Below are 56,587 nucleotides of genomic sequence, written 5' to 3'. Positions count from 1 at the left end.
CACCACCGGCCCCCTGTGTTTCCGGCTGATCTCCGGCGCCGACGCCCATACGGTCCTTGTCACCGGTCGCCGCCGATGCTCCCGCAGGACCTTCCTCCCCAGCTCGGACCGCCTGATGATCCCGCTCACCAGCAGACCCCTGCGCTCCCGGCGGGTCTCCCTCGGGATTCCGATCACCGATGGTCGCATGCAGGCCCGCACCGCCGTCCGCACCGTCCGGGGTGGTCCGATCATCCCGCTCGTCAGCGGATGCCCGAGGTGCCGGCCGGTTTTCCGGACCGGTGCCGACGTCCGGACGATCCCGATCATCTGGCGCCGCCTGAGCGCCGGCGCGATCTCCCGGGCCGGTCTCAGCCGACGAAAGGCTCCTGTTTCCGGCTTCCGAAGCATCCTGCGGACGACCGGAGCTGCCGGGTTCGGTGATACCGGGCCGCACCGCGCCCGTCGGTTGCGGCGGTCCCGCGGGCGGGCCGGCCGCAGGCGCGCGATGTGAGTCACCTCCGGGTGTCCCGGTTGCCTCGGCCGACTTCTGTGCCGCAGAGGCTGTTTCGTTCCGAAGATCCGATTCCGCCGGTCGCGGAGCGGGGCCGGCAGTGTGGGCGCCCGGCAGGGTCCCGTCGGCGGGACTGCCGGATGTGTGCGCAGTCTTGGATTCGCGCAGCGCCGCCAGCGCTTCGGCCCCGCGTCGGCGCGAAGGGTCCGCGGCCGGGTGGGCAGGTGCCGCGGGCGCACCGCCGGACACCGGCCCGGGCTCCACAGCGGCATCGGCCGGAGCCGCCGCAACTCCGGAAGCGATCCGCCGTTCCAGCTGTTCCAGCCGCTGCAGAGTTGCGGCATCGGAGGTATCGGCCGCGGGGAGCAGCATGCGGGAACACACGACCTCGAGCAGCAGCCGCGGCGCGGTGGCACCGCGCATCTCCCCCAGGCCGGCGTGCAGGAGTTCGGCGCAGCGGGTGAGCGTCGCGGGACCCAGCCGGGCGGCTTGATCGCGCATCCGGTCCAGCAGGTCGCCGGGGGCGGCCACGAGACCGCGCTCGGTGGCATCCGGTACGGCCTGCATCAGGATCAGGTCGCGCAGCCGTTCGAGCAGATCCACCGCGAAACGGCGCGGGTCGTGACCGGCTTCCATCACCCGGTCGACGGTGCGGAACAGCGCGGCACCGTCGCCGGCGGACAGCGCGTCGATCGCATCATCGATCAACGCCACATCGGTCACCCCCAGCAGCGCGACGGCGCGCGTATAGGTGACGCCGTCGCTACCGGCGCCCGCGAGCAGTTGGTCGAGAACACTCAAACTATCTCGCGGGGAACCGCCGCCGGCTCGGATGACCAGCGGATACACCGCCTCGTCCACCGGTACGTGCTCCTGGGCGCAGATATCGCCGAGCAGTCCGCGCATCGTGGCGGGCGGCAGCAGCCGGAACGGGTAGTGGTGGGTGCGCGACCGAATGGTCGGCAGCACTTTTTCCGGCTCGGTGGTGGCGAATACGAAGATCAGATGCGCGGGCGGTTCTTCGACGATCTTGAGCAGCGCATTGAAGCCGGCGGTGGTCACCATATGCGCCTCGTCGACGATGAACACCCGGTAGCGGGACTCGGCGGGCGCATAGAAGGCGCGATCGCGCAGTTCCCGGGTGTCGTCCACACCGCCGTGGCTGGCCGCGTCCAGTTCGATCACATCGAGGTTCCCGCCACCGCCCGGAGCGAGGGATACACAGGAAGCGCAGGTACCGCACGGGGTCGAGGTGGGACCTTCGACGCAGTTCAGCGACCGCGCCAGAATCCGGGCGGACGAGGTCTTCCCGCAACCACGCGGACCGGAGAACAGGTACGCATGACTGATCCGCCCGGTATCGAGCGCAGTACACAGCGGGTCCGTGACATGCTCCTGGCCCACTACGTCAGCGAACGTTGCCGGTCGGTACTTCCGGTACAGAGCCACGCGGAGAGTGTAGGTCGCGACTACGACGTGTGGGGGCTCGGCCCGTCGGCGGACCTCCATCGATGGAAGGGTCTTCCGTCGATGAGTTAACAGCGTTACGCTAACGCCACTAACCTATCGAGGCGGGGGCTTGCACATGCTGATCCGGATCGCACAATTCGTCACGAGATACCCGCGGGGAATACTCGTCGGCGCACTGGCCGTCGCGCTGCTGTGCGGTATCTTCGGCGCCACCGCCGCATCGGGACTGAAATCGGGTGGATTCGTCTCCTCCGATGCCGAATCGACGCAGGCCACGGAGTTGCTCGCGGAGAATTTCGAAGGCGCCGCGCCCAACTACATCCTGCTGGTCGACTCCCCCGAAGGGGTCGATACACCCGCCGTACAGGCCCGGGCACAGGCGGCCGTCGATACGATCCGCGCGCATCCCGGCACCACCAGCGTCCAGTCGTACTGGACCGCACCCTCTCCCGCGGTGGCCTCGGCGCTGCGCAGTACCGACGGCAATTCCGGACTGATCGCCGTACACCTGGCCGGCGACGAAACCCAGATGCAGGAAGCCGCGGGTGAGATCAGCGCCCAGGTGACCGGCACAACCGACGGGGTCACCGTCCGGGCGGGTGGCGCGGCCGCCACCTTCCACGAGGTCAACGAACAGATCACCCACGATCTGGCGGTCGCCGAGGCCGCGGCCATACCGCTGACCCTGCTCGTGCTGATACTGGTGTTCGGCAGCCTGGTCGCGGCGTCGCTGCCACTGTTGGTCGGCTTGTTCGCGATCGCCGCCACCCTGGCGATTCTGCGGCTGTTCACCCTGTTCACCGATGTGTCCATCTACGCGATGAACCTCACCACCGCACTCGGCCTGGCCCTGGCGATCGACTACAGCCTGTTCATCGTGAGCCGATTCCGGGAGGAACTCGCAGGCGGCCTGGACCCCCGTGCCGCGACCGTGCGCGCCTTGCAAACCGCGGGCCGCACCGTACTGTTCTCCGCCCTCACCGTGGCACTGTCGCTTTCGGCGATGCTGGTGTTCGACCTGTACTTCCTGCGTTCGTTCGCCTATTCCGGTGTGGCGGTCGTAGTGGCCGCGGCGGCGGCCTCGGTGATCGTGCTGCCGGCGGCGCTGGTACTGCTGGGTCACCGGGTGAACGCCCTGGACCTGCGCGCACCGCTGCTGCGTTTGTTCGGACGCGAGCCGGCGCCGCTGGGCGCCATGGTTCCGGAACAGACGGGCTGGTACCGGCTGGTCCTCCGGGTGATGCGGTTCGCGATCTCGGTATCCGTGGTGATCGTGGCGTTGCTGCTGGCGCTGGGATCGCCGTTCCTGTCCGTGAAATTCGGTTATCCCGACGAGCGAGTCCTCCCGGAGACCGCCGCCAGCCGGCAGGTGGGTGACGAGGTGCGCGCCGAATTCCCGCGGGCCGATCCGGGCGGTAACACCACGATCGTGCTGAACGGCTACCAGGACGAACAGGGTGTCGGCGCCTACGCGGCCCGGTTGTCCGAAGTCGACGATGTCACGGGTGTGCTGTCCAGCGCCGGCGTATATGTCTCCGGTAACCGGCTCGCGCCCACCCCGCCGGGGATGGCCAACGACACCGGCACCTATCTGACCGTGAACACCTCCCTCGACCCGTTCTCCCCAGCCGGGGGCGATCAACTGACAGAGCTCAGGGAAGTACCGGCACCGGCGCCCCCACTGTTCTCCGGCGCCGCCGCGATGAACGAGGATTCCCTCGACGCACTCGCCGACCGGCTTCCGCTGGCAGCGCTCCTCATCGTCCTGGCGACCTTCGTCGTGCTGTTCCTGTTCACCGGCAGCGTGATCCTGCCGCTGAAGGCATTACTACTGAACACCCTTTCGCTGACAGCGGCTTTCGGCGCCATGGTGTGGATATTCCAGGACGGCCACCTAGAGGGCCTGCTCGGCTTCACCGCCGTCGGCTACCTGGTGCCGACCATGCCGATCCTCATGTTCTGCCTGGCCTTCGGCCTGTCCATGGATTACGAGGTATTCCTGCTGTCGCGGATCCGGGAAGAATGGCTGCGCCGGCGCGCCGGCCGCACCGGCGGCGAATTCGCGGCGGAGGACAACACCGCATCCGTCGCGATCGGGGTGGCCCGCACCGGCCGGATCTTCACCGCCGCCGCCGTGCTGATGGCCATCGTGATCGGCGCACTGGTCACTTCGCAGGTCTCGTTCATCCAGCTGATGGGGTTGGGTTTGACGTTGACGGTCCTGGCCGACGCCACCATCATCCGGGCACTGCTGGTACCGGCGCTGATGCGGATGATGGGCCCGCTCAACTGGTGGGCACCGAAACCGCTGGCCCGCCTGCACGACCGGTTCGGGCTGGGCGAGGAAACCGAACCGCGGCCGGCCGCCGCCGAACCACCGGTGCGGGTATGACCGGGCGGCCGCGGTCACCGCGCGGAACCGGTGGCCGCCTACGGGCGGAGATCATCACCGCGACCCGCGAACTGCTCGAACGGACGGGAAGCGTCGAGGCCGTATCCATCCGCGCGGTCGCCGGAATGGTGGGTGTCAGCGCCCCGTCGATCTATCGGCATTTTGCCGATAAGGACGCGCTGATCGAGGCCGCGGTGGCCGAGGTTTTCGAAGCGCTGAACACCGCCATGCAGTCCGCGGTGGACCCGGCCGACTCACCGCCACTCCGGCTGCGGCGGCTCGGCCTCGCCTATGTCCGTTTCGCCCTCGACCATCCCGAGCAATACCGGCTGGCCACCATCCCCACCCATACACACGGCGCGGTGGATCTCGTCCTGACCAGTGGCGCCTTCCGTTTCTTCGCGACCACAGTCGAAGAAGCCATGGCAGCCGGGTTGATCGACCGCGGCGACCCGACCCCGCTGGTGCTGGAACTATGGGCCGCCGCGCACGGTATCGCCTCCCTGCTGCTGGCGAAACCGTTCCTGCCGTGGGGGGATCCGATGGCCGTGGCCGGCCGGGTGCTCGACGCGGCCTGTGCCGGACATGTCGTCACCGAATTGATCGGCCCCGAGACCGGCCCGGCGGAGATGACGGACTGGCTCACGCACTTACGGAACCGGGTGCGCGGCACCGGACCTGCCGCGGACTGATTCAGCTCACCGCATCATCGGGGGCGGTGAAGGTGTTGCACTGCGCCGTCCGGTTGTGTTCCACACCGAGCCCGAACCAGCGCCCGCCGTTCTCCGGCGTGCCGTGATCGCGCATATCGCCGCTCTGGTCACCGCGGTTGTCGGCGTCCGTGCGCGCCTGCGACATCTGTTCGGCGGTCAGCGAACCGCCGTCCGCCGAGGACACCAGGTACATCCCGTCGAAACAGTTGGCCTGCAGTTCGACCCGCCGCGACAGCTCCAAGCCCTCGGGGCTCTGCGCACCCGCATCGACACGTTCACCGTTGGCCGCGAGCAGGATGCCGGACAGGTTCTGGACATGGTGGCCGTACTCGTGCGCGAACACCGACAGATAGACCACCCAGTTGTCCCCGTAGTAGTCGGTTTGCAGCTGGCTGATCGGCATATACACCGTGCGATTGGCCGGACAGTAGAAGGCGGCGAAATTACTGGTCGAGCCGGTGCACGGGGTGGATATGCCCTCGGTGGTGGCCGATACCTCGACGGTCGGCGGTTCGAACGGCAACCCCGCGGCTTCCAGTACAGGCTGCCAGGCCGCCTCCAGGCATTTCTCGGCACTCCCGAAGAAGGCGCGGGCCGTTTCCTCGTCGGTCGACCACTCGGTATAGGGGCAGTCGGCAGGGATGAGGGTCGCGGCCGTATCGATGAGCAGTGGATTGGTACCGGTTTCGGACGGCCCCGTCACACCCGTGTCGAAACCACGGTCGGGCTGCGGCCCGAGCGCGCTCAGCCCACCCGAATCCAGGGCCCCGCGAACCAACGCCGCCACCACGAAAACGATGACCGCGAGCAATATCCACAGCGTCCGGCCGCCACCACGCCGAGGCCGGGGCGGGCGGCCACGCAGCGGCCGTTGCGGGACCGGCGGTGGCATGGGCGGGGCAACGATCGGCCGGTATCCCGGTATCGGACCGCGCTGTGGCGGCGGGCCGGGCCGGGGCGGATAACCGGGTCGCGGCGGCGGATACCCCGGTGCGGCCGGATATCCCGGTCGCATACCGTGCGGTGGCGGCTGCTGCGGGCGGACCGGCGGCGGACCGTACTGCGGTCGCCCGCGTGGTGGAATCGGCTGTCTACCAGGAGGAACCGGTCCACGTTCATAAGGTGGTCGAGTCACTCCCCCGGTACCTCTCGAATTCTCGGAACGCCAACAGCCGCTGACGCAGGATAGCAAGCTGTCTAAAGTTACGGACCATGCTCACTTTTCGGGGGGGCGCCGCGGCGCTACTACTCGCACTGACCGGATTGTTCACCCTGTTCACGCCCACTGCGCAGGCACAGGAACCGGCCGGTGTGATTCTGAACTTGGACATGACACTCAGCCGCGAGGGCATCCTCGAGGTGACCGAGCGGGTGACCGTTCCGCCCGGTGAACAATTCACCATGTCCCTGCCGCTGCGGGTGCAGATCAGTGAGGATTCCGAACGCCGGTTCGCGGTCACCGATATCGAAACGACCGGCCCCGGAACCGCACAGGTGGCCGGAGATCTGTTCACCATCGAGGCCGGGCCCGGCGAGTCGACCTTCCGCTACTCGGTGCAGAACACGGTCAGCGACGCCGAGGGCAGCCAGGTGTTCCGCTGGTTCGGGGTGCTCAATGTCGATATAGCCGAAATCCACGCCAGCCTGATCAGTCCGAGTTTCGAAATGGGCATCGTGGAATGCCTGCTGGGTCCGATCGGTGATACGCGGCCGTGCGCCCAAGTGCGCATCGAACCCGACGGGGTCCTTTACCTGGACCAGACGAACCTGCGCAAGGGCGAATCGGTCGATCTGACGCTGCAGATTCCGCCCGGCACCGTACCGTCGAACGCCGATATCAGCGGTCCCGGCAACTCACCGTTCGCGATCACCGGTCCGGTCTTCATCGCGTTCGCCCTACTGCTGGCCGCCTTGGTTGCACTCGCCGGGTACATCCTCTGGGCACGCCGGCAGACCGGTGCCGCCGAACCGATGCAGCCCCTGGTCCACGCCGACGGCCGCACCCAGTTCAGTTCTCCCGCGGGCATCCTGCCCGGCGCGGCGGGAGTTCTGCTCGACGGGCACGCCGATACCACCGATATCGCCGCCACCGTCGTCGACCTGGCGGTGCGCAATTACCTCTGGATCGGGCGCATCGGCGAAACCCAGTGGCGGATGGTCCGGGTCAACCCGGCCGACGAACAGCTCCGGCCGTACGAGCGAGCGGTCTACGACGCTCTGCTCCCCGCGGGTGCCGACGAGGTCACGGTCGCCGATCTGGGTTCCCCGGGCAGGCTCACGACGGAACCGCTACGCCGCACGATGCTGGCCGACGCGGTCGAGCGCGGCGCGTTCATCGACCCGGCCCGGCGCCGCATACCGCTTTGGCTCGGCGGAGCCCTGATCGTGCTCGGCGCCGGGGTGACTGTCGCCGCGGCGCTGCTTTCCGGCCACGCGCTGGTGGGCGTCGCGATCGCACTCGCCGGCGCCGGACTGCTCGCGGCCCAGCGATTCCTGCCCACCCGCACCGCCTACGGGCGCGCACTCACCGGCCAGGTGCGCGGACTGCAACAGGGCCTGGAACAGGTGGACAGCGCACAGATTCCCGCCGGCGACCGGGAACTTGTGTTCTCCCGCGGGCTGTCTTACATGATCGTCTGGAGCCGCGCCGACAACTGGGTGCGCACGTTCCGCGATATCGACCCGTCTGCCGACGACGATCCCGGGCTGTACTGGTTCGGTGGTTTCGAGGGCGACCGGGACCTGCACCGATTCGCCGGACACTTCCCGTACTTCATCACCGCGGTGGAGGGCGTGTTCTCGACACGCTGACGTGCGATGGTGCATTCCCTCCGGCCTTGCTGACCCGGCCGGGTCAGCAAGGCCGCCGACAGGAACGCGCAGGCCAGCCCCCTACGACTGCCGGTGAACTGGGCCGGACGACGCGGGAGCAGAAGTTCACATCCCGGTCGTACGGACGCGCTGTCAGGCCTGGATACGGCGCAGCGCGGCGACGGGGTCGGCATAAAGGGCGCTCAGCGAAGTGACCACGGCCGCGAACTCCTGCACCTTCGACGCGTAGCCGGTGACCCGGATATCGGTGGGCGGCAGAACCGTCGCCTCGTTGAACGAGCGCGCCACATGCGCCAGGCCGGGACGGTAGGTGGTGAAGGCCTGCCCGCCGAGCACCACGCGGTCCGGGTTGAGCATATCCCGCACCAGGGCCACGGTCTGCCCGAGAACGGTGGCACGTTCGGCGAGCAGCTCCCGGGCCGGTTCCGAGCCACGTACCGCGGCGCGGTACAGGTCGCCGATCGTCGAACTGGCTTTTCCGTTGTACGCGGGGATGATTCCACGTCCCACCGCGCGGGCGTGTAGCGCGCGATCACTGACGGTGGCCTCCAAGCAGCCGCGCCGGCCGCACTGGCATTCGACACCGGAGCCGGTCGGTAGATGCGCGATCGAGCCCGGACCGTTGTTCGGGGTGTGCACGCGACCGTCCAGCGTTACCGAAATACCGACCATCTCACGGACATAGAAGTACAAGCTGCTCCCGTGCGCATGAGCCTGCTCGGACGCCTCGGCCGAATCCTGCTGTACGCCGGGTAACAACAGCTCCGCGGCGGCCATGGCCTCGACATGGGGTGCCACCGAAATCGGCAGTCCGAGCACCTCGCTGAACACCGCGCCCACCGGCGCCTCCTGCCAGCCGAGTTTCGGATGGTCGACCACACCGGTGCTCGGGTCGACCCGGCCGCCGATCGCCACCCCCACCCACAGCGGCGTGCGCCGATACCAACGCTGCAGGAAAGATTTCGCACTGTGCGCGACGGTTTTGACCGCGAATTCCTGACCGGTTTGCGGAGTGGCGATGGTGAGACCGCCGAGAATGCGCCCTCGCAGGTCGGCGACCACGATGCGGGTGGACGCGGAGCCGATATGGATACCCAGAGTGCCGAAGGTGTCGATATCCACCTCGAACGGAACGCGCGGCCGGCCCACCGCGCCGGAGGCGGTGAGGTCGGCACGTTCACGCAACAGCCCGGCCGCGAGCAGCGCGGAAACCTGCCGATTGACGGTGGCGATACTCAAACCGGTGGCGCGGGCGGTTTTGTCACGGAACACCGGCCCGGTGGTGGCCGACCGCAGCACGGCTGCGGCGGGGTTATCGGAGATCCGCAGGTCCGGGGGGACGACGGGGCGGGGGATACGGGTGCGGGTAGTGGGAGCCTGCGACGCGATGCGTTCGGCGGTGCGGACAGCCATATGATTTCCTCGATTGATTCCGGCCGACGCCGGTATATGCCTACAGATGCTGCAACGAGGCGGCGAGTGGATCGAAATCGCTCAACCGCGGCGGCGGGAGCAACACAACTCACGGGTGAGCGGCAGGCGCAAACCGAGCGCAGCGGTCACATAAGTGACCGGCTTCGGTGTGGTGCCGCTGGTAGACATAACAAATAAATTAACACCCGGTACGGCGCCGCACCAAGAGGTTCGTTCACCGCGCATCCAGCTCCCGGGCGTTTCTCCAGGTCAACAGCGGATTCACGGCGCGCCTTCCGACCGCGGCGCATCGGCCGCCCGGCCGCGCCGGCAACCGGAAAAATGCGCACCGGAGGCCTGGCCGGGCGACCGTATCCGCCGGCGGTCCGATATCCGCAAACATGCGGTGAATCACCGATGCCGGGCGCTTATATATTCCCCGCAGATTTCCGGAGAATATCCTTCCGAACCGGATTCGGAATAATTGTCCGGAATTATCCGGGGAATACTTCCCCCGACAACACGGGAGAATCGGCGTGAACCCGGCGGCCGACCACCCGACCCTTACTCAGAACTCCCGGACCAGGTACATCGACCCTGGTCCGGGACATTTTCCGCTGCTATGCTCCGAGCACGAGGCGGGGAGTCGAAGGGGGAAGACGATGTCCGTACCAGATCTGGGGCAGCAGGCAGGGATTCGGCTGTACGAATCGGCCCGGGCCGGGGAATTCCATATGTCGGCGGATGCGGCCCGGGAACTCGCCGCCTCCTGCGACCGGCTCGTGGAACGAGTGCGGCAGGCCAGGACCGACGCCGCGGACCTCACCCGGGTGTCCGGATTTCCGGACCTCCCCTCGGGGCGTGCACTGACCGCGGGGTTCAACGCGAAGGGTCGCGAGTACCTCGAGGTACTCGATGCCTTCGAACAGGCCACCCTCCGGCACAAGGCGGCCTACCTCGCCGCGGCGGCACTGTTCCACGAGGCCGATGCGGCGAACGCCGCTGCTCTGGCCGCTGCGCTGGCGGATACCCCCTGATGTACGGCATCATATCGAATCACGCAGGGGTGCAAAAGAATTGAAACCACACGGTCCGTAGCACGTTTCGGTGGTCGCGGACCGACAGGCAAGGGGGCCGACCGTGACATATCAGGGGCAGGCCGGTACACCGAGTACCGGCACCGATCCGGCCTACGTACCGGATCGTGAAGTATTCGACGCCTATACCCATCAGCAGATCTGGGACCTCGCACGCGAGCGGCTGGCACCGGCCGAGCTACGCCGGGTGGCAGACGCGTGGGGTCGTACCGCCGACGCCCTGGAATCGGCATTCGACGAGCACGCCCGCGAACTCACCCGGCTGTCCGGCGAATGGTCCGGTATCGCGGCCGGGGCAGCTGCGCAGGCCGCAACCGCCCTGGTACAGGCCGGTGACGGCACCGTCGAAGTCTGCCGGGCACTCCGGCATCTCATGACGGCGAATTCCGATGCGGCCGAATCGGTCCGGGCGGCCATCCCACCGCCATCGGAACCGTACCGGCCGGATCCCGATGCGGCCGTGGAGGCAGCCGGCGGAGCGCAGCGGCGTACGGCCCACAACCTCGCGACGGCCGCGGTGACAGCGACAGCTCAGGACGCCATGACCTTCGGTTACAACCCGACGATCCCCGCCAGCGGTGACAACGTTCCACGGTTTCCCACGGTGCTCGCCACGGCGCCTGAAGGCCCGGATATACCAGCCGTTTCGGAACGAGTCCCGGCCCCGGCACCGAGCACGGGCCCCGGAACGACCGTCGGATCGGACCCCGAATCGCCGGAAAACGATCCGCCGGGATCCACGACGTCACCTATCGACGAGGACACAGCTCCCGTCACCCTGCCGGGCCGACACGGCGACGGGGCGCAAACGTCGCCCGGCAACGCTGCGGCACCCACGCCGGCCGCCCCGGAGAACGAATGGCAACCGGCGGGCACTCCTTCCGATTCATCCTCCCCAGCGGATGCCCCAGAACCTCCGGGCGAATCTCCACAGCCGAACAACACTCCGGCCCCCGGATCCCCCCGGCACCCCGATGCGCCTGCGGCTGATACAGCACCCGCTGCCGCATCTGCGCCGGACTCTCACCATGCACGCTCGGAACCTGCCGTGCAGCCCTCCTCGGCCCCGATCGACCGCGGAACAGGCCCGGCTGCCGGCCCGGACGGCACCGACCTTTCGCCGCGCTCACCGGCGAGTCCAGCCATCACCGGCGCAGCTGCCCCGATCCTGCCCGGGCCCAGCGCGGCCGCCCCGGCCCCGGCCGGACCCGGCCCGGCTGGTCCGCCCCCGGCCGGATCTGTTCCCCCCTCGCCGCCCGGCACTACGGGTGGTGGCGCCGCACCGGGCCACAGCAGTTCGACCGGCGGCACTTCGGGGCCCGCGCACGCCCCGGGCACCAATACGGCCCAACACCGTCCGGCGCCGGGCATCCAGCCCACCTTCACAGGCGGACCGGGCACAGCCCCTGGCACACCGCCCGCTTCCGCACCGGGGGCCACGGCACCCACATCCGGCGCACCGGCCGCCACCGGAAACGGAGGGTCTCCCGATGGGGCGGGAAACACCGTGCCCGTCGGACAGGCCCCTCCGTGCGGGGCCGGGTCAGAAGGCCCTGGCCGCGCTCCGGCCGGCGACGGATCGGTCACCGCCCCCTCCACCTACCCGGAAGGGGCGGCTCCCAGCGGACCAGGAAGCACCGGCACCACCAGACCTGGTGTCCCGTGCCCGGGCTGGACCGACAGCCCGAGCATCGATTGCGGCAGCCCGCCCCACTCAGAATCGGGGCCGGGTGCCCCCGGCGGCTCGCAGAATCAGACCTGCACAGGGCCGGGAACCCCCGGACCCGATGCACCGGCGGTCCGAGCGCCCACCACATCAGGTCCGACCGCTGCCCCCGGGCCGGCGGCTGTCCCCTATTCCCCCGACCCGTCCGTCCGGACCCCGGCCGGCCATACCGATCCGGTGGTCCATCCACCGTTTCCCGGGGAACGCGAAACGCTCGGCCCCGCCGGAACGGGCCCGAACAGTTCCACGGCGGAAGGGTACGAACATCCCGCGCAGCGGCCGGTTCGGCTGGTCCCCGCGGGCATGCCTCTGCCATCCACCGCCGGTGTACCTCCGTCCCGCCCGGCCGATTCCGAGCGGACCAGCCCCGATTACCTGCACGCACCCAACGAAGCTCTGACCGCGAGCGATCCGAAGGTGCCCCCGGTTCTCGGCGAATACACCGAAACCGAACGAGCCGAACACGACGACCCGGGCGGCGGGAGCCGCTGATGGAATGGGTGTTCACGCCGGACGAGTTCAGCTACATCTGGCAGACCGAGACAGGACTCGACCGGCGGCCCCACCCCATCGATCTCGCGCCGCGGGCCACCGCCGCTACCGAGAGCGCGCGGGCGGCATTGGAACTGGAACATCGGTTCCCGCCCAACGGCGACCCCGATCTCACCGGAACTCTGCGGTTTCTCGCCCGGACCGACGTCACGCGGGTGACCGTATTCGGGGACGATTTCGACGGTTCCGGCCATCGCGGCGATCCCGTGCTCGCGGTCGCGGTCGGGTTCGGCAACTGGGGCGCACTGGTACGGGCGCAGAACGAGGAGATCGCCCTGATCGCCTGTCATGCACGAACCATCGGCAAACATCTGGTCAGCACCTTGGGCCCGGCCCGGGCCGGGCGCCTGCCCGCCATGCGCGAACCACGCGCCGCGGTGCTCTGCCCGGAGCAGGGCCCCGGCGAGCCCGGCGCCGCGGAGATCCGGGCGCGCCGGCTACGCGAGGCGCTGCACCGGCCGATCGACGCCCGCGGGTTCTTCACCATCACGATCGCACCGGAGAATCCGATGTCGCCGCCGCCGATCCACCGCACCTGGCTGGATTTCACCGGCGACGGACGCTATCTGCTGGCCGCCGGGACCGACCTGTCGCTCACCCCGGCCGGCGATGCCCGGCTGGCCGCCGAACTCACCCGGCTCGCGCGTCTCCGCTGAGATGTTGGAGCCGCTCCGCAATATTGGAGACGCTCCGCGTCTCGAGGGGTACTTATTGCCCCCTGGAGGGGCTTATTTCTGTTTCGCCGCGGCCTTCAGCTGCTTCTTGAACGCGCGCACCTCGAGCAGGGTCTCCCCGTCTACGATATCGGCCGCCGATCGTCGCGATCCCGGTTCGGCGTAGTCACCGGCCGCCGCCTCCCAGCCCGCCGGCCGGATATCGAGCTGTTTGCCCAGTAGAGCGAGAAAGATCCGGGCCTTCTGATCGCCGTAGCCCGGCAGCGCCTTCAACCGGCGCAGCACCTCTTTGCCGTCCGGGTCGCCTGCGGTCCAGATCGCCGTCACATCGCCGTCGTAATGTTCGATCACATATCGCGCCAGATCCTGGATCCGCCGCGCCATGGACCGGCCGTAGCGGTGAATGGCTGGTGGAGTCGCCGCCATTTCCTCGAACTCGGCCTGATCCGCCGCCGCGATCGCGTGGATATCCAGCCCGCCCATCCGGTCGGCGATCTTCTTCGGACCGCGGAAAGCGTGTTCGAGCGGGTACTGCTGATCGAGAAGCATCCCGATCAACAGCGCCGGCGGACTCTCCGACAGCAGCTGGTCCGCCTCGGGTTCCTGCGCGAGACACAACTTGGCCATGGCCTGCTCTCCTCACTGCGCTGTTGAGCATGGGGCCATACCGGTTACGGCCGCCTCCGGGCCCGGCCCACTCACGCTCCGTACTACCAGCGATCATCCCATGCCCCCGAGTTAGGCTCACCACATGCCACACACGGCGATACACCCACCCACCACACTGGATGGACACGGACCCATGGACAGTTTCGGGTTACGCCCCGACCGATTCGATGCCGCCGGCCAGGATCAGCTGGTCGATATCCGCGACCTACAGGCGGCACTCCCCGGACTCGACCGGTTACGCGACTGGGCGCACCAGGCGCTCGCGCTGCAGCCGGGGGAAAAAGCCGTCGATATCGGTTCCGGTACCGGTTCCGAAGTGATCACCTTCGCGGCGGCGGTCGGCCCCACCGGTATCGCCACCGGGGTGGAGCCCGACCCCCACCTGCTGGCCGCTGCCGAGCGGCGGGCAGCCGCTGCACATTCCACCGCGACCTTCCACTCCGGCGATGCCTACGGCTTGCCCTTCGGTCCCGAAACCTTCGACGCCGTCCTGTGCGAGCGGGTCTTCCAGCACCTCACGGCGCCCGCGCGCGCTGCCCGCGAGATCGCCCGCGTCCTGCGGCCGGGTGGCCGGGCCGTGGTGATGGATGCCGACTGGGGTTCGGCGATCGTGCACCCCGGTAACACCCGCGTGGTGCGCGAGGTCGTGGACACCCTGATCTCGGCGACCACCAATCCCTATTCGGGCCGCCGATTGCAGGGGCTGCTCACCGCCGCGGGCCTGGAAGCCGAGAGCACCGGGTCACATGCGCTGGTCCAGGAGCGAACGGTGGGGGCCGGCGCGCTGGTCAGCAGGGTTTCCGCCATGGCCGTGGCGCGCCGGGTGATCACCGAGACCGAACGTGAACAGTTGCTCGCCGACCTGGCCGCGGGCGCCGAAAGCGGCGATATCCACCTCTCGGTGACGATGTTCGCCGTGCACGCCCGCAAACCGGCCTGATTCCTACTTCTGCAGTTTCTCGGTCGCTGCCAGCAGCACGCAGGTCGCCAATCCGTCCATGGCCTGCTCCAGCTCCGGCAGCGCCGGGAAACTGGGGGCGATCCGGATGTTCTTGTCCTCCGGATCTTTCTTGTACGGGAAGGCCGACCCGGCCGCGGTCAGGGCGATACCGGCGTCCTTCGCCAGTTCGATGACCCGTGCCGCGGTGCCCTCGAGCACATCGAGGCTGACGAAGTAACCACCCTTGGGTTCGGTCCAGGAGGCCACCTTGGACGGGCCGAGGCGATCCTCGAGGATCCGTAGCACCAGCGCGAACTTCGGTTCGAGGATGGCGCGATGCTTCTGCATATGAGCCCGCACCCCGGCGGCATCGCTGAAGAAACGCAGATGACGCAGCTGGTTGATCTTGTCCGGGCCGATGCTCTTCTTCGACGCATGCCCCAGATACCAGTTCAGGTTCTCGGTCGAGGCGCCGAGGAAGCTCACCCCCGAACCGGCGAAGGTGATCTTCGAGGTGGAGGCGAAAACGAAGGGCCGGTGCGGGTTCCCCGCCGCCGCCGCGAGCCCGAGTACATCGATCACCGGCGCAGCGGTATCGGTGAGCGGGTGCACGGCGTAGGCGTTGTCCCAGAACAACCGGAAATCGGGCGCCGCGGCCGGCATCGAAACCAGTTCCCGCACGACCTCTTCGGAGAACACCGCACCGGTCGGGTTGGAGTAGTTGGGAACCGCCCACAAACCCTTGATCTGCGGATCGGCTGCCAGCAGTTCGGCGATCATCCGGGTATCGGGCCCGTTGGGTCCCATCGGCACCGTGATCATCTCGAAGCCCAGCGATTCGGTGATCGCGAAATGGCGGTCGTAACCGGGGCTGGGGCACAGGAACTTCACCACCGGCTCGTCGGCCCACCGGCGCGGCGAATCGGGCAGGCCGTGCAGCGTGGCGTAGACGATGGTGTCGTGCATCAGCTCGAGGCTGGCGTTGTTTCCGGCGATCAGGTTGTCGACGCCGATACCGAGCAGTTCACCGAAGATGGCGCGTAGCTCCGGAAGCCCGTGCAGACCACCGTAGTTGCGGCAGTCGGTGCCGGTGGCGTCGCGGAAATCGCCGTCGCCGGGCAGCGACAGCATGGCGGAGGAGAGGGCGAGTTGTTCCGGCGAAGGCTTTCCCCGGGTCAGATCGAGGGTGAGCGCAGCGGCCTGCAGTGTCGCGTAGTTCGCGGACTGGAGTTCGTGCTCGGCGGCGAGTTCCTCGGGACTCATCAAACCGATCTGGGTTTGCCGGGGCATGCTGGACAGCCTTTCCAACGACCTGGTGGGTGAATGCACTTACGGGCGGCCGGTGGTGCCGGGCGCCCCGGGCCACGTTACCCGGACGTCCGCGACGGCCGGGAGGTGTTGGGATTCTCGGTGCCGATCGGGAAACGTCACCGCGGCGGGTTCTGCTCCGGAGATCCGATGAACACCGGTCCGGATTAAGGGGACCCCGCGCACCCGGCAGAGCCCGTTGACCCTTGCTGCCTTCCGGCCCTGGGGGAGTTCACAGGATGCGCGCCGCGCGGGATCCGTGGGCCAGTGTAGCCGCACCCGCGCACACTGCACAGCGGGGGCCTCACCGGCAGAACAGGAACAGGATGGGGCCCACTCCTGGGTTGCGGTAGTAGCAGCGGCTGCCGTCTGCAATCGGCATAGGGCCGGGACTGCGATCGACGGAGGGCCGGGACCGGAACAGAGAACGGCCCCGCCGGTGGAATGCTCCACGGGCGGGGCCGGCTGCGGAGGATGCGGGATTCGAACCCGCGAGGGCTGTTAACCCAACCCGCGTTCCAGGCGAGCGCCATAGGCCACTAGGCGAATCCTCCGCCGAGCAGCATACCTGCCACCCCGGCGCATCGTGAAAACGCCCGCTCATTCCGGCCGCCGCGAGCGATCCACCACCGCAGCGACCCGGCCGACATAGCATGAATCCTCTTACCCTGCAAGATATCCAATGCCCGAACCCCGCTGAGCACCCAATTGTGACGGCCGTCGCGCCCGGCCGCGGCGACGGTGCCATTATGGGCGCCGTGGATCCCCAGGTGATCGAGATCGTTCAGAGTTCCCCGGCCTGGTGGCAGTCGTGGCTGCCGCTGCTCGGTTCGCTCGCGCTCGGTGGTGCGGCTGTGATCGCCGTACTGGTCAACAATCGGACGAACCGGGATGCGATCGCCGCCGCCGACGAGCGGGCCCAGCGGACCCTGTCCGTCGCGGCCCAGCACCAGACTGCCAGCGTTGCGCAGCAGGCCGATTCCACCCGGCGGCAGCTCGACGCCGCCCACTCCCAGGTGGAATCCGCCCATGCCGTGGCCTTGGTCCAGGCGAGCGAGCACTGGCGCCGGGACGCCGTCGCCGGCGCGGTGGCCGATTCGCTGGGTATGTCCAGCCGTATCTGTCAGGCGCTGCGCCGCGACGAGGACTGGACCGACGAACTGATCGGCGATCTGATCCACAACCTGGAAGCCGGCTCGGATCGGGCCAATGTGCTGCGGCTGGTCGGTTCGGATCCGCACTACAAGCAGTGGCGGCGGCTCGCCGATACGCTTTCCGACGTCCTGCTGTCGGCCCTCACCCTGCAGCGGAAGAAGCTGCAGGACGCGCCGCCGGAGGAGATCCGGGCGGCCCGCGACCACAAGACCCAGATGCTGGGCGAGGTACGCGTCGCCGAACGCGACCTCATCGTCGCCACCCGGGAAGAACTCGGTATCGACCCGAACTGACCTGCCCGGCAGACCGGCCGCGAAACGACCGGAGATCGGTGTCACCTGGACGATGCTGCCGTCGGCGCCGCAGGGGCTCCACCGCAATCGCCGGCGAGGCGCACCGAGGCGGCTCGTCAGTCCCGCAGTGCAGGTAGTTCGCGTAGGGCATCCCGTAGATGGCCGGCATAGATGTCCGGATCCACGACACTGGGGTCGGCGTGCACCGACAGTGTGACGGTCTCCCCCAGCCCGTGGATCCCATGGGTGAGATGCATCACCGCGCCCAGCGCGGGAAATCCGCCGGTGAATCGCACCGGCGCGCCACCGAAGGTCAGATCGGCCGGTCCCCGGTTCACGCTGGAGACCACGGTATGGCCGGTGATCTGCTCGGGAGTGCTGTCGATCGGATAATCACGGACGTCCCGGCGCAGCAGGAGCGGCGGTAGCACGGCATCGACGGCGCCCTGCGCATCGAGGAGCGGATGCCGGGCGCGCTCGCGGCGAGCGGACAGTTCCGCCGCGATCGCCGCGGCCCGGCGCCGCGCGTCGGGTTCACCGGCCGCGAGGTCCACGCCGAGGCTGCGATAGTTGTTGCGGACCCCGCGGCGCGGCGGCAGGGCCATCGGCACCTGTGCTCCCAGCCGCGTGACATCCTCACCTCTTCCCAGCAGATACCGCTCGAGTGCGATCGATACCGCCGTCAGCCCGACCACCGTGACGCTGAATCCGGGCACGTGAAACGCCTCTGCCGGGCACACCAGCATCCGTACCGCGTGCCCGGCCACCTCGGCGGGCCCGTTCAGCGGCCCGGGCGCATATCCGGGGCCCGGCGGCGGAATCCGGCCGGTAGCGGTGAGGGTCGCGAGTTCGTTCCGCGCCCGTGCGGCGGTCACACCGCGCCGGACCGTCCGGGCGACCCCTGCAGGCAACGTCACGGCGGCCCGCAATGCAGCGAGACGGACAGACACCCCCGGCGGCCTCGCGCCTTGGGACATGGGCACTCGATCTGCGCCGGGTACCGTGCCGGGTTCGCTGTCCCCCGGAGCCGCGAACTCCCGTTCCGTGGGCGCAGACCGCTCGGGGTCGACCCCCGATATCGGCTCGCTTGCTCTGGGCAGGGACCGGTCCTCGGCCGACTCCGAGTCCTCGGCACCGATAGGCCCCGCGTACCCATCTGCTGCCGTACCGGGCTTCCCCGTCTGTGACAACGGCTCCCCCGCACCGGACAGGCACTCGGTCCCGGACGACACCGGTGCGGACCCGGGCTCCGATGGCGTGGGCTCGGCGGCGAACAGGTCGCGGGCGATCCGCGAAGCACCGCGGCCGTCGACCAGTGCGTGCGATATCTGCAGCACGACAGCTGTGACCTGCGGGTCGGATACCGGACTGTCGCGGATCCCGCGGAAGATATGCAATCGCCAGGGAGATACCTGCGCGTCTACACCGGTGCCGGTCAATCGACCGAGGGCGGCGCGTAGTTCCGGCCAGTGGGGCGTGGGGAGCCGGTGCAGTTCGATGTGCTCCGCGGTGGGCTCGGCGGGAATCCACATCGGATAGGCCAGGCCGGTGGGGTCGTCGTGTAATCGGAGCCCCAGTTCCGGGACGGCGGCGCACCGTTGCAGGATTTCGGCGCGTAATGCGCCATCGGCTCGGGTGGACTCCGCGAAGCAGTAGAGCAGGAACTGGTCGTTGTGGGTTCGCCGGGACAGCCAGTACATCGTGGCGTCCGGAGCTGCCAGCGAGATCACGGCCCGACCCTAGCCGCCACCGCGACCCCTATCGCAAACAGGCAAAGGCCCCGGGCCAAGCGGACCCGGGGCCGTACTGCCTGATATCGGGATAACCTCAGGCGTCGCGGTGGTCTCCCACCGACACGCCGGACAGGAACTCGGCCCATTCGCCGGGCGCGAAGGCCAGCACCGGCCCGTTGCCGCGATCCTTGGTATCTCGGACCGCCACGTTGCCGTCTACGAGAAATGCCACCTCCACGCAGTTCCCGTCCGGGCCACTGTATGAACTTTTCCGCCACACAGCACCCGTCATATCCACCTTCACGGCACTGCACTCCTTCGCTGCGTCGATAACGATATTCGATTCCTGCATAGTTCTCGAACTAGCTGGTATCCGGTGGTGACACCGAATACTTCCGATGCACGCGCAGATAGCGAGCAAATTTCCGGTTTGCCGGGTTCGGTCTATCGGACTCGCACCTGTCCGCGAACACACCTGACGCGGTGACTCAAACCCCTTGTGAGCGGCCCCGCATGCGGAAGACTAGCAGGTTCACGGCCGATTTGCCCATATCTTGCCAACGGAACCAATAGTCTTGTCAATTCCGCTAAGATGCCCCATTGCCACGTAATTGCGGACTTATAAGGATGACTTTGCTCGAAAATATCTGAAATGGTCTGGACGAATGATCCGTAAAGGCATGACGTGATTGTTACGTGATCGCTTATTCATCCTATGTCAATCCCCCTGGCGCACACTCCGCGCGCATGGAGCGCAATGATGGCCGCATGCCCGAACGCGATCGCGACGACCAGGGACGCGCCACCAATGCCCGGCCGCGCGACCGGCTGGGACGACCACTACCACCGGGTTCGCCCGGAGTTCCGCGAGTCCCCGACGATCTGGACCTCCCGCCCCGCGAAGCGCTCGCCTACGCGCAGCAACTTCTGGACGAGGGCTTGGCCTTCAACGCCCATGAGGTCCTGGAATCGGTATGGAAGAACGGCCCGGCCGCCGAGCGCATGCTGTGGCAGGGCCTCGCGCAGTACGCGGTCGGGCTGACCCATATCCAGCGGGGCAACCCCAAGGGCGCCCGGACCCTGCTGTGCCGCGCGGTCGAGCGCATCCGGGTATTCGACCCCGCCGCCGCCGGCCACCCCGCCGGGGCACTCCCCTACGGTCTCGACGGACCGGGCCTCATCGCCCATGCCGAAGCGCTGCTGGCCGAACTGGACGAACAGATCCCGGCACGACCGGGTACACCCACCTCCCTCGCCGAACGCGCCGCGCTCATGCCCCGCCTCACCGGCGACCTACCATGACAGCGATGCCCACCGACCCCGCGCCCAGCCCGCCCGCCGCCGGCGCCGGCCGGTACGCCCCGAGCCCCTCGGGCGATCTGCATCTCGGCAACCTGCGCACCGCACTGCTGGCGTGGCTGTTCGCCCGTGGCACCGGCCGTCGCTTCGTCCTCCGCATCGACGACCTCGACCGGGTGCGCCCCGGCGCCGAAGAACGCCAACTCGGTGATCTCGCTGCCCTCGGCATCGACTGGGACGGCCCGGTACTGCATCAATCGGACCGGCTGGGGCGCTACGACGCAGCCGTCGGCCGGCTCACCGAAGCCGGTCTGACCTACGAATGCTTCTGCACCAGGAGAGAGATCCATCAGGCCGCCACCGCCCCGCACGGCCCGCAGGGCGCCTACCCGGGTACCTGCCGCGAACTCACCCCGGCCGAACGCGACGCCCGTCGCGCCGCCGGCCGCCCGGCCGCACTCCGGTTGCGGGCGGCCCGCCCCGATTTCGAGATCACCGATCGCCTGCACGGACGCTACCGCGGTCCGGTGGACGATCTCGTGCTCCGCCGCGGCGACGGGATCCCGGCATACAACCTGACCGTCGTGGTCGACGACGCCGAACACGGTATCGACCAAGTGGTGCGCGGCGACGATCTGCTGCCCTCCACCCCGCGGCAGGCCTACCTGGCCACCCTCCTCGGCCTGCCGGTGCCCGAGTACGCACACGTCCCGCTGGTGCTGAACACGGCCGGACAGCGGCTGGCCAAACGTGACGGCGCGGTCACCCTCGCCGATCGGCGCCACCACGGCGACTCCGTGCGCGATGTGGTCGCACTGTTGGCTACCTCACTGGGATTGTCGGGCGACAGCGCGGAGGAACTGCTCACCGGATTCGATCCCGGCCGGCTGCCGCGAACCCCGTGGATACTGGACCCCGACAGCTTGGTGTGCACGGCCGGCGGTCCGTAATCTGGCCTGCGACCGGGTCTTTACGATTTTCGAGTGCAGGCAGGCGAAATGACCAGTGGCGGGTACGACCCCAGCAACCACCCCCAGGCCGGGCAGCCGTACGGGCAGCCGCCGCAGTACGGCGCTCCCGGCCCATATGCGCCGCCGCCGGGTCCGCCCGGACAGCAGCCGCCGCCTCCGCAGCCCTACGGGCACCAGCCCCCGCCGCCGCCACAGAACGAGCGGCCTCTGTATCAGCAGACCGTGCACCCGCAGGCGCAGTACGGCGGCCACCGATACGGTCAGTTCGATCCCGCCTTCGGTGTACCGGGCAAGGTGTGGCCTCGATTCACCGCCCGGCTGATCGACAATCTCATCGTCGGACTCCCGCTGGCGATCCTGCTGAATTTCATCATCATGCCGAATATGAGTGGTCTGTCCGGTATGTCGGTCAGCTACGCGATCGTCTTCGCCGCCATCCTGCTGTACTTCGTGCTGATGGAGAGCCGGACCGGCGCGACACTGGGCAAGAGGATCATCGGACTCAAGGTCGTGGCCCCCAACGGCGCACCCACCGTACCGCCGCTGGCGTCCTTGAAACGCAATGTCTACCTGGCCGTATCGATTATCCCGTGCCTCGGCTGGCTGGCCGGGCTCGCGCTGATGATCTACATGGCCGCCACCATGGACAAGGACCCCAACAAACAGGGGTGGCACGACAAACTCGCCGGCGGAACCCACGTTCTGGAGGCTTGAGCCGACCGGCTAGGACGCGGCGAAGATCAGCACCATGTACAGGACCCACAGCACGATCCAGGCGACACCGACCCAGATCCCGGCCAGCGCCATACCGCGTCCCTGCTGACCGTTGTCCCGGATCTGGCCGAGCGCGATCACGCCCATGATGATTCCGGCAATGGCCCCGATACCGCAGCCGATACCCACCAGCGAAGCGATCAGCGACGCGATCGCCAACCCGTTGGTGCCCCCGTGGGCTGCCGGGTAGCCGTAGGGCTGGTATCCCATCGGATATCCCGGCCCGGGGGGCGTGCCGGGATACGACGGATTCGCGGGGTACGAGGGATTCGCCGGGTACGCGGGCATCGCCGGATAAGGGTTGGCCTGCGGAGCCGGCCCGGGCGGCACCCCGTACGTCGGGGGCGCGGGCGGCGGCATGGGAGCGGGCGCCGGGGACGAGGGGTACGACGGGTAACTGGACGGTTCACCCGCGGACGGTTGTGCGTTCGCAGGATCCGACGATACGCCCGACCCCCCGTACTGCTTCCACCATTCGTCGGAGTTGCCGGGGTTCGTCATGTTCTACACCCTATTCGAGAGTTTGATTGGATAGCCGGGTGGAAGACTCCAACAACCCCCCGTTATCCGGCAAGTCTGGACACCCCGCGCCCGTTCACGTGGCATTCGCCCAGGTGGCGCGGGGGTACTACACGCCGATCGTCGTATTGTTCACCGCCACACTGCTCATCTCCAATATCTGCGCGACCAAGGGCGTGCAGTTCTTCTCCGGCAGTTCGCTGAGCCTGGGCCCCCTGGAGGTCCTGCCCATCACCACCGACGCCGCGTTCTTCCTGTTCCCCCTGGCCTACGTTCTCGGTGACGTGCTGAGCGAGGTCTACGGTTTCCGGGCCACCCGGCATGCCGTGTTCTACGGTTTCACCGCCCTGCTCGTCATGGTGGTGTGCTTCGCCGTCGCGATCCATTTGCCGCCGGCGGTGTTCTACGAGAACCAGGAGGCGTTCCGCAGCGTTATCGGCACCACGCCGCAACTGGTGGCGGCCGGGCTCGCGGGCTATGTCGTGGGCCAGCTGCTCAACTCCGCGACCCTGGTGCTGATCAAGGAACGCACCCGCGAGAAGTACCTGTGGGCCCGCCTGATCGGTTCGACGGTAGTGGGTGAACTCGCCGACACCCTGATCTTCTGCTCCATCGCCGCCACCGCGATCGGAATCGACAGCTGGGGTCAGTTCGCCAACTACGTGATCATCGGTTTCCTGTGGAAAACCCTGGTCGAAATCCTGATGCTCCCGATCACCTACCGGGTCATCGGCCTGCTCAAAAAGCACGAACCCACCTACGCCCCCCGTGAAACCACCCCCCTGCGTTCCTGACCCGGATAGTCCAGACCATGGGCCCGGGGCCCCTGGTCTGGACCGACGGAGCGAGGGAGGAAAGACCAGGGATTGACAGGCCCCCACACTCGAGCTGCGAAGCGTCTCCAAAATCACAGCCCCACCCCTTCGCGAACGGTCCACCCGCTTATCCGTCCTGCTGTGCGTTCACCTTCCCCGGGTGGGGCCCGCCCGGTTCTGGAGCGACGGAGCGGGGGAGCGAAGCGGAGGAGTGAAGAACCGGGCCCGACAGGGCCCCACCCTCGAGACGCGGAGCGTCTCCAAAATTACAGATCAAGGCGCCTTGATCCGCCCTTGCCAGCGCCCCATCGTCTCCGCCCGGAACTCGTCGAAATACCCGCCATCGATACTGGCCCGGATCCGGTCGACCAGCCGAATGGTGAACCGCTCGTTGTGGATCGTGCACAGCGTCGAAGCCAGCATCTCTTTGGCTTTGAACAGGTGGTGGATATAGGCGCGGGTGTAGTGCGCGCAGGTGTAGCAGTCGCACGTGTCGTCGATCGGAGTGAAATCCCGTTTGAACCGCAGGGTATCGATATTGAACCGGCCGGCCTCCACGTAGATTCCGCCGTTGCGACCCACACGGGAGGGGTTCACACAGTCGAAGGTGTCCGCACCCGCCTCGATCGCGGCGAACATATCCTCCGGTTCGCTGATCCCCAGCATATGACGCGGTTTGTCCTCGGGCAGCTCGTCACAGCACCAGCCGACGATGGTGCCGAGGTTGTGTTTCTCCAATGCGCCGCCGATACCGTAGCCGTCGAAATCGGTGCCCTCGGCGCCGCGGATTTCGGCGAGGTCCCGGGAAGCCTTGCGTCGCAGGTCCTCGTACTGCGCGCCCTGCACCACCGCGAACAGCGCCTGATAGGGCCGGTGCGTGCGCGCGGCGGTGAGCCGTTCGTGCTCATCGATGCAGCGCTGCGCCCACTGATGGGTCCGCTGTACCGATTTCTCCTGGTACCCGCGGGTGTTCATCAGAGTGGTGAGTTCGTCGAAGGCGAACATGATGTCGGCGCCCAGCTGATGCTGGATACCCATCGACACCTCGGGCGTGAACCGGTGTTTCGACCCGTTCAGATGCGACCGGAAGGTGACCCCCTCGTCGTCCACGGTGGCCAGCCGTTCCTTACCCTTGGCGATCACGTCGTCGTTCTGTATGTCGACGGTTTCCATCGCCAGCACCTTCTTGAACCCGACGCCCAGCGACATCACCTGGAAACCGCCGCTGTCGGTGAAGGTGGGGCCGGGCCAGTTCATGAACGCCGCGAGGCCGCCGGCCTCGTCGACGATATCGGGGCCGGGTTGCAGATACAGGTGGTAGGCGTTGGCCAGCAGGGCCTGCGCCCCGAGGTCGCCCATCGCTTCGGGCAGCACGGCTTTCACCGTCGCCTTGGTCCCCACCGGGATGAAGGCGGGCGTGGCGACGGCACCGTGCGGGGTCTGGATCACTCCCGTCCGGCCGTTCCGGCCGTCGAGGCGGGTACCGATACTGAAGGAGAAGCCGGGGCTGTCGGACACGCCGCTATCCTCGCAGGCAGCGTTCATGGGGCGGAGCGAGGGCCCTCCCTGATCATGCTTCGCCACCGCATCCCGCGCCTGACTCGCTCAGGCCCGGGATCAAGCCTCCACCGCGGCTGCCGCGAACTGCGCGTTGTAGAGGCGGTAGTACGCCGCCTGCCGGGCCAGCAGCTCCTCGTGGGTGCCCTGTTCGACGATATGGCCGTCCTCCATCACCACGATCAGGTCGGCGTCGCGGATGGTGGAGAGCCGGTGGGCGATGACGAAACTGGTGCGATCACGGCGCAGTTCCGCGGTGGCCTGCTGCACCAGAAGTTCGGTGCGGGTGTCGACGGAACTGGTGGCCTCGTCCAGCACCAGAATGGTGGGTTTGGCGAGGAACGCGCGCGCAATCGTGATCAGCTGTTTTTCCCCCGCGCTGACCCCGGTGCCCTCCTCGTCGATCACGGTGTCGTACCCGGCGGGCAGCGAATGCACGAAGCGGTCCACGTAGGCGGCACGGGCGGCGGCGAGGATATCGGCGTCGCTCGCGTCCGGATCGCCGTAGGCGATGTTCTCCTTGATGGTGCCCTTGAACAGCCAGGCGTCCTGCAACACCATGCCGATCCGGGAACGGAGCCTGTCACGGCTGATATCGGTGATATCGATCCCGTCGATGCTGATCGTCCCGGAATCGAGTTCGTAGAACCGCAGTAGCAGATTGACCAGCGTGGTCTTTCCGGCACCGGTGGGCCCGACGATCGCCACCACGTGCCCCGGTTCGGCTACCAGCGAAAGGTCGTCGATCACCGGGGTCTGCGGTTCGTACCGGAAGGAGACGTCGGCGAATTCCACCCGCCCACGCTCGGCGGGCGCGGCGGGCTCGGCCGCCGGGTCCGGGCTCTGTTCCTCGGCGTCCAGGATTTCGAAGATCCGCTCGGCCGAGGCCACACCCGACTGCAGCAGATTCGCCATGGCACCGATTTGTGTGAGCGGCTGGCTGAACTGGCGCGAGTACTGGATGAACGCCTGCACCTCGCCCAGCGACAGCTGGCCGGAGGCGACCCGCAGGCCGCCGATCAGCGCGACCAGCACGTAGTTCAGGTTCCCCAGGAACATCGACGACGGCATGATCAGCCCGGAGATGAACTGTGCCTTGAAGCTGGACTGGTACAGATGCTCGTTGCGCTCGTCGAACGCGGCGCCGACCTGCTTGCTGCGACCGAACGCGGTGACGATCTCGTGCCCGGTGTAGGCCTCTTCCACCTGGGCGTTCACGAGTCCGGTGTACCTCCACTGGTCCACGAAATGCGGTTTGGACCGTTTGGCGATCTGCGCCGTCACGATGATCACCGCGGGCACTGTGAGCAGGGCGATCAGCGCGAGTATCCAGGAGATCCAGAACATCATCCCGAGAATGCCGAGCACAGTGAGCAGTGACACGAGCAGCTGGCTCATCGTTTGCTGCAGGCTCTGCGAGATGTTGTCCACATCGTTGGTGACGCGGCTGAGCACATCGCCGCGGGGTGCGGAATCGAAATAGCTCAGCGGCAGCCGGTGGATCTTGTCCTCTACATCTGCGCGCAACCGTTTGATGGTGCGGTTGATCAGATTGTTGAGCAGGTACGCCTGCAACCAACCGAACAGCGCGGCGCCCAGATACAACACCAGCACCAGGGTCAGTACCCGGCCGACGGCGTCGAAGTCGATCCCGGCGCCCGGTACGACCGCCATCCCCGACAGCATGTCGGCGAAGGTGTCCTGCCCCTGCGCGCGTAGTCCGGCGATGGCTTCTTCCTTGCTCAGCCCCGCGGGCAGCTGCCGGCCGACCACACCGTCGAAGATCAGGTTGGTGGCTTTGCCCAGCAGGTAGGGGCCCGCGATATTGAGCACCACCGAGACGACGCCGAGGGCGATGATGACCGCCACCAGCACGCGTTCCGGCGCGAGCCTGCCCACCAGCCGTTTCAGCGAAGGCTTGAACGATTTCGGTTTCGTATCCGGGGCGCCCGGCGTACCCGGTCTCATCGCGCTTCCTCCACACTCAGCTGGGATTCCACGATCTCCCGGTATTCGGCGCAATCGCGGACCAGCTGATCGTGGGTGCCGAGACCGACCATGGCGCCGTCCTCGAGTACCACGATCTGGTCGGCGTCGCGGATGGTGGCGATCCGCTGGGCCACGATGATCACCGCGGCGTTCGCCGTTTCCGGCCGCAGGGCCGCCCGCAGCCGCGCGTCGGTGGCGACGTCGAGTGCGGAGAAGGAATCGTCGAACAGGTACACCCGCGGCCTGCGCACCAGGGCGCGGGCGATGGCCAGCCGTTGCCGCTGCCCGCCCGAGACCGTGGTGCCGCCCTGCGCCACCGGTGTTTCCAGCCCCTGTGGCATGGCCCGGACGAAGTCGGCGGCCTGGGCGATCTCCAGGCAACGCCACAGTTCCTCGTCGCTTGCGTCCGGATCGCCGTACCGCAGATTGCTCGCCACGGTGCCGGAGAACAGATAACCCTTCTGCGGTACCAGCGCGATCCGGGTTCGCAGCTCGTGCAGGTCGAGGTCGCGGATATCGGTGCCACCGAGCAGGACGGCGCCTTCGGTGGCGTCCATGAGCCGCGGGATCAGGTTCAGCAGGGTGGTTTTACCCGCACCGGTCGATCCGACGACGGCGGTGGTCTGCCCGGGTTCCACCCGGAAGTCGATAGTGCGCAGTACCGGCTGTTCGGCGCCCGGGTAGCTGAATCCGGCGTCGCGCACCTGCACCTGGGCGGGGTCGCCCCGGAACGGCTGCGGATGCTCGGGTGAGCGCACCGAGGATTCGGTGTTCAGGACCTCGGAGATCCGGTCCGCCGAGACCGCGGCGCGCGGCGCCATCATGGCCAGGAACGAGGCCATCATGACCGCCATCAGGATCTGCATGATGTAGGACAGCAGCGCTGTCAGCGATCCGATCTGCATCTCGCCGGCGTCGATCGCTTTACCGCCGAACCAGATCACGGCAACCGAGGTGACGTTGCTGATCAACATGACGACCGGGAACATCAGCGCCATCAACCGGCCGACCCGCACCGAGATATCGGTGAGTTCGGTATTGGCCACGTCGAAACGCCAGACCTCGAGCCGTTCACGGACGAACGCGCGCACTACCCGGATACCGGTGATCTGCTCGCGCAACACCCGGTTGACCTCGTCGAGCCGAGTCTGCATCAGGCGGAACGCGGGCACCATCCGGGCGATGATCAAACCCATGCTCAACGCCAGCGCGGGCACCGCGATCAGCAGCAGCCAGGACAGGCCCAGATCCTCGCGCAGTGCCATCACGATGCCGCCGACGCACATGATCGGTGCCATCACCGCCACCGTCGAGGCCATGACGACGAGCAACTGCACCTGCTGCACATCGTTGGTGTTACGGGTGATCAGCGACGGCGCACCGAACATTCCCACTTCACGGGCCGAGAAGGTGTTCACCCGGTGCAACAGCGCGGCACGCAGATCACGACCCGCGCCCATCGCGGCCTGCGCGGCGAGCAGTACCGAAGAGGCCGATGCGACGATCTGAACTCCCGATACGGCCAGCATCCGCAGGCCGGCGGTCCAGATGTAGCCGATATCGCCCTTGGTGATGCCCTCGTCGATCAGATCGGCGTTGAGGCTGGGCAGATACAGCATCGCGATCACTGAGATCAGCTGCAGCACCACGATCCCGGCCAGCTGTTTCCGGTACGGGACGAGGAAGTCGCGGAGCAGTCTGATCAGCATGATGACCGAACGCTACCGTCTGGTTTTGCGGATCGCCCGGCAATTTCGGGCGGGTCCGGTGGAGCCGGATCGCTGGGGTCGCGGCGAGCCCAGGCGCCGGGGTCGGCGGTGAGGTCCACCACGAAATCCGGTAGTGCGCCGTCGGCGATATCGGCCAGCGTCACGTTCTCCAGGACAGCCCGGATGTTCACCCGTAACGCGATCCATACCTGCTGCAGCGGTTCGGCCGCGCCCGGATACCGCACCTCCTCGGGACGCAGTCCGCGCACCGATGCGAGGGGTCCCTCGACCGCGCGGATCACATCGGCGATCGAGATGGCGTGCGCCGGGCGGGCCAGCCGATAGCCACCGTCGGGACCGCGCCGGCTCGTCACCAGTCCCGCCCGGCGCAGCTCGGCGAGCACGCTCTCCAGCACTTTGGGCGCAATCTGCTGACCGGCCGCGATGGCCTCCGCCTTCACGGCCGTGGCCTGATCGGCTGCCGTGATCTCGAGCAGTGTGCGCACGGCATGATCCACCTTCGCGGTGATGTGCACGACCAACCTGACCTTTCACTCCGCCAGCGCCGCGAGCGCGGCGTCCAGCAGCGTCGACTCCACCACATCATCCCCCGTGTCCGGTGCGATCTCGCTCGAAATCAGGGCGACGGTCACCACCTCCATGGCCGCACTGGCCCGCAGCAGCTGTACCGGTGTGGGATCGGGGCCGGCCAGCCAGTTGCGGACGACCTTGTGAGCGTCCACGATCACCGGATACTGATCGGCCACCGCGTTGACGATGGCCACCGCGTTGCGGACCATCATTTCCCCGGCATCCCGGTTCCGGATCATGGCCCGGATATAACGGCGCAGCACCGCGCGACGGCCCTCGGCGTCGGGTGCCGGCATCGCTTCGACCTCGTCGGCCATCGCGCGTAGTTCGTCCAGTAGCGGGTTGATGACGGCGACCAGTAGGTCGAGTTTCGACGAATAGTGATAGTAGAGCGACGGTTTTGTGATTCCGACCGCATCTGCCACTTCCCGCAGGCTGGTCTGCTCGAAACCCTTGTTCACGAACAGTCGCACGGCGGCGTCCAGGATCGCCTTCTTGGTGTCCCGACCTGCGGTAACGTGTTGGTCAGTTCGCTGATTCGCCATGCTCGGTCCTCTCGTTCTCCCGGCCGCCGGGCGCGGTAGGCCGCCGGAAGTCGAGCTTGTTCCTCCGTTTAACCTACCGGTAGCCTACCTACCGTACGGTAGATAAAAGGCGTCCACTGTGTAGGCGGATCCATACCGATCACGCGACCCGAGGCACAGTCTCCCCCGCGCGATCCCGTCCGCGAAACGACGCCGGCCGTCAGTTCGTCACAGCAGAAGCACATACGACCAAACCGTTTCGGCCTCGCCTAGGAGAAATCCCTCGTGTCCGTATTCCTGTACAGATGGGGAAAGTTCGCTTTCCGCCGGAAATGGATAGTCCTGCCCGTATGGGCACTGATACTGGTCCTACTCGGCGGGGCCGCGGGTGCGCTGGCCAAACCGTTCCAGGACAGCTTCGAGATGCCGGGCCTGCCCTCGGAACGGGCCACGGCCATCCTCGAAGAACATATGCCGCAGATGGCCTCGATGTTCAGCATCGACGCCGTCACCGGGCAATATGTCATCGCCGCACCGAACGGCACGCTGACCGACGAGCCCAATATGACGGCACTGGACGCACTGGTCCAGCGGCTGAACGAACTCGATATCGTCGACCACAGCGAACCGGTCGTCAACCCGGTCACCGCGACCGCGATGATGCCGGCCAGCCAGGAGGCCGCCGCGGAACAGGCCGCGGCAGCGGCCGGTCTCGAACCCGGCCGGGCCCCGCCCATGCCGGAACCGAACTGCCTCGACGGTCAGAACTCTCCTGACTTCAAAGCTTTGTGCGGTGGCGCCCCGCTGAATGTGCTCAGCGAAGACCGGCCGCAAACCGTCGCCGTGATCGACGTGAGGTTCACGATGCCGACCTTCGCCGACGTCACCGAGGAACATCGGCAGGCCGCCGAGGCCATCGCCCAGGAAGGCCGTAACGCCGGGCTCACCGTCGAGATGAGCGGCGCCATCGCGCAGACCCAGCCCGAATCGGGACAGGCCGAGATGATCGGTATCGGGGTCGCGCTGATCGTCATGATCATCGCCTTCGGCGCCATCGTGGCCGCGTTCGTCCCCATCGTCACCGGGATCGTCGGCGTCGCCTCTGCGGGCGCCCTCATCCTGACCGGTACCGCGCTGACCGAGGTCCCGACGTTCACGCCGATCCTGGCGTCGATGATCGGGCTGGCCCTGTCCATCGACTACGCCCTGTTCATCGTGTCCCGGTACAAACACGAACTCGTCGTCCAGGATTCACCGGAGGAAGCCGCGGGTGTCGCGGTGGGCACCGCCGGTTCGGCCGTCGTCTTCGCCGGGCTGACCGTGGTGGTCGCACTGCTCGGCCTGTCCGTGGTCGGGATCAGCTTCCTCACCGCGATGGGTATCGGCGGCGCCATCGCTGCCGGGTTCGCCGTACTCGCGGCCACCACCCTGATGCCGGCCCTGCTCGGCGCGCTCGGTAAATCGCTGTTCAAACCGAAACTGCCGCTGATTGCCCAGCACGACCCCGAAGACGACACCTCGGTCACCAACGGGATGCGTTTCGCGCGGCTCATCGCCCGGGTACCGGTGCTCACGCTGATCATCAGTGCGATCGTCCTCGGCGCGCTGGCCGCCCCGGCGGCCCAGCTCAGCCTCGGCCTGCCCGGCGGCGACAGCATGCCGGAGGACTCCTCGGTCCGGAAGGCCTACGAACTGCAGACCGCGGGCTTCGGCGAAGGCAAGAACGGCATGCTCGTGGTCGCGGTCGATCTGTCCGAAACCCCCGCCGACCAGCGCGATGCCGCACTGACCGCATTGCGCGATCAACTGGCGGGCTACGACGGCGTGGATTACCTCAGCGTCGCGCAGCCCAGCCAGGACGGACAGGCCGCGCTGTTCCAGGTGGTTCCCGAATCCGGGCCCAACAGTGCGGAAACGCAGGATCTGGTCGAACACGCCCGCGATGCCGAAGCCGCGCTACAGGATCAGTACGGCATGGAATACGGCATCACCGGCCAGACGGCCATCTACGCCGATGTCAACAGCGTGCTGCTCGACAGCATCATCCCGTACATGGCCATCGTCGCGGTGGCGGCGTTCATCCTGCTGCTGCTGGTGTTCCGGTCGATCCTGGTGCCACTCACCGCCGCGCTCGGCTTCCTGCTCTCGATGGCCGCGACCTTCGGGGTCACGGTGCTGATCTTCCAGGAGGGCGCCTTCGGCCTGGTCGACGACACCCATCCGATCATCAGCTTCCTACCCATCGTGCTGATCGGCCTGGTATTCGGCCTGGCCATGGACTACCAGGTGTTCCTGGTGACCCGGATGCGCGAGGAATACGTGCGCGGCAAGGAACCGAAACAGGCCATGGTCGACGGCTACCATCACGGCGCCCGCGTGGTCGCCGCGGCGGCCGTCATCATGATCTCGGTCTTCGGCGGTTTCATGCTCTCGCCCGACATCACCTCCAAATCCATGGGCTTCGCACTGGCAGCGGGCGTTTTCTTCGACGCCTTCCTGGTGCGGATGGTGCTGATCCCGTCACTGCTGGTACTGCTCGGCAAATGGGCCTGGTGGATGCCGGCCTGGCTGGACCGGATCCTGCCCGATATCGACGTCGAAGGGACGAAGCTGCGCGAACTGCAGCAACGCGCCAAGACGAAGGCCGTCGAGGAACCTGCCGGGGTCTGATCCAGGCGTTACGCAACCGGCCGGCACCCGCACAGGTGCCGGCCGGTTCTGCTTTGTACGGGCCGACCGGCGTCTATCGCTGGGTGCCCGCAGTACCCACACAAGACCGCCCGGCAGCGCGCTGCGCCGCATCCCCACCGCCGCAGGTCGGCGGCGGCCGACGTCCATCGGCTGCCCTGAATCAGCCGGGCACCCGCCCGTCCCAGCAGTAGCCGGGCACACGGCTCAACACCAGCCGGGCGTGCACCGGACACCGACACCGCGGACACCGTTGTCCAGCGCGAGCAGCGTGTGCCGGGTCAGCGCCAATCGGGCAGCTGCGGGAGCTCCGCGGGCAGCGTCTCGTCCGCACCGCGTCCCAGTAGCCAGGCCAGCAGCGATGCAGCCGGTGCCGCCACCTTCCTGCGCGGGTCACCGGTGCCGACGGTCGCGCCGAAACCGGTATCGGTTGCCTGGATTTCGAACGGTTGCGCATCCGGGCGCGCGCCCAGATCGGCGGCGACCTCGGCGAGCAGTTCCGCCACGAAATCCGCCGGCCAATCTGCCGGGGTGTAGCCGGCATTCAGATCCACATGGTGGATCCGCAGCTCCTGCAACCGCATCCAGGGAATCCGGTGCGCCGGTAACGGCCGCCCCTGCCGCGTGCGAACCTCCACCTGCCACTGCTCGGCAGTCGGCACCCGCGCCATCCCGATCAACCGATCCGCCGATTCCACCAGGTCGGCCCGCTGTTCGGCGAGCGGACGCGAGGCACCCAGTTCGATATCGGCATCGCGCAGCGTGGTACTCGCATACTGCGGTGTCTCCACTCCGGTATGCGCCCAGAGCAGCAGATTGACGAGGCTGTCGGCATTACGCGAGATATGCGCGAGTACATGCCCCCTGGTCCAGCCCGGAAGCGCGGACGCGTCGGCGAGCGACGCATCGTCGAGTGTGTCTACGGTGGCGAGCAATTCGGTGGTCGCCGCGGCGACCTCCGCCATACGGCTGGTGAGCGATTCGATCAGATCCCTGGGCACGACACCGACCCTAATGCCGCGTCCCCGGCCTTCTACAAGAGTCTGGAACCTGGACCACCAGACCACGGGGATCGCGGCGCGCCCCAGCGCCCCGCGATCGAGCACCTCTGGGCGCCACGGGCCGTGGTCCCTCTGGTCGGCACAAGGCGATAACAGCGATCTCCCGGCTCTTTCCAGAAGCGCGGGCAACGCCGCCCCGCGCAGCCGCCGCCGGGAGTTGTACCCACCTCAGCGGCGGGAATTCCTCTCAGCGACCCAAGACCGTCTGAACCCGGTCCGCCGCGCATACCGGATCCTCGTGTTCCCAAATCCGCACCACCTGCCAGCCCGCAGCGACCAACGCCGCATCGGTGGCCCGGTCGCGCGCGACATTGCCCGCCAGTTTCTCCGCCCACCAATCCGCGTTGTTCTTCGGGTCGGTCGCATGGACCGGGCAGCGATGCCAGAAACAACCGTCCACATACACCGCGACCCGGCGCCGCGGGAACACCAGATCGGCGCGCCGCCGCTGACCACGGATCGGGGCCCGATCCACGAAGTAGCGGATACCGCGCCGGTGCAGTTCGCGCCGCAAGGCCAATTCCGGCGCGGTATGCGCCCGCCGCTGCCGTGACATCCGCGCGCTGGTCACCGGATCGGTGGCCGGGCGGCGGCTGCTGCGGGCGGGGTCGCCGGTCATGCCGCCGAGCCACCCATCCGCACCAGATGCGCCTGCACATCGTCGAGGAAACCGGCCGGGAAACGCAGAGTCCCCATCCCGGTCCGGCGCAGGAAACCGGCCGTGGCCCGCGCCGACAGCAACCGGGTATCGCTGAGAAAGAACCGCAGGTCCTCATAGGGTTCGTGGACCGGCCACGGCGACAACGGCACCTCGAAGACCTGCCCGGAATGTCCCCACGCCGCCCCGGGCCACGGGCTTCCGGGCGGTAGCGGAATATGCCCGGGGATCGGTTCACCCGGAATCCGCAGCCGAGAGCCCACCCACGATGCCATCCGTACACTCACCGCATTACCCACCAGCCGCCAACGCTGACCGGGCCGGAAACCGGGCACCGCCAGCGCCGGTTCCGTCCAGCCGGGATCGAACCCCTGGAGTCGTTCGCCGTCGGTGATACCCGGCGTGACGATTTCCCCGGACGGCAACCGCACCGCCGGCGCGCTCGGAATACCCAGCCCGGACCCGCCCTTGAGTGTCGGCACGGCGTTGACCACCCAGCCCAGGCCGCGCACACCCTCGGTCCAGTAGAAACCGCACGGGTCGCTCTCGATGCAACCCAGCAGTCGCGGCCCGGCGTCGTCGGCGAACAGTACGGTGCGCGGGTCCTCGGTCCGTGAGGCCAACATGAGCACCCGGTTACGCCGCTGCGGCAAGCCGAACGCCCGCGCATCCACCACCCGGTAGGCCCAGGTATAGCCGAGTTCATCGAGAGCATCGGTGATATGGCGCATGGCCGCACCGCGACCGAGTTGCAGCATGAACGGCACGTTCTCGATCAGCAACCAGCGCGGCCCGCGTTTACGCCGGACCAGGCGGAACACGTGGTCGACCAGACTGGATTTGGTTCCGGTGATCCCGGCGGTGCGCCCGGCCTGGGACAGGTCCTGGCACGGGAATCCCGCTGCCACCAGTTCGGTTTCCGGTGGTAATGCCCGCAACCGGGTGATATCGGTGTGGAGTTCGGCATCGGGAAAACGTGCCCCCAGTACCGCCCGCGCACCGGGATCGATCTCGCACAGCAGTGTGCTGTGCCAGCCGTGCGCCGCCAGCCCGAGCTCCAGCCCTCCGATCCCGGCGAAAAGCCCCACCATCCGCGCGCCCGTCACGAGGTCCTCTCTCCATCCGGTCCGGCTCCCGAAGCGAGATTACTCCGCGCGTCCGGCGGGTCCGCCGCGTCCGGGTGAGCGCCGGCACATCGGCCGGCCGAACCGCGGTGACCGGTACGAACGATACGGCCCGCGTCCGCGAGTCGATCATCACCACCCGAGATCCATTCCGCGGCAATACCATCGAAAGCGCAGGTCAGAGCATATAAATCGGCGCCTTCCGGTGCCCCGGTGCACACCGTCGGGTCTGGCAGTATGGGCGCCATGAGGTATCGCGTCGGCCTGGCCACCGTCGTATCGGGCGCCGTCGCCCTGTGCGGGGCTGTCGCGCCGGGCGCAGCGCAGGCAGACCCCGACGGGCTGCACACCGCGCCCGCTCAGCCCGGTACCGGCTCGGCCGAGGATCCCGGACCGGTCGAACGCCCGGAGGCGGTCCGGGCGCCGCGGGCCGCCATCGTGGGCGTCCAGCCGGTGCACGAACGCCTGATGCGGGTATTCGTCGATTCACCGGCCATGCACCGCACGGTGCAGGTCCTGGTCCTGCTCCCGGCCGACCGCAGCACACCCCGCCCCACCATCTACATGCTCGACGGCCGCAGCACCCAGATCGACAGCAACAACTGGCTCGACCGCGGCGGCGCCGCCCAGTTCTACGCCGACAAACCGGTGAACGTCGTGTTCACCGTCGGCGGCCCCGCCAGTTTCTACACCGACTGGCAGCGCCCGGACCCGGTACTGGGAATCAACAAATGGGAGACATTTCTCACCGAGGAACTCCCCCCACTACTCGACGCCGAATTCGCCGGCAACGGCCGTAATGCCGTGGTCGGAACCTCCATGGGTGCCGAAGGGGCCATGATGCTGGCCATCCGGAAACCCGAACTCTATTCCGCCGTCGGCGCCCACAGCGGCTGCTTCTCCACCGGCACCGACCTGGGCCAGGCGCAGGCCCGCATGGTGGTCACGACCTTCAAAGGCAACCCCGAGAACATGTTCGGCGCCCCCGACGACCCGGCCTGGCTGGCCCATGATGTCACCCTGCACGCGGAAGCCCTGCGCGGTAAGAAGCTCTACCTCTCCGCCGGCAGCGGACGGCCGGGTGTCCACGATGTACTGACCAACCCCGAGACCCCGGTGAGCGTGCTGATGGGCGGCCCACTGGAGGCCGCCACCGATTTCTGCACCCGCCGGCTGGCTCAGCGTCTCGATACCCTCGATATCGACTACACCGCCCACTTCCGCCCGCAAGGCACCCATTCCTGGCCGTACTGGGCCGACGAACTGGTCACCTCCTGGCCCACCATCTCCGAGGGCCTCGGCATCGCCTGAACCGCCCCTTACCACTCGGCGCGGCCAACGACTGATGCGCTACACCAGTCGCCCGGTTGCCGTCAGGCGCCCGCGAAGCGCGCGACCGTTTCCGCAGCCGTGGCGAATCGCAGGAACAGATCGTTCTCATGCGGGTCGCCCGCGGTGACCCGCACGCCATCGCCCGCGAACGGCCGGATCAGCACCCCTGCCTCCGCGCTCGCCTCGGCGAATTCGGTCGTCGCCGCGCCCAGGTCGATCCAGACGAAATTCGCTTCGCTCGGCGGCACCCGGTAGCCCGCGGCCAGCAGGCCCGCGCGCATCCGTTCCCGTTCGGCGATCACCGCGTCGGTGCGGTCCAGCAGTTCGTGCCGGGCCTCCAGCGATGCCATGGCCGCCGCCTGCGCCACCCGGCTCACGCTGAACGGGATATGCACCTTCAGCAGTGCGGCGATCACCTCCGGTGTGCCGACTGCGTACCCGACCCGCAAACCGGCCAATCCGTAAGCTTTCGAGAAGGTGCGCAGCACAACGACGTTCGGCCGTGTCCGGCCCAGTTCCACACCGTCGGGGTGATCGCCGGGAATGCGCAGGTACTCGTAGTACGCCTCGTCCAGCGCCACCAGCACATCGGCGGGCACCCGGTCCAGGAAACGGGCCAGCTCCGCCGCGCCGACCGCGGTACCGGTCGGGTTGTTCGGATTGCAGACGAACACCAGCCGGGTCCGGTCGGTGATCGCGGCAGCCAGGGCGTCCAGATCGTGCACATGGTCGTGCAGCGGCACCGTCACCGCGGTCGCGTTACCGACCTGGGTGATGATCGGGTACGCCTCGAACGAGCGCCACGCGAAGAGCACTTCGTCGGACGGATCCCCGCAGGTGATCTGTACCAGCTCCTGGCACAGCGCCACGCTCCCGCAGCCGACCGCGATATTGACCGGCGTGACGCCGAGAAATTCGGCGAGCGCTGCTCGTAGTTCGCCGGATTGATTGTCCGGATAGCGGTTGGCCAGCTCCACCGCCTCGGCGACGGCCTTGCTCGCGGCAGGCAGCGGACCGACGGTCGTTTCGTTGCTCGCCAGTTTGACCGCGCCGGGATGGCTGCGGCCGGGAACGTACGCCGGAATGGAATCGAGGTCCGGCCGGATGTGCGCGGTCACGTATCGAGCTTAGTTCCGATCTCGATCGTGCCACGTTCGGGCTGTTCACCTGCCAGTTCTTCCCGCTCCGCGGATATCGCCCTACGCTGGGAACATGTCGGGCACTTATGACGATATTGCGCCCCTGCGGCGCCACGAGCCGGAAACCACCGGACCCGGTCAGGAGCCGACAGCGGCCGCCACGACGCCCGCTACCGACGAGCACGTACCCATCACGGTGATCGAACCGGAAGGCTATGCCCGTGGCGGAATCGTGCTGCTCCACGAATCCCGCGAGTTCACCGGATCGTTGCTGGAGTTCATGCGCGCCCTCGCCGGCGAAGGCTGGCTGGTGGTCGCACCGAACCTCTTCCACCGGGCCACCGCCTCGTCGGCCGGGGTCTACGGCGACGAACTGTTCGAGGATTTCGACGCCTGCTTCGATTGGCTCACCAATCGCGGGGTCTTCCCCGACTGCATCGGCGCCCTCGGTTTCGATACCGCCGGCACCGCGGCGTTCCTGGTGGCGACCAACCGGCCGATCGGCGCCGCGATCAGCGTGGCCGCCCGCGGTATCACCGCACCCCTGACCGACCAGGCCGAAGCCCTCGTCACCGCCGCCCCCCGGCTACAGGCCCCGTGGCTCGGCCTGTTCGGCGCGGAATCGACCACTCCCACCGACGATGTAGACCATCTCCGCGACGCCACCGCCCGCGCCGCAGTCGCAAGTCTGGTGGTGACCTACCCGGGCCTGTTGCACCGCGCCGACCATCCCGGCGACGACGATGACGCCGACGAACTCATCGACTCGCAAACCCGCATTTTCGACTGGTTCGACAGCCACCTACGCTGACCAACCAGCCGTTTTGCAGTTTCGCACCAAGCTCGGGTAACCTTTCGGCTCGGCGGTTCGAAAGGACCGGTGCCCTCGAAGAGAAGGCTCCAGGAGGCGTGCCAGAGCGGCCGAATGGGACTCACTGCTAATGAGTTGTCCCTTCACGGGGACCGGAGGTTCAAATCCTCTCGCCTCCGCCACACCCGGTTACCGGGTGACAACTGAATAACGCGTATGCGCCCGTAGCTCAACGGATAGAGCATCTGACTACGGATCAGAAGGTTAGGGGTTCGAATCCCTTCGGGCGCACTCCACTCGATGACAGGCCCATGCCCACCTACGGCGTGGGCCTGGTCTCGTTTCGTCGTATTTTGTGGGGGGCGCAGCCCCCACACCCCACCCGGCGGGGCTTCGCCCCCCGGACCCCCCCATGCGGTTGGTTGCGCTGGGTGGGGACCGTTGCGACGGCGGCGCGGCACTGTGGCCGATGCTGGTCGGGCCCCACCGGGTGCCCGGACGCAAAATGGTCCAGTCCAGGCCGCGGCTGCGCAGCGTCCGTTCGGACGCGGATGGTCCCCATCCCTGGAGCACGACAATCCCCCATCTGCACAAGCTGATGTGCAATCTGAGCTGAGCCACCCCCACCAGGCGTCACGACGACGGCGCCTTTCGACGGTAGCGCGGAATTCTTACGACCGGTCGACATGCCGAGCTCTCCCACAGCACCGTGGCGGCCCCCGACACGGGCGGTTTCGAGCACAGGCGATATGCCGTGCGCCAGAGGTCATCGCCGAACGAACTCGCGGACGACCGACCCGGGAAGGTCTTGCCGCAGCTCAAAATGGAAGTTACTCTCAAAAAACAGTGACTACCAATAAAGAGAGGCTGTCATGTCGGCCCTGCTCTATCGGATCGGGCGGTTCAGTTATCGCGCTCGACGACTCGTTCTCCTGTCCTGGGTCCTCCTCGTTGCCGTCCTAGGGGTGGGCGCCGCCACTCTGGCCGCGCCCTCCGCGACGACCTTCAACCTGCCCGGTACGCAATCCCAGGAAGCTTTCGATCTGCTCGAGGAACGGTTCGCCGATCTTCCGCTCGACGGCGGGTCGGCCCAGATCGTGTTCGTCGCCGAGAACGGCTCGGTGACCGATCTCGACCAGCGACAGAAAATCGATGACGTGGTCCGGGCGGCAGCCGGGGCACCCGAGGTCGCCGCCGTAACAGGCCCCTTCCAGAACGGGCTGATCTCGGCGGACCAGCGGATCGCCGTCGCCGAGGTGACCTATGCGGTCTCCTTCGAAACGGTGCGCGATTCGAGCCGTCAGGAGCTGATGCAACTGGTCGAGCAGAGCGGTTCGGCCGAACTGCGCATGGCGGTGGGCGGCGACGTGATGGAGCTGATGCCGGATGTGAGCAAAGAGCTCCTCGGACTGCTCGTGGCCGCCGTCGTTCTGGTGATAACCCTCGGATCGCTGGCTGCCGCGGGAATGTCGTTGATCGCCGGGATCACCGGTGTCATGGTCGGCCTCCTGGGCATCCTCACGGCGACCGCGTTCCTGGACCTCGGTGTCACCACTCCGATCCTGGCGCTCATGCTCGGACTCGCCGTCGGTATCGACTACGCGTTGTTCATCGTCTCCCGCTATACCGACGAACTATCCCGGAACCCCGACCCGGAGGACGCCATCGGCCGGGCGGTGGCCACGGCGGGGTCCGCTGTGTTCTTCGCCGGGATGACCGTGGTTATCGCGTTGGCCGGACTGAGCGTGGTCGGTATCGGGCTGCTCACCGAAATGGGTCTCGCCGCGGCCGTGACCGTGGCCGTCGCGGTACTGGTGGCGGTCACGCTGCTGCCGGCGCTCCTCGGGTTCGCCGGACGCCGGGTACTTCGGCGCGGGCGGCGCGGGCAGTTCACCGAGGCTGCCACGGAAGCCGCGGTCGGCCGCACCCTGGCATCACGTTGGGCATCGCTGACCACGCGGCGCCCGGTGACAACCCTGATCGTCGCGCTCCTCGGACTCGGCGTCCTGACCCTTCCGGCACTGGACCTGCGTCTCGGCGTCCCGGACCAGGGGACCTACCCGGAACACACCACCCAGCGCCAGGCCTACGACGCGATCTCCGAAGGTTTCGGTCCGGGATTCAACGGGCCGCTGCTGGTCGTCGTCGACCTGGCCGGCGCGGCGCATCCCACCGACACCGCACAGCGGGTCCATACGGAATTGGCCGGGACCGAAGGGGTGACCATGGCCGCGCCGCCGGAGTTCAACCCGGCCGGCGATACCGCGATCATCGGCGTCATCCCGCGGGGCGGTCCGGACAGCGAGGAAACCGAGCAGCTGGTGCAACTGCTGCGCGGCAGCGTCACCGACACCGTGGAAGGGTTCGGTGCCCGGATCGCCGTCACCGGAACCGCGGCCATCATCATCGATTTCAGCGACCGGATGGCCGATGCGCTGCTGACCTATCTCCTGGTGGTTATCGGCCTGTCGTTCGTACTGCTGATGACCGTGTTCCGCTCGGTTGTCGTACCGCTCAAGGCGACAGTGGGTTTCCTGCTCAGCCTGGGCGCGACCTTCGGCGTCATGGTGGCCGTATTCCAGTGGGGCTGGTTGGAATGGCTGGGTATCCACACCACCGACGTCGTGGTGAGCATGCTGCCGATCTTCATCATCGGTGTGGTGTTCGGGCTCGCCATGGATTACGAGGTGTTCCTGGTGACCCGGATGCGGGAGGAGTATGTGCACGGCGCCTCGGCGACCACGTCGATCCGGTCCGGTTTCGGGCACGGGGCGCGCGTGGTTTCCGCTGCCGCGATCATCATGGTGAGCGTGTTCGCCGGCTTCGCTTCCGGCGATGCGAGCGATATCGTGCAAATCGGTGTGGCGCTGGCGGCCGCGGTCGCGGTGGATGCCTTCGTGGTGCGGATGACCATTGTCCCGGCCGTTCTCGCGCTGGTCGGGGACAAGGCGTGGTGGCTGCCGAAATGGCTGGACCGGATCCTGCCGGACCTGGACGTCGAGGGCCGCAATCTCGGCGGCGGACCCGAGCCGGATACCACGGAGGAACTCGCCCCTTCGTTTGGCCGACCGGTCGAGGGTTCGGCAAAATGATCCTATGAGTACCGGCGGCCTGCGAGAACTGAAGAAGAAGCGCACGCGCGAAGCCATCCAGGATCACGCATTGCGCCTCTATCGGGAGCAGGGGTACGCAAACACCACGCTGGAGGAAGTGGCGGCTGCCGCGGAGGTCTCGCCGAGCACGCTGTTCCGCTACTTCCCCACCAAGCCGGATACGGTGCTGTTCGACCGCGTCGACCCCATCTTCCTGGAGAAGTTTCTCGCCGCGCCCGCCGAACTCTCGCCGCTGCAGGCTGCACGTAACGCCATTCTCGGTGTCCTGAACAGCACGGACGTCGATATGGCAGCACTGGAAACCATGCGGATGAAACTCATCGCCACCGTGCCGGAGTTACGCGCAGCCGTGGTCACGAAGATCGAGACGGATATGCCGCCGTTCATCGAGGCTTTCGCTCAACGCATCGGCCGGCAGCCCGATGATCCACTGGTTCGGTACTGGACCGGCGCCGTCGCGGGTGTGGCGGTGATGGCCTATCTGCGTGCGGTGGACTACGACGAGGACATCTACGTCGTAGTCAACGAGGCACTCGAGTTCCTGGAGAACGGTATGCCTCTCTGACACAGCAGAACCGCCACCCGGAACCCGGGTGGCGGTTCCGGTGGCACAGCGCCCGCTGGGAGCTACCGGAAGGCGCTGCCCTGTTCGCGGTCGAGTGCCGTCTCGCTCTTGTTCTTCAAGGCGAAGAGATACACGAGCAGTGACGCGAAGACGACGACGGTCACGTAGACGATGAACAAGGTCACATGCCCCCCGTTCTTCGCGGCTTGGTAGATCATCGGCGCGGTACCACCGAACGCCGAATTCGCCAGCGCGTACCCGACACCCACGCCCAGAGCCCGGATATGTGACGGGAACAGTTCGGCTTTGACGATGGCGTTGATGGAGGTGTAACCGGTGAGGATGATGTAGCCGATCCCGGTCACCAGCAGGGTCGCCGCGATCGAGGTCGCGTCCTGGAGGTAGGTGATGAGGAACCAGGTGTAGGCGACACCGCCGACGCCGAAGAACACCAGCACCGGTTTGCGGCCGACCTTATCGCTGATCATCCCGCCGACCGGCTGCAAGAGCATGAGGAAGATCAATCCCGTCAGGTTGATCCAGGTGGCCGTCATCCCCCGGTCCCCGAACGCGGTCTTGATCATGGCGGGCGCGTTCACGCTGTAGACGTAGAAGGCGAGGGTGCCGCCCATGGTCACCAGGAAGCACAGCAGCAGCGGACGCCAATGGTTGCCGACCAGCTCCCGCAGCGATCCCGATTCGGAATCTTCACCCCGCTGAACGGCTTCGAGCTGCTCGGTGCTGAGCGATTCGTCCATACTGCGGCGCAGCCAGAACACGACCACCGCGGCGATACCGCCGATGAAGAACGCGATACGCCAGCCGTAATCGGAGATCTCCTGCTTGTCCATGAACAGTTGCAGCACCAGCAGGGTGAGCTGGGCGAGCACATGACCACCGACGAGGGTCACGTATTGGAAGGAGGAGAAGAAACCGCGGCGTTCCCGGGTGGCGGCCTCGGACATGTAGGTCGCCGAGGTGCCGTATTCGCCGCCGGTCGCGAATCCCTGCACAAGCCGGCACAGGATCAGGATCGCGGCGGCACCCACACCGATCACCTCCCGGCCCGGCACCAGCGCGATCACCAGCGAACACGCCGCCATGAGCGAAACGCTGAAGGTGAGTGCCGCGCGCCGGCCGTACCGGTCGGCGTAGCGGCCGAAGAACCACGACCCCACCGGCCGCATGAGGAAGGTGACGGCGAAGATCGCGTACACGTAGACGGTGGAATTCTTATCCGCCGAATCGAAGAAATGGCTTTCGAAGTACGAGGCGAACACCGTGTAGACGTAGACGTCGTACCACTCGACCAGATTGCCGGACGAGCCGCGCAGTGTGTTCCAGACGGCGCGGCGGGTCGCCGCGCGCGAAGAGGCCGGTCCGCCGGAGCCGGCCGGGTCCGCGGTAGTGGTTTCGGACATTCGCGTTACCTCCCGTTCGCCAGTGCGCGCCGGCGTGCTGCCCGCGCCGCTGCATGCTCAGTGTGTAGGTAGGAGCGGGGATTCGGAGGCGACTGCGGAATTTGCGGGCGGCATCGGAGGCCGTCGAAAACTCAGCCGCGCATCGCCGCTCGCATGGTCGCCACGACTCCACCGTCGACGAGCAGGTCGGTCCCGGTGATGAAGCTACTGGCGGGGTCGAGCAGGAAAGCGGCTGCGGCGGCGATATCTTCGGCGGTGCCGACGCGACCGGTCGGCGAGCTGTCGACCATCTGCCGCATCCGCGCGCCCGATTCACCGGCCAATTCGTCCTGACCCATCGCGGTGGAGATCACGCCCGGGCTGATCGAATTCACCCGCGCCCCGGCCCGGCCCCACGCACCGGCCGCCGCTTGCACACGAATAATGGCTCCACGCTTGGCGACCGGGTAGGCGTGCATCGGGTTCAGCCCGGCTGCCGCGTTCAGGAACGGTAGATCGGCGAGTTCCGCGGTCGGTGTCGCAGCCAGAGCAGCCTCCTGTTCGGCGGTCAGCTGCGCCATATGCCCGGCCATACTGGCGATCACGACACCGGCCCCGCCGGGGGCCATCCGCGGTGCGAATTCGTCCAGCACATAGGCCACCCCGCACAGGTCGACCCGCACGATCACCTCGGTGGAAGCGTGCACCGGAGAAACCCCTGCCGTATGCACCAGGTGCCGGATCGGCCCCGCCTCGGCGGCCGCGGCGGCGAGCGCTGCCACCGACTCCGAATCCCCGGCATCTACCTGCCGGGTGCTCACCTCGAATCCCTGCTCGGTGAACTGCGCGGCCGTCTCGGCCAGTAGGCGTTCGTCGAAATCGGCCAGCAGCAGATGCCGGCCGCTACCGATCCGCGCGGCGATGGCACGCCCCATTCCTCCGGCACCGACGACGACGCTGACTTCGCTGCTCATACCGATTCCTTCCAAAACTGTTTCGGGGCCGTAGCTCACGGCAATTCGTGGCGTGCGGTACAGGATCAGCCGGTGACCATGGGGACCACGTAGGTGCGGGCGAATTCGCCGAGTTGTTCGTCGGACTCCAGCGGGACCAGGCCGGAGGGGCAGAGGATGAACGAATGCACCACTCGGCACACCAGTTCCGCGCGAGTGAGCAGGTCGGCCGGTTCGACGAGCAGGCCGGAGTCCGCGGCGCGGCACAGGGCGGTGTGGGCGGCGGCGACCGACATCGCGAATACCGGACCACCCTCGATGGTGAGTTTTTCCAGGATTCGCTCCGGTTCCACGTCGAGCATGCGCCGGACGAGAACGTGTTCGCGCCATCGGGTGATGATGGTGACGAAAATATCGGCGATCATATCGTCGAGGCGTTGGTGGCGGGTGGAGATCGCATCGACCTCGGTGAGTACCGCGGCCACCTCGCGACTGACCACGGCCTGGACCACATCGTCGCGTGAGCCGACGCGGCGGTAGATGGTGACGCGGTCGACTCCGGCCTGGCGGGCGATGTCTTCGATGGTGGTCTTCTTGACCCCGAACTCGCCGAATCTGATCAACGCCGCGTCCAGAATGCGGGCTTCGATACCGTCTTGCAGCCCTGGGGACGATGTGTACGCGGCGGACATGGGTTAACGCTAGCAAGAGCGCCGTCGGCGCAAACACCTATCGGCCAGGACGCAAACGCCTATCCTGCACTCGCAATATTGCAACATTGCCATTAATTATGTTGCCGTGTAGATTCGCCGAATGGTGCAGACCACCCAAGCAGCCGCTTGTTTCTCGCTGGTGTACCTTCCGCCCCGACTATCGGGGCACAGCTGATGGGCACCCAGGCGCCGGCTCGCGGCCTACAGATGATCGGCGCGGCAGTGGATGCCTGCCGATCGATATTCGTGACGCATCGGCCGACAACGGTGCTGCCGCGGTCGAAAATGCTCTGGCACAGCGGCTTCAACCGCCGGCTCGTCGTTGCCGCCATCCAGCGGGAAACAGCCGATGTGGTCGCCGTTGTCCTGGTCGACCCTGAGGGAGATCCCTTACCGGCCTGGCTTCCCGGGGCCCACCTCGATCTCTTCCTCCCCTCCGGCCGGCAGCGGCAATACTCGCTGTGCGGGAATCCACGCGACCGCTCCGCCTACCGGATCGCCGTACGGCTCATGCCGCACGGTAACGGCGGCTCGATCGAAATCCACGAAAACCTCCGCAGCGGCGATGTTCTCCGCGTTCACGGCCCCCGCCACACCTACCCGTTCGTCGACGCCGACAACTACCTCTTCATTGCCGGCGGTATGGGCATCACCGCGCTTCTGCCGATGGCACGGGCGGCGGGGCGGCGGGGCACACTGATCTACACCGGCCGCTCCGCCGACTCCATGCCGTTCCGAGACCAGTTTCCCGACGCCGAGATCCGGCCCGACGACGAATTCGGCAGCCCGGATATGGCCGAACTACTCGCCCGCGCACACCCGGGTACCGCCGTCTACGTCTGCGGCCCTCTACCGATGCAGGAAACCGCGGCCCGCGTCCTGCCCCGGGTGAACCCCACATGTTCCCTACATCTCGAGCGCCATCAGGCGCCGCGAGCCCACCGAGCGATAACGGCGGACCTCACCGAAGCATGAAAAAACCTCTGACCCGGTTTCCCGGATCAGAGGTTGTGGCGGTGGCGGAGGGATTTGAACCCTCGGAGGGGGGTTACCCCTCACACGCTTTCGAGGCGTGCTCCTTAGGCCGCTCGGACACGCCACCGCCCGTCACAATACCGGACCGGTTGCCGATCCTCTAAATCGGGCCTCGACCTGCGCTTACGTCCCGGCTCGACGCTGGGAGCGAAAGAACGCATCGAGGACCGCCGCGCATTCGCCCTCCAGGATCCCCCCACGGACCTGGGGGCGATGGTTGAGACGGCGGTCGCGGACCACATCCCACAGCGACCCCACCGCACCCGTCTTGGGTTCCCACGCGCCGAACAGCAGCCGATCCACCCGTGCCGCGACCAACGCGCCGGCGCACATCGTGCACGGTTCGAGAGTCACCGCCAGGGTCGTTCCGGTGAGCCGCCAGCCGTCACCGTGAACCGCCGCGGCCCGGCGCAGCGCCAGTACCTCGGCGTGCGCGGTGGGGTCGCCGGTGGCTTCGCGCGCGTTGGCGGCGCGGGCCAGTTCGCGGCCCGCGCTGTCGAACACCACCGCGCCGACCGGTACGTCACGCGGATCGGCGGTGCCGGCGACGGCCAGCGCCGCCCGCACCATATCGGCGTCGGAGAGCGGGCCGCTCACCTCAACGTGGCAGTTTGTCGAGCACCGCGGAGAACTCCGAGGCGAACCCGAGCCGTTCGGCGATCATCGAGAGCTGCTCGTCCGGGTAGAGGTCGGTTTCGGCGAGGATCACACTGAATACCGGTTCGGGGAGACCCAGATCGGCCAGAATGCCGAGGTCACCTTCCTCCCACGGCTCGGTATCGTCCAGATCGTCGGGGTCGATATCGGGGATCTCGATATGCAGTTTCTCCAGGACATCGGCCGCGATGTCGTAGTCGATCGCCGCGGTCGCGTCCGACACCAGCAGCTGTGTGCCGCTGGGAGCCGGTCGGACCACGATGAAGAACTCGTCGTCGACGTCCAGGAGTCCGAAAACCGCACCGGATGAGCGGAGTGCTTTGAGCTCGTTCTCCGCGGCGGACAGTGTGGTGAGCGCGGCCGTGGTCAGCGGACTGCATTTCCATGTACCGTCTTCCCGGACAACGGCCACCGCGAACCCCTCGACGTCGTCGTAATCGTCCGACGTCGCCCTGTTCGTGCCCGAGCGCTGTGCTGCCATGGGCGCAACGGTAGTCGGCTGGAGCCCGTTAGATGAACTCGTATGCGAATCTGTTCCGGTGACGGCTGACAACCATACGGCGCTCTGTGTTCTCGGGACGGGTTTGATCGGCGGATCGCTGCTGCGTGCAGCGGCCGCGGCGGGCTACACCGGCTGGGGATACAACCGATCGGCGCCGGGCGTGGCGGCCGCCCAGGAAGCAGGTTTCGACGTCTCCGGTGACCTCCCGGCGGTACTGGGCCGCGCCGCCGAAACCGATGCCCTGATCGTGGTGGCCGTGCCGATGCCGGCGGTCAATCCGATGCTGGACGCGATCGCGCAGTACGCGCCGCAGTGCCCCCTCACGGATGTGGTGAGTGTGAAATCCCCGGTCGCGGCCGCGGTGCGCCGGTACGGCCTGCAAGAACGCTATGTGGGCGGGCATCCGATGGCAGGCACCGCCGAATCGGGTTGGCAGGCCACCGATCCCGGCCTGTTCCGGGGCGCCGCCTGGGCGGTGGGCGTCGATCCGGGTACCGACCCGTACGCCTGGACCCGGGTCACGCGGCTGGCTCTGGACTGCGGGTCGGTGGTGGTCCCGGTGACGGCCTCGGAGCACGACCGCGCCGTCGCACGGATCTCGCATCTGCCGCATGTGCTGGCCGAAGCGCTGGCGGTGGCCGGGGCACGCGGCGGCGATCTCGCACTGGGGCTGGCGGCGGGTTCCTTCCGCGACGGCACCCGGGTCGCGGCAACCGCGCCCGGCCTGGTGCGCGCGATCTGCGAACCGAACTCCGACGCGCTGCTCGCGGTACTCGACGAAACACTCACCGCCCTCACCGAAGCCCGGGAGGCGCTGAGCGCGCAGACCTCACTCGACGAGCTCACCGCCGCCGGGCACGCGGCGCGGCAACGTTACGAATCCGCGCAACGCTGGGAAATCACCGATACCGAGCCGGGTGCGCCGGGCTGGCTGGAGAAGCTGCGGGACGCCGGCCGGACGGGCGGCGTGATCACCCGCCTCGGCACCGGGGCGGAGCCGAATTGACCCGCCGTTCGGCGAGACGCGTCGGCACCCGGCCGAGTCAGAGCCGAGCGATCAGATCCGCTCGGCCAAACCCGGATAGTCCAGGACGAAACCGTCCGGATCGACGGTGAGTGTCGCACTGGACACCGGCGAAAGCACACTGATCCCGTCGCCCGCGCTGCTGTAGGTGAGATCGGCTTCCTGCACCGTCAGATCCGGCAGCCCCACATAGACCACGGGAACCTGGACATCCTCCATCGCGTGCTGCAGACCGAAACGCCGGATCGGCAGCGTATTGAAGAACGGGCTCAGCACCACATCGGCATCCAGCGCCCCACCGAACGTCGATCGGACATGGGCGCCGGTGGCGTCGATGAGCCAATAGTTCTCCTCGTCGCGCGCGATCGACGCATGCCGTTCCCCGGCCGCGGTCGTACTTCGCAGCGACAGCCGTCTGGTGGCCCCGTTCTCGTCGGTGACCAGGTCATAGGAGGCGCTGAACGCGGGATGCTCCCCGCAACCCCCACCGATGATGCGGCCGCCGGCCCGGATCCGGTTGCCGTTGAGGGTTACGCGTACCGATTCCATCCGGGTGGAGTCGTGGGAGCGCCAGGTGAGCACAGCGGGCCACCGCACCGGCTCCGGCACGGAGCCCGGACCAGGGGTTTCGTCGCTCGTTTCTGTCACGGGTCCCACCGTACGCAACCGACCACCCAACTATGCTGATGCGCACGCTGAGCCGGGATCGTTCTCATCACCATGGCTGGTCCGTGGCGTCGCCGCCGGTCACTTCCTGATCGATAAGCGAATCCGCCGTTGCACGCCCTTCGGCGTAGTCGATGCGTGGCAGGTGGGCGGACGTGCGGGCGAGTTCGGCGACCGGCACGAAGCGTCGCCGGGTTACCGGCGTCAACTCAGCGACCGGATTTCCTTTCTGGGTGATCACGAAGCTCTCGCCGCGTTCGACCGCGGCGAGGATCTCGTCGCTGCCGTGGCGGAGCTCGCGCTGCCGGATCCTTCGCATATCGCCAGCGTAGGCAGAGGTGGAGGGAATTGACCGACGACAGGGAAATGGTCACACTTATGACTATGAAACTTGCGGAGGCTAAGGCGACCCTTTCCGAGGTCGTTGGCCGGGTTCGGAACCAGCATGAACGCGTGACCATCACGGTGCGCGGTGAGCCGGCCGCGGTGCTCGTCGCCGTCGAGGATCTCGAATCTCTCGAGGAGACGATCGCAGTGCTCTCCGACCCGGAAACCGTCGCGCGACTGGTCGCCTCGGATGCCGAGTTGGCGCGCGGTGAAACCGTCACAGCCGATGAATTGGCGACGGCCATGGCCAATCGCCGGGCCATGACGCGCCACAGTGCATGACCGAATACACGCTGGAGACGACCCCGACCGTCCGCCGGATGCTGACCGAGAAGCTGAGCGAAGCAGTGGCCACCGCGGCTTTCGAGTTCATGACCGGCCCTCTGCTCGAGAATCCGTATCGCGTCGGCAAGCGGCTACAGCCGCCGTTGGACGACCGATTCTCGGCACGCCGCGGAACATATCGACTGCTTTATCGCGTCGATGACAAGCGGATGGTGGTCACCGTCGTCGACGTCAACCATCGTCGCGACATCTACCGAACATGACCGGCAGCCCGCGGTGCGTCCGAGACGCACCGCGGTCGCATGGACGGCGAAAGCGGAGACGGAGGGATTTGAACCCCCGGTCGCTCTCACGACTCTCGCTTTCAAGGCGAGTGCATTCGGCCGCTCTGCCACGTCTCCAGGGCCTCGATGTTAACCGATACCCCCGGCCGGAACCGAAATCCGGCGGGCACTCCCCGACGGGACCGATCCCCGGGTTCAGCGGGGGACGGCGAGCAGGTCCCGGGTGATTCCGGCGAGGTCGGCGCAGCCGGACAGGCCCATGGCGGAATCGAAATCGGCGAGCAGCAAACGCAGCGCGTGCCGGACTCCGGGTGCCCCGGCGATACCGAGGGCATAGGCCCAGGGGCGGCCGTAGCAGACGGCTTTCGCGCCGAGGGCGAGCGCGGTGAGGATATCGGAACCGGTCCGGATACCGGAGTCGAAGAGCACATCGGCGCGGTCGCCGACGGCCGCGACGATCGGGCCCAGCGCATCGAGTGCGGCGATCGAGTTGTCGATCTGGCGGCCACCGTGGTTGCTCACCAAGACCCCGTCCGCGCCGGCGTCCACGACCAGGCGGGCGTCGTCGGGGTGCAGGACGCCCTTCACCGCGATCGGCAGTTCGGTCCAGTCGCGCAGTTTGGCCAGGTCGGCGGGCCGCAGGGTGTGGTTACCGAACAGACCCACCCAGGTGAGGATCGCCATCCGCATGGCGTCCTCGCTCTCCTCGGGCGGGGCGGGCAGCTTGGCGCGGAAAACCGGGTCCGACAGGTAGTTCGCGATGCCCTTGCCCAGCAGGAACGGCAGATGAGCGAGCTCGAGGTCGCGTGGGCGCCAGCCGAGCGACGGCGTATCCACGGTGACCACGATCGCCCGCGCACCGGCCCGCTCGGCCCGTTGGACGAACGACCGGGCCAGCTCGTCGTCGGCCGGCCAGTACAGCTGGTACCACCAGTCCCGCGCCACCTCACCGACTTCCTCGATGGTCGACGAGGACGCCGTGGACAGCACACTGCCCACCCCGAGTTCCTGCGCGACCCCCGCCACCACTACCTCGCCTTTTTCGTGCAGCAACTCCAGCACCCCGACCGGCGCGGTGAGCACCGGCGCGGCGAGTTTCGTGCCCAGGACCTCGACGGCGGTATCCCGTGCGCCCGGGCCACTGGTACCGCGCAGCATGCGCGGCACCAGCCGGAACCGTTCGAACGCAGCCAGATTCGCGGCGGCAGTGCGTTCACTGGACGCGCTGCCGGCCACGTAGGCGAAGGCGCGCGCGTCGAGCAACTCCCGGGCCCGGCTCTCGAACCCGCCCGCCGTCATCGGCAGTTCGGGAACCGCCCCGCCCATCCCCTGAAGGTAGATTTCGTTCTGGAAGTCGATGAAGCTGCTCACGCACGCACACGCTAGCCCCGCCGAGCAGATCCAGGGCGGATATGGGCTAGGACCTACAAGCCGTATCCCGCGTCCACGGCGGGTACCGGTGCGGGTTCCGCGACGGTCTGCCCACGGAGTGGACGCGGTCCCGGACTTCACCCGGACAAGAACCGTCGACTGTCGGTGCCGGCTGCGTCACTGTTATCGGTTCGACCTCGCTGTGGATGCTGACAGCACCGCCATGCGGACCACGCCGCCCGAGCCGTCGTACCACCGCGGTGAATGACTCGCCAACAGGTACGCGGGCGCCTATTCGGTGATCGCTGTTGCACTATGGGGCGATGCGCGCGATCAATTTGAACGGTTTCGGTGGGCCCGAGGTGATGGAGTGGTCGGACGCACCCGACCCGGTAGCCGGGCACGGTGAGGTGCTGATCGAGGTGGCGGCGGCCGGGGTGAACCGGGCCGACCTGCTGCAGCGCCGCGGTTTCTACGCGCCGCCGGCCGGGACGACACCGGTCCCCGGGCTGGAATGCTCCGGTGTCATCGCACAGGTCGGCGATGGTGTCCGCGAATGGTCGGTGGGCGACCGGGTGTGTGCGCTGCTCTCCGGCGGCGGCTACGCCGAGAAGGTCGTGGTGCCCGCCGGTCAGGTGCTACCGGTGCCGGACGGCCTGGACCTCGCGGCGGCGGCCGGGTTGCCCGAGGTGGCCGCGACGGTCTGGTCGAATCTGGTGATGACCGCCGGTCTGCACTCCGGCCAGCTACTGCTGGTGCACGGCGGGGGCAGCGGTATCGGCACGCACGCCATCCAGGTGGCGCGGCAGCTGGGCGCCCGGGTCGCGGTGACCGCGGGCTCGGCGGCCAAACTCGAACGCTGCGCGGAACTCGGGGCGAACGTTCTGATCAACTACCGCGAGCACGATTTCGTGGAGCTGATCCGCGCCGAACACGGCCTGGGCGGGCCGGGCGCCGATATCATCCTCGACAATATGGGCGCCGCGTATCTGGGCCGCAATGTCGAGGCGCTGGCCCTGGACGGCCAGGTCGTGGTCATCGGAATGCAGGGTGGGGTGAACGCCGACCTGAACCTGGGTGCACTGATGGCCAAAAGGGGCACCGTCCGCGCGATCAAACTGCGCGACCGCCCGGCCACCGGACGCGGCAGCAAGGCCGACATCATCGCCGAGGTGCGCGCCCATGTCTGGCCACTGCTGGAGCAGGGGGAGATCGTCCCGGTGATCCACGCCGAAGTGCCGGTGGCCGACGCGGGACGCGCGCACGAAATGCTCGACGAACACGAGACATTCGGCAAGGTGATTCTGCGGGTCGGTAGCTGATCCACCGGCGCCGCGGACCTCAGCCGAGGGATTCGAGCGCCCGCCCGAACAGGTCGATCTCGCGCCGGGTGGTGTACGGCGCGAGACCGATCGTCACCGCACCGCCTTCGTCGTTGACGCCCAGCGCGTCCAGCAACCGGCTGCCGCCGTGCGCGCCGGCGAGCACGGCGATCCGTTTATCGGCCAGTTCGGCCGCGATCTTCTCCGCCTGCATACCGTCGACAGTGAAGCTGACCGTCGGGATACGAGTGGACGCCCGGCCGATCACGGTGAGACCGCTGATCTTGTCCAGGGTGCTCATCAGATGGTCGAACAGCTGGTCGTGGTAGTCCTGCAGGGAGGTCACCGAGATCTCGAGCCGTTCCCGCCGAGTCCCCTCGGCGCGTTCGTCCAGCCCGGCCAGATAATCGATCGAGGTGGTGAGCCCGGCCAGCAACGCGTACTGGTGCCCGCCCACCTCCAGCCGTTCGGGACCCTTCGCGTACGGGTTCAACGCCATGGACGGGATCCGGTCCAGGAACGCCGGATCCCGGAAGACCAGCGCACCGACCTGCGGGCCACCCCAGCTCGGACCGCTCAGCGCGACCACATCGGCGTTCAGGTCTTCGATATCGATCATCGCGTACGGCGCCGCACCGACCGCATCGGCGACCAGCAGCCCGCCCACCTCGTGCACCCGTTCCGCGGCGACCCGCACCGACGGCGCCGACCCCACGATCGGGGAAGCCGCTGTCAGCGCGACCAGCCGCGCGGTGGGTCCGATGAGTTCCTCGAACTGCCAGGCCGGCATTTCACAGGTCTCGATCTCCACCTCGGCCCAGCGCACATGCGCGCCGTACCGGTTGGCGATACGCAGCCACGGCGCGACATTCGCCTCGTCGTCGAGGCGCGACAGCACGATCCCGGTACCCAGTCCCAGCCGGGAGCTCAGTGATTCGGACAGCCAGGACAGCAGAACCGCGCGGTCGGGCCCCAGTACGACGCCGCTCGGGTCGGCGCCGACGAGATCGGCGACGGCCACCCGGGCGTCGTGCAGGATTTCCGCGCTGCGTTTGGCGGCACCGTGCCGGCCGATATGGGTGAAAGACGACGAGCGGAATCCGGTCGACACCGCGCGGGAGACAGAATCCGGAACAAGCATGCCCGACTGCGGAGCCAAGTTGATCCAGCCGTCGGCCAGGGCGGGGATCAGTCCCCGGACCCGCGCGACGTCGTAAGTCATGCAGGCCACTTTAAGGCCAGGGGCCTCCGCCCGGTAACCCTGGTCCGGCCCAGTGCGGGGACTTGCCGCGGACGGCAGGGCCGACTCGGCGCGGACGGCGGGGCCGGCACGACCCCCACTACGACCACCGGCTTTAGCGCGTTCGGCGCGAACACGACATGATGGGGAACATGACGCAATCGGATGACGCATCGGATCCCGTTGTCGTGATCGGCCCCGAAGGCCGCCCGCTGGTGTTGCCGCCGGGTGCCGCGTCGAACGCGTCGTATTCCGGCGGGGAGAACTCCACGGGCGACGAGGCCGAGGGCGACCGCACCGAAACGCTCGCCGATATGGTCGAACAGCCGGCCAAGGTGATGCGGATCGGCACCATGATCAAACAGCTGCTGGAGGAGGTTCGGGCGGCCCCGCTCGACGACGCCAGCCGCACCCGCCTGGCCGAAATCCACAAATCCTCCATCCGGGAGCTGGAGCAGGGCCTGGCCACGGAGCTGCGCGAGGAGCTGGAACGGCTGGCGCTGCCGTTCAGCGAGGACGCTGTCCCCTCGGACGCAGAACTGCGGATCGCGCAGGCGCAGCTGGTGGGCTGGCTCGAGGGTTTGTTCCACGGCATCCAGACGGCGCTGTTCGCCCAGCAGATGGCCGCGCGTGCACAGCTCGAACAGATGCGCCAGGGCGCCCTGCCGCCGGGGATCCACGCCGGTGAGGGCCGCGGCGGTCAGCAGGGGCACTCCATCGGGGGCACCGGGCAATACCTCTGAACGCGGTGGTGTATATGCCAGGCGTTACCGGATCGTATTGCCGGGGTAGTGTCGTGCACCGTGCCTGCAGCTTCCGCTCGCCCCGACCTGGTAACCCCTGAAGATCCGGCGAGCACCGACGAGAGCTCGGTGCGCGCCGACCACACTCCCGCCGCAGATGAGAAGCCCGTGAGTTCCGAGCAGACCCCGGTAGCCGATACCGATATCGCCCAGGTGAGGGCCCCGGCCCCGATCGAGCCCGATTCACAGTCCTGGGCGCGGGCCTGGCGCGATATCCGCGAAGGCTTCGGGCAGCGCGAACTATGGCTCTCGCTCGGCTGGCAGGACATCAAACAGCGCTATCGGCGGTCGGTGATCGGCCCGTTCTGGATCACCATCGCGACCGCTGTACAGGCCACCGCGATCGGCATCCTGTACGCGGCGCTGCTCGGTCAGCCGCTGCAGGAATACCTGCCGTATGTCGCGGTGGGCCTGATCGTGTGGAACGTCATCAACGCCTCGATCACCGAGGGCGCGGATGTGTTCATCGCCAACGAGGGCCTGATCAAACAGCTGCCTTCGGCGTTGAGCGTGCACGTGTTCCGGCTGGTGTGGCGGCAGATGCTGTTCTTCGCCCACAATCTGCTGATCTATGTCGTGGTCCTGGCGCTGTTCGGGGTCTGGCGCGATCTGCACTGGACGGCGATCGCCGCGCTACCTGCGCTGGCGCTGCTGTTCATGAACGCCATGTGGGTTTCGGTGCTGTTCGGTATCTTCAGCACCCGCTACCGCGATATCGCGCCCATCCTCGGCAGTATGACGCTGATGCTGTTCGTGCTGACCCCGGTGATGTGGAGCACCAAGAGCCTCGAGGCCCAGGGGGGCGAGGTCGCCGAACGGGCCCGGATAGCCGAAGTCGTCCCCACATACCACTACCTGGAGATCGTGCGCGCGCCGCTGCTCGGCGACGATCAGAAGCTCTACCACTGGGCGATCGTCGGCGCGATTACCGTGGTGGGCTGGATCGCCGCCGCGATCGCCCTGAAGAAGTACCGTTCGCGCGTGCCCTACTGGGTTTAGGAGTCAGCCGGTCATGACCGATCAGGTGAGTATCGAAACCCGCGACGCGTGGGTGGAGTTCCCGATTTTCGACGCGAAATCGCGGTCGCTGAAGAAGGCGTTCCTGGGCAAGGCGGGCGGTTCGATCGGCCGCAACCAGTCCGATGTGGTGGTCGTCGAGGCGCTGCGCGACATCACGCTGTCGCTGAAGGAAGGCGACCGGGTGGGCCTGGTCGGCCACAACGGCGCCGGTAAATCCACCCTGCTG

51 protein-coding genes, 5 tRNA genes, 1 other RNA gene and 1 pseudogene (1 of these 58 running past the window's edge) are annotated in these 56,587 nt (G+C 67.5%); 27 read left to right on the top strand and 31 right to left on the bottom strand.

What is annotated here, in order from left to right:
* Positions 1–379: 379 nt before the first annotated feature.
* Positions 380–1,942 (bottom strand): annotated as a pseudogene (locus ON22_RS38460) (DNA polymerase III subunit gamma and tau); the annotation flags it as partial.
* 136 nt (positions 1,943–2,078) lie between these two features.
* On the opposite strand from ON22_RS38460, the gene ON22_RS01065 reads away from it, so the two are divergent.
* Together ON22_RS01065 and ON22_RS01060 are read left to right on the top strand one after the other, a co-directional pair.
* The gene (locus ON22_RS01065) at positions 2,079–4,355 is read left to right on the top strand and encodes an MMPL family transporter (RefSeq protein WP_033243895.1); all 2,277 of its coding nucleotides are present in this window, start codon (positions 2,079–2,081) and stop codon (positions 4,353–4,355) included.
* Positions 4,352–5,047 (top strand): TetR/AcrR family transcriptional regulator, encoded by a 696-nt coding sequence (locus tag ON22_RS01060; protein ID WP_033243894.1) that lies wholly within the window; start codon positions 4,352–4,354, stop codon positions 5,045–5,047. The genes ON22_RS01065 and ON22_RS01060 overlap by 4 nt, the downstream gene beginning before the upstream one ends.
* Before the next feature lies 1 nt (position 5,048).
* Here the strand turns inward: ON22_RS01060 and ON22_RS01055 are convergent, their stop codons facing one another.
* The gene (locus ON22_RS01055; RefSeq protein ID WP_033243893.1) at positions 5,049–5,960 is read right to left on the bottom strand and encodes a neutral zinc metallopeptidase; all 912 of its coding nucleotides are present in this window, start codon (positions 5,958–5,960) and stop codon (positions 5,049–5,051) included.
* Positions 5,961–6,280: 320 nt separating this feature from the next.
* On the opposite strand from ON22_RS01055, the gene ON22_RS01045 reads away from it, so the two are divergent.
* Positions 6,281–7,879 carry a DUF2207 family protein gene (locus ON22_RS01045; protein WP_033243891.1) on the top strand — a complete coding sequence of 533 codons (1,599 nt, stop codon included), beginning with the start codon at positions 6,281–6,283 and terminating at the stop codon, positions 7,877–7,879.
* A 153-nt stretch (positions 7,880–8,032) separates the two neighbouring features.
* On the opposite strand, the gene ON22_RS01040 is transcribed toward ON22_RS01045, so the two are convergent.
* Positions 8,033–9,313: an ROK family protein gene (locus tag ON22_RS01040; protein ID WP_033243890.1), complete on the bottom strand. Its 1,281-nt coding sequence runs from the start codon at positions 9,311–9,313 to the stop codon at positions 8,033–8,035.
* Positions 9,314–9,975: 662 nt separating this feature from the next.
* Between ON22_RS01040 and ON22_RS01035 the strand changes: the two genes are divergently transcribed.
* Positions 9,976–10,350, top strand: a complete 375-nt coding sequence (locus ON22_RS01035) for a hypothetical protein (RefSeq protein ID WP_033243889.1) — start codon at positions 9,976–9,978, stop codon at positions 10,348–10,350.
* A gap of 238 nt (positions 10,351–10,588) precedes the next feature.
* Here the strand turns inward: ON22_RS01035 and ON22_RS36465 are convergent, their stop codons facing one another.
* Complete coding sequence (locus ON22_RS36465) at positions 10,589–10,780, bottom strand: hypothetical protein (RefSeq protein ID WP_156052274.1); 192 nt, start codon at positions 10,778–10,780, stop codon at positions 10,589–10,591.
* Between the two features lie 1,659 nt (positions 10,781–12,439).
* Here ON22_RS36465 and ON22_RS36460 point away from each other — a divergent pair.
* Together ON22_RS36460 and ON22_RS01025 are read left to right on the top strand one after the other, a co-directional pair.
* Complete coding sequence (locus ON22_RS36460; RefSeq protein ID WP_156052273.1) at positions 12,440–12,628, top strand: hypothetical protein; 189 nt, start codon at positions 12,440–12,442, stop codon at positions 12,626–12,628.
* The gene (locus ON22_RS01025) at positions 12,628–13,344 is read left to right on the top strand and encodes an ESX secretion-associated protein EspG (protein WP_033243888.1); all 717 of its coding nucleotides are present in this window, start codon (positions 12,628–12,630) and stop codon (positions 13,342–13,344) included. The genes ON22_RS36460 and ON22_RS01025 overlap by 1 nt, the downstream gene beginning before the upstream one ends.
* A 72-nt stretch (positions 13,345–13,416) precedes the next feature.
* On the opposite strand, the gene ON22_RS01020 is transcribed toward ON22_RS01025, so the two are convergent.
* Entirely contained in the window at positions 13,417–13,989 is a 573-nt protein-coding gene (locus ON22_RS01020; RefSeq protein ID WP_033243887.1) for an HhH-GPD-type base excision DNA repair protein, read from the bottom strand.
* 175 nt (positions 13,990–14,164) lie between these two features.
* On the opposite strand from ON22_RS01020, the gene ON22_RS01015 reads away from it, so the two are divergent.
* Complete coding sequence (locus tag ON22_RS01015) at positions 14,165–14,971, top strand: methyltransferase domain-containing protein (RefSeq protein WP_033243886.1); 807 nt, start codon at positions 14,165–14,167, stop codon at positions 14,969–14,971.
* Between the two features lie 3 nt (positions 14,972–14,974).
* Here the strand turns inward: ON22_RS01015 and ON22_RS01010 are convergent, their stop codons facing one another.
* The 3 genes from ON22_RS01010 to ON22_RS01005 all read right to left on the bottom strand — a co-directional run bounded on the left by ON22_RS01010 (position 14,975) and on the right by ON22_RS01005 (position 16,833).
* Positions 14,975–16,261 carry an aspartate aminotransferase type Ic gene (locus ON22_RS01010; RefSeq protein ID WP_033243885.1) on the bottom strand — a complete coding sequence of 429 codons (1,287 nt, stop codon included), beginning with the start codon at positions 16,259–16,261 and terminating at the stop codon, positions 14,975–14,977.
* Positions 16,262–16,446: 185 nt separating this feature from the next.
* Positions 16,447–16,541, bottom strand: an RNA gene (gene ffs, locus ON22_RS35190) — signal recognition particle sRNA small type.
* A gap of 206 nt (positions 16,542–16,747) precedes the next feature.
* A tRNA-Ser gene (locus ON22_RS01005) sits at positions 16,748–16,833 on the bottom strand.
* Between the two features lie 216 nt (positions 16,834–17,049).
* On the opposite strand from ON22_RS01005, the gene ON22_RS01000 reads away from it, so the two are divergent.
* Positions 17,050–17,727 (top strand): hypothetical protein, encoded by a 678-nt coding sequence (locus tag ON22_RS01000; RefSeq protein WP_156052272.1) that lies wholly within the window; start codon positions 17,050–17,052, stop codon positions 17,725–17,727.
* A 116-nt stretch (positions 17,728–17,843) separates the two neighbouring features.
* Here the strand turns inward: ON22_RS01000 and ON22_RS34325 are convergent, their stop codons facing one another.
* Both ON22_RS34325 and ON22_RS00985 read right to left on the bottom strand, forming a co-directional pair.
* Positions 17,844–19,457, bottom strand: a complete 1,614-nt coding sequence (locus tag ON22_RS34325; RefSeq protein WP_051743113.1) for a wax ester/triacylglycerol synthase domain-containing protein — start codon at positions 19,455–19,457, stop codon at positions 17,844–17,846.
* 97 nt (positions 19,458–19,554) lie between these two features.
* On the bottom strand, positions 19,555–19,752 hold the full coding sequence (locus tag ON22_RS00985) for a DUF397 domain-containing protein (RefSeq protein WP_033244465.1): 198 nt from the start codon (positions 19,750–19,752) through the stop codon (positions 19,555–19,557).
* Between the two features lie 476 nt (positions 19,753–20,228).
* Here ON22_RS00985 and ON22_RS00980 point away from each other — a divergent pair, with 476 nt between their 5' ends.
* Genes ON22_RS00980 through ON22_RS00970 form a run of 3 tightly spaced genes read left to right on the top strand, consistent with a single transcriptional unit; the run spans position 20,229 to position 22,444 of the window.
* Positions 20,229–20,762, top strand: a complete 534-nt coding sequence (locus tag ON22_RS00980; RefSeq protein WP_081595233.1) for a DUF309 domain-containing protein — start codon at positions 20,229–20,231, stop codon at positions 20,760–20,762.
* The gene (gene gluQRS, locus ON22_RS00975; RefSeq protein ID WP_051157027.1) at positions 20,759–21,709 is read left to right on the top strand and encodes a tRNA glutamyl-Q(34) synthetase GluQRS; all 951 of its coding nucleotides are present in this window, start codon (positions 20,759–20,761) and stop codon (positions 21,707–21,709) included. The genes ON22_RS00980 and gluQRS overlap by 4 nt, the downstream gene beginning before the upstream one ends.
* A gap of 33 nt (positions 21,710–21,742) precedes the next feature.
* Positions 21,743–22,444 carry an RDD family protein gene (locus tag ON22_RS00970; RefSeq protein WP_231508533.1) on the top strand — a complete coding sequence of 234 codons (702 nt, stop codon included), beginning with the start codon at positions 21,743–21,745 and terminating at the stop codon, positions 22,442–22,444.
* Between the two features lie 9 nt (positions 22,445–22,453).
* On the opposite strand, the gene ON22_RS00965 is transcribed toward ON22_RS00970, so the two are convergent.
* Positions 22,454–23,005, bottom strand: coding sequence for a DUF4190 domain-containing protein (locus ON22_RS00965; RefSeq protein WP_033243881.1), 552 nt, complete (start codon positions 23,003–23,005; stop codon positions 22,454–22,456).
* A gap of 98 nt (positions 23,006–23,103) precedes the next feature.
* Between ON22_RS00965 and ON22_RS00960 the strand changes: the two genes are divergently transcribed.
* Complete coding sequence (locus tag ON22_RS00960) at positions 23,104–23,817, top strand: queuosine precursor transporter (protein ID WP_051157025.1); 714 nt, start codon at positions 23,104–23,106, stop codon at positions 23,815–23,817.
* A 294-nt stretch (positions 23,818–24,111) separates the two neighbouring features.
* On the opposite strand, the gene tgt is transcribed toward ON22_RS00960, so the two are convergent.
* The 5 genes from tgt to ON22_RS00935 form a co-directional block, all read right to left on the bottom strand.
* Entirely contained in the window at positions 24,112–25,383 is a 1,272-nt protein-coding gene (gene tgt / locus ON22_RS00955; RefSeq protein WP_051157024.1) for a tRNA guanosine(34) transglycosylase Tgt, read from the bottom strand.
* Between the two features lie 72 nt (positions 25,384–25,455).
* Entirely contained in the window at positions 25,456–27,363 is a 1,908-nt protein-coding gene (locus tag ON22_RS00950) for an ABC transporter ATP-binding protein (protein WP_033243879.1), read from the bottom strand.
* Positions 27,360–29,093: an ABC transporter ATP-binding protein gene (locus tag ON22_RS00945; protein WP_033243878.1), complete on the bottom strand. Its 1,734-nt coding sequence runs from the start codon at positions 29,091–29,093 to the stop codon at positions 27,360–27,362. The genes ON22_RS00950 and ON22_RS00945 overlap by 4 nt, the downstream gene beginning before the upstream one ends.
* Positions 29,087–29,629 carry an RrF2 family transcriptional regulator gene (locus tag ON22_RS00940; protein WP_051157023.1) on the bottom strand — a complete coding sequence of 181 codons (543 nt, stop codon included), beginning with the start codon at positions 29,627–29,629 and terminating at the stop codon, positions 29,087–29,089. Before ON22_RS00940 ends, ON22_RS00945 begins: the two co-directional genes overlap by 7 nt.
* 15 nt (positions 29,630–29,644) lie before the next feature.
* A complete protein-coding gene (locus ON22_RS00935) occupies positions 29,645–30,229 on the bottom strand; it encodes a TetR/AcrR family transcriptional regulator (protein ID WP_033243877.1) in 585 nt (194 codons plus the stop codon).
* A 264-nt stretch (positions 30,230–30,493) separates the two neighbouring features.
* On the opposite strand from ON22_RS00935, the gene ON22_RS00930 reads away from it, so the two are divergent.
* Positions 30,494–32,878: an MMPL family transporter gene (locus ON22_RS00930; RefSeq protein WP_033243876.1), complete on the top strand. Its 2,385-nt coding sequence runs from the start codon at positions 30,494–30,496 to the stop codon at positions 32,876–32,878.
* A 299-nt stretch (positions 32,879–33,177) separates the two neighbouring features.
* On the opposite strand, the gene ON22_RS00925 is transcribed toward ON22_RS00930, so the two are convergent.
* From ON22_RS00925 to ON22_RS00915, 3 genes are all read right to left on the bottom strand, one after another.
* Positions 33,178–33,897, bottom strand: coding sequence for a maleylpyruvate isomerase family mycothiol-dependent enzyme (locus tag ON22_RS00925; protein ID WP_231508532.1), 720 nt, complete (start codon positions 33,895–33,897; stop codon positions 33,178–33,180).
* A 247-nt stretch (positions 33,898–34,144) separates the two neighbouring features.
* Positions 34,145–34,576 carry a very short patch repair endonuclease gene (locus ON22_RS00920; protein ID WP_033243875.1) on the bottom strand — a complete coding sequence of 144 codons (432 nt, stop codon included), beginning with the start codon at positions 34,574–34,576 and terminating at the stop codon, positions 34,145–34,147.
* Positions 34,573–35,706 (bottom strand): DNA cytosine methyltransferase, encoded by a 1,134-nt coding sequence (locus ON22_RS00915; protein ID WP_033243874.1) that lies wholly within the window; start codon positions 35,704–35,706, stop codon positions 34,573–34,575. Before ON22_RS00915 ends, ON22_RS00920 begins: the two co-directional genes overlap by 4 nt.
* A 279-nt stretch (positions 35,707–35,985) precedes the next feature.
* Here ON22_RS00915 and ON22_RS00910 point away from each other — a divergent pair, with 279 nt between their 5' ends.
* The gene (locus ON22_RS00910; RefSeq protein ID WP_081595245.1) at positions 35,986–37,050 is read left to right on the top strand and encodes an alpha/beta hydrolase; all 1,065 of its coding nucleotides are present in this window, start codon (positions 35,986–35,988) and stop codon (positions 37,048–37,050) included.
* A gap of 62 nt (positions 37,051–37,112) precedes the next feature.
* On the opposite strand, the gene hisC is transcribed toward ON22_RS00910, so the two are convergent.
* On the bottom strand, positions 37,113–38,189 hold the full coding sequence (gene hisC / locus ON22_RS00905; RefSeq protein ID WP_033243872.1) for a histidinol-phosphate transaminase: 1,077 nt from the start codon (positions 38,187–38,189) through the stop codon (positions 37,113–37,115).
* Between the two features lie 94 nt (positions 38,190–38,283).
* Between hisC and ON22_RS00900 the strand changes: the two genes are divergently transcribed.
* The 5 genes from ON22_RS00900 to ON22_RS00880 all read left to right on the top strand — a co-directional run bounded on the left by ON22_RS00900 (position 38,284) and on the right by ON22_RS00880 (position 42,699).
* The gene (locus ON22_RS00900) at positions 38,284–39,021 is read left to right on the top strand and encodes a dienelactone hydrolase family protein (RefSeq protein WP_033243871.1); all 738 of its coding nucleotides are present in this window, start codon (positions 38,284–38,286) and stop codon (positions 39,019–39,021) included.
* 92 nt (positions 39,022–39,113) lie between these two features.
* Positions 39,114–39,203: transfer RNA gene (locus ON22_RS00895), tRNA-Ser, on the top strand.
* Positions 39,204–39,239: 36 nt separating this feature from the next.
* Positions 39,240–39,312 (top strand) — tRNA-Arg (locus ON22_RS00890).
* A 581-nt stretch (positions 39,313–39,893) separates the two neighbouring features.
* Positions 39,894–42,113: an MMPL family transporter gene (locus ON22_RS00885; protein WP_033243870.1), complete on the top strand. Its 2,220-nt coding sequence runs from the start codon at positions 39,894–39,896 to the stop codon at positions 42,111–42,113.
* Between the two features lie 4 nt (positions 42,114–42,117).
* Complete coding sequence (locus ON22_RS00880) at positions 42,118–42,699, top strand: TetR/AcrR family transcriptional regulator (protein ID WP_033243869.1); 582 nt, start codon at positions 42,118–42,120, stop codon at positions 42,697–42,699.
* Between the two features lie 62 nt (positions 42,700–42,761).
* Here the strand turns inward: ON22_RS00880 and ON22_RS00875 are convergent, their stop codons facing one another.
* From ON22_RS00875 to ON22_RS00865, 3 genes are all read right to left on the bottom strand, one after another.
* A complete protein-coding gene (locus ON22_RS00875; RefSeq protein ID WP_033243868.1) occupies positions 42,762–44,120 on the bottom strand; it encodes an MFS transporter in 1,359 nt (452 codons plus the stop codon).
* 131 nt (positions 44,121–44,251) lie between these two features.
* Positions 44,252–45,073, bottom strand: a complete 822-nt coding sequence (locus tag ON22_RS00870) for an SDR family oxidoreductase (RefSeq protein WP_033244460.1) — start codon at positions 45,071–45,073, stop codon at positions 44,252–44,254.
* 65 nt (positions 45,074–45,138) lie between these two features.
* On the bottom strand, positions 45,139–45,744 hold the full coding sequence (locus ON22_RS00865; protein WP_033243867.1) for a TetR/AcrR family transcriptional regulator: 606 nt from the start codon (positions 45,742–45,744) through the stop codon (positions 45,139–45,141).
* A 195-nt stretch (positions 45,745–45,939) separates the two neighbouring features.
* Here ON22_RS00865 and ON22_RS00860 point away from each other — a divergent pair, with 195 nt between their 5' ends.
* Positions 45,940–46,740, top strand: a complete 801-nt coding sequence (locus ON22_RS00860; protein WP_051157022.1) for a ferredoxin reductase — start codon at positions 45,940–45,942, stop codon at positions 46,738–46,740.
* A gap of 36 nt (positions 46,741–46,776) precedes the next feature.
* Here ON22_RS00860 and ON22_RS00855 read toward each other — a convergent pair.
* From ON22_RS00855 to ON22_RS00845, 3 genes are all read right to left on the bottom strand, one after another.
* A tRNA-Ser gene (locus ON22_RS00855) sits at positions 46,777–46,867 on the bottom strand.
* A gap of 56 nt (positions 46,868–46,923) precedes the next feature.
* A complete protein-coding gene (locus tag ON22_RS00850; RefSeq protein WP_174375535.1) occupies positions 46,924–47,370 on the bottom strand; it encodes a nucleoside deaminase in 447 nt (148 codons plus the stop codon).
* Between the two features lie 28 nt (positions 47,371–47,398).
* A complete protein-coding gene (locus ON22_RS00845; RefSeq protein WP_033243865.1) occupies positions 47,399–47,938 on the bottom strand; it encodes a tRNA adenosine deaminase-associated protein in 540 nt (179 codons plus the stop codon).
* A 58-nt stretch (positions 47,939–47,996) separates the two neighbouring features.
* On the opposite strand from ON22_RS00845, the gene ON22_RS00840 reads away from it, so the two are divergent.
* Positions 47,997–48,965 (top strand): prephenate dehydrogenase, encoded by a 969-nt coding sequence (locus ON22_RS00840; protein WP_033244458.1) that lies wholly within the window; start codon positions 47,997–47,999, stop codon positions 48,963–48,965.
* A 51-nt stretch (positions 48,966–49,016) separates the two neighbouring features.
* Here the strand turns inward: ON22_RS00840 and ON22_RS00835 are convergent, their stop codons facing one another.
* Both ON22_RS00835 and ON22_RS00830 read right to left on the bottom strand, forming a co-directional pair.
* Positions 49,017–49,631 carry a putative glycolipid-binding domain-containing protein gene (locus ON22_RS00835; RefSeq protein ID WP_255218503.1) on the bottom strand — a complete coding sequence of 205 codons (615 nt, stop codon included), beginning with the start codon at positions 49,629–49,631 and terminating at the stop codon, positions 49,017–49,019.
* 67 nt (positions 49,632–49,698) lie between these two features.
* Positions 49,699–49,968 carry a type II toxin-antitoxin system Phd/YefM family antitoxin gene (locus ON22_RS00830; protein WP_033243863.1) on the bottom strand — a complete coding sequence of 90 codons (270 nt, stop codon included), beginning with the start codon at positions 49,966–49,968 and terminating at the stop codon, positions 49,699–49,701.
* Positions 49,969–49,997: 29 nt separating this feature from the next.
* On the opposite strand from ON22_RS00830, the gene ON22_RS00825 reads away from it, so the two are divergent.
* Both ON22_RS00825 and ON22_RS00820 read left to right on the top strand, forming a co-directional pair.
* A complete protein-coding gene (locus ON22_RS00825; RefSeq protein WP_231508531.1) occupies positions 49,998–50,318 on the top strand; it encodes a type II toxin-antitoxin system Phd/YefM family antitoxin in 321 nt (106 codons plus the stop codon).
* The gene (locus tag ON22_RS00820) at positions 50,315–50,584 is read left to right on the top strand and encodes a type II toxin-antitoxin system RelE family toxin (protein ID WP_033243861.1); all 270 of its coding nucleotides are present in this window, start codon (positions 50,315–50,317) and stop codon (positions 50,582–50,584) included. Before ON22_RS00825 ends, ON22_RS00820 begins: the two co-directional genes overlap by 4 nt.
* Positions 50,585–50,637: 53 nt before the next feature.
* Here the strand turns inward: ON22_RS00820 and ON22_RS00815 are convergent.
* Together ON22_RS00815 and ON22_RS00810 are read right to left on the bottom strand one after the other, a co-directional pair.
* A tRNA-Ser gene (locus tag ON22_RS00815) sits at positions 50,638–50,722 on the bottom strand.
* Between the two features lie 78 nt (positions 50,723–50,800).
* Positions 50,801–51,976 carry an alpha-hydroxy-acid oxidizing protein gene (locus ON22_RS00810; RefSeq protein WP_033243860.1) on the bottom strand — a complete coding sequence of 392 codons (1,176 nt, stop codon included), beginning with the start codon at positions 51,974–51,976 and terminating at the stop codon, positions 50,801–50,803.
* 323 nt (positions 51,977–52,299) lie between these two features.
* On the opposite strand from ON22_RS00810, the gene ON22_RS00805 reads away from it, so the two are divergent.
* Entirely contained in the window at positions 52,300–53,298 is a 999-nt protein-coding gene (locus tag ON22_RS00805; RefSeq protein ID WP_033243859.1) for an NAD(P)H-quinone oxidoreductase, read from the top strand.
* 19 nt (positions 53,299–53,317) lie between these two features.
* Here ON22_RS00805 and ON22_RS00800 read toward each other — a convergent pair whose 3' ends face one another.
* Entirely contained in the window at positions 53,318–54,520 is a 1,203-nt protein-coding gene (locus tag ON22_RS00800; protein WP_033243858.1) for a cysteine desulfurase-like protein, read from the bottom strand.
* A gap of 170 nt (positions 54,521–54,690) precedes the next feature.
* On the opposite strand from ON22_RS00800, the gene ON22_RS00795 reads away from it, so the two are divergent.
* The 3 genes from ON22_RS00795 to wzt form a co-directional block, all read left to right on the top strand.
* Positions 54,691–55,281: a bacterial proteasome activator family protein gene (locus tag ON22_RS00795; protein WP_174375533.1), complete on the top strand. Its 591-nt coding sequence runs from the start codon at positions 54,691–54,693 to the stop codon at positions 55,279–55,281.
* Positions 55,282–55,485: 204 nt separating this feature from the next.
* On the top strand, positions 55,486–56,340 hold the full coding sequence (gene wzm / locus ON22_RS00790) for a galactan export ABC transporter permease subunit Wzm/RfbD (protein ID WP_051157039.1): 855 nt from the start codon (positions 55,486–55,488) through the stop codon (positions 56,338–56,340).
* A gap of 13 nt (positions 56,341–56,353) precedes the next feature.
* Positions 56,354–56,587, top strand: partial view of a galactan export ABC transporter ATP-binding subunit Wzt/RfbE gene (gene wzt / locus ON22_RS00785; RefSeq protein WP_051157021.1) — the beginning only. It continues 648 nt past the right edge of the window; only the first 234 of its 882 coding nucleotides appear in the window; it begins with the start codon at positions 56,354–56,356; its stop codon lies beyond the right edge, outside the window.

Source organism: Nocardia carnea NBRC 14403 (assembly GCF_000308515.1).
Taxonomy (GTDB): domain Bacteria; phylum Actinomycetota; class Actinomycetes; order Mycobacteriales; family Mycobacteriaceae; genus Nocardia; species Nocardia carnea.
The sequence above is the reverse complement of the archived record's forward strand: the minus strand, read 5'-3'. Positions and strand labels throughout refer to the sequence as shown.

Excerpts from the sequence above, each read along its gene's own strand:
- ON22_RS00935 (WP_033243877.1), bottom strand. The coding sequence starts at position 30,229 with ATGGCGAATCAGCGAACTGACCAACACGTTACCGCAGGTCGGGACACC.
- ON22_RS00820 (WP_033243861.1), top strand. The coding sequence starts at position 50,315 with ATGACCGAATACACGCTGGAGACGACCCCGACCGTCCGCCGGATGCTG.
- ON22_RS00920 (WP_033243875.1), bottom strand. The coding sequence starts at position 34,576 with ATGACCGGCGACCCCGCCCGCAGCAGCCGCCGCCCGGCCACCGATCCG.
- ON22_RS00865 (WP_033243867.1), bottom strand. The coding sequence starts at position 45,744 with ATGTCCGCCGCGTACACATCGTCCCCAGGGCTGCAAGACGGTATCGAA.
- ON22_RS00965 (WP_033243881.1), bottom strand. The coding sequence starts at position 23,005 with ATGACGAACCCCGGCAACTCCGACGAATGGTGGAAGCAGTACGGGGGG.
- ON22_RS00830 (WP_033243863.1), bottom strand. The coding sequence starts at position 49,968 with ATGCGAAGGATCCGGCAGCGCGAGCTCCGCCACGGCAGCGACGAGATC.
- ON22_RS00850 (WP_174375535.1), bottom strand. The coding sequence starts at position 47,370 with ATGGTGCGGGCGGCGCTGGCCGTCGCCGGCACCGCCGATCCGCGTGAC.
- ON22_RS01035 (WP_033243889.1), top strand. The coding sequence starts at position 9,976 with ATGTCCGTACCAGATCTGGGGCAGCAGGCAGGGATTCGGCTGTACGAA.
- ON22_RS00875 (WP_033243868.1), bottom strand. The coding sequence starts at position 44,120 with ATGTCCGAAACCACTACCGCGGACCCGGCCGGCTCCGGCGGACCGGCC.
- ON22_RS36460 (WP_156052273.1), top strand. The coding sequence starts at position 12,440 with ATGCCTCTGCCATCCACCGCCGGTGTACCTCCGTCCCGCCCGGCCGAT.
- ON22_RS00915 (WP_033243874.1), bottom strand. The coding sequence starts at position 35,706 with ATGGTGGGGCTTTTCGCCGGGATCGGAGGGCTGGAGCTCGGGCTGGCG.
- ON22_RS00800 (WP_033243858.1), bottom strand. The coding sequence starts at position 54,520 with ATGACTTACGACGTCGCGCGGGTCCGGGGACTGATCCCCGCCCTGGCC.
- ON22_RS36465 (WP_156052274.1), bottom strand. The coding sequence starts at position 10,780 with ATGCCGGAGTGCCCGGCAGACTTCGACGGTGCCGTCACCGGCCTGTAC.
- ON22_RS01020 (WP_033243887.1), bottom strand. The coding sequence starts at position 13,989 with ATGGCCAAGTTGTGTCTCGCGCAGGAACCCGAGGCGGACCAGCTGCTG.
- ON22_RS00985 (WP_033244465.1), bottom strand. The coding sequence starts at position 19,752 with ATGACGGGTGCTGTGTGGCGGAAAAGTTCATACAGTGGCCCGGACGGG.
- ON22_RS00980 (WP_081595233.1), top strand. The coding sequence starts at position 20,229 with ATGCCCGAACGCGATCGCGACGACCAGGGACGCGCCACCAATGCCCGG.
- ON22_RS01055 (WP_033243893.1), bottom strand. The coding sequence starts at position 5,960 with ATGCCACCGCCGGTCCCGCAACGGCCGCTGCGTGGCCGCCCGCCCCGG.
- ON22_RS01040 (WP_033243890.1), bottom strand. The coding sequence starts at position 9,313 with ATGGCTGTCCGCACCGCCGAACGCATCGCGTCGCAGGCTCCCACTACC.
- ON22_RS01065 (WP_033243895.1), top strand. The coding sequence starts at position 2,079 with ATGCTGATCCGGATCGCACAATTCGTCACGAGATACCCGCGGGGAATA.
- ON22_RS00910 (WP_081595245.1), top strand. The coding sequence starts at position 35,986 with ATGAGGTATCGCGTCGGCCTGGCCACCGTCGTATCGGGCGCCGTCGCC.
- ON22_RS00885 (WP_033243870.1), top strand. The coding sequence starts at position 39,894 with ATGTCGGCCCTGCTCTATCGGATCGGGCGGTTCAGTTATCGCGCTCGA.
- ON22_RS00870 (WP_033244460.1), bottom strand. The coding sequence starts at position 45,073 with ATGAGCAGCGAAGTCAGCGTCGTCGTCGGTGCCGGAGGAATGGGGCGT.
- ON22_RS01045 (WP_033243891.1), top strand. The coding sequence starts at position 6,281 with ATGCTCACTTTTCGGGGGGGCGCCGCGGCGCTACTACTCGCACTGACC.
- ON22_RS01010 (WP_033243885.1), bottom strand. The coding sequence starts at position 16,261 with ATGCCCCGGCAAACCCAGATCGGTTTGATGAGTCCCGAGGAACTCGCC.
- gluQRS (WP_051157027.1), top strand. The coding sequence starts at position 20,759 with ATGACAGCGATGCCCACCGACCCCGCGCCCAGCCCGCCCGCCGCCGGC.
- ON22_RS00900 (WP_033243871.1), top strand. The coding sequence starts at position 38,284 with ATGTCGGGCACTTATGACGATATTGCGCCCCTGCGGCGCCACGAGCCG.
- ON22_RS00845 (WP_033243865.1), bottom strand. The coding sequence starts at position 47,938 with ATGGCAGCACAGCGCTCGGGCACGAACAGGGCGACGTCGGACGATTAC.
- ON22_RS01015 (WP_033243886.1), top strand. The coding sequence starts at position 14,165 with ATGGACAGTTTCGGGTTACGCCCCGACCGATTCGATGCCGCCGGCCAG.
- ON22_RS00860 (WP_051157022.1), top strand. The coding sequence starts at position 45,940 with ATGGGCACCCAGGCGCCGGCTCGCGGCCTACAGATGATCGGCGCGGCA.
- ON22_RS00805 (WP_033243859.1), top strand. The coding sequence starts at position 52,300 with ATGCGCGCGATCAATTTGAACGGTTTCGGTGGGCCCGAGGTGATGGAG.
- ON22_RS01060 (WP_033243894.1), top strand. The coding sequence starts at position 4,352 with ATGACCGGGCGGCCGCGGTCACCGCGCGGAACCGGTGGCCGCCTACGG.
- ON22_RS01025 (WP_033243888.1), top strand. The coding sequence starts at position 12,628 with ATGGAATGGGTGTTCACGCCGGACGAGTTCAGCTACATCTGGCAGACC.
- ON22_RS00795 (WP_174375533.1), top strand. The coding sequence starts at position 54,691 with ATGACGCAATCGGATGACGCATCGGATCCCGTTGTCGTGATCGGCCCC.
- ON22_RS00950 (WP_033243879.1), bottom strand. The coding sequence starts at position 27,363 with ATGAGACCGGGTACGCCGGGCGCCCCGGATACGAAACCGAAATCGTTC.
- tgt (WP_051157024.1), bottom strand. The coding sequence starts at position 25,383 with ATGAACGCTGCCTGCGAGGATAGCGGCGTGTCCGACAGCCCCGGCTTC.
- ON22_RS00880 (WP_033243869.1), top strand. The coding sequence starts at position 42,118 with ATGAGTACCGGCGGCCTGCGAGAACTGAAGAAGAAGCGCACGCGCGAA.
- ON22_RS00945 (WP_033243878.1), bottom strand. The coding sequence starts at position 29,093 with ATGCTGATCAGACTGCTCCGCGACTTCCTCGTCCCGTACCGGAAACAG.